Origin of the sequence: Pseudomonas sp. NPDC089918 (assembly GCF_050280605.1) — a bacterium.
Lineage (GTDB): Bacteria > Pseudomonadota > Gammaproteobacteria > Pseudomonadales > Pseudomonadaceae > Aquipseudomonas.
Genome location: NZ_JBNNVP010000002.1, coordinates 115,049 through 171,186 on the forward strand (window position 1 = coordinate 115,049; position 56,138 = coordinate 171,186).

Genomic DNA, 56,138 nt, shown 5'->3' on the forward strand with positions numbered 1-56,138 from the left:
TGCGCGGCGGCGGGCCGGCGGATTACTTTCAGCTGGGGCCAGAGGCATTGTTCAAAATGTTCCGCCCGGGGGCGGTCAAGTAATTACCAGAGCAGGTCGGCGTCTTCTTTAACGTCTTTGAGGCGGGTCAGCTCTTTGGCCGCGGCCTCGTCCGCTTCATGAGCGGTCTTGAAAGTCTGGCCTTCCAGCACTTTGTGAAAAGTCGGGGCACCGGAACCGCCGAGGGCTTTGACGGCAATCGCGGCGTGGTAACCGCCCTCGCCCGGTACTACTGCTGAAACGGCTTCGAAGTGTTCAAAGGCTTTGCGTGCCATGTCGCGGATCCTGGCTAATGGAGAATGGCGCCATTAAACCCTCAACCGGCGAGTTTGTGTACCGCTGCCTGGGACTGGCCAAGGGCCTGGGCCGCCGAGACATCCTTGAAGGTATGGAAATCCAGGCTATTGACCACCAGTTCCTGCACCAGCTCGGCAAAAATCTGCATCGCCGGGCTGCCGAAGTAAGCGGTCATGGCCTGTTGGTTGTCCCAGAAACCGGACACCAGCCACAGCTCGGGATCGCATTGCGAGTGCTGCAGGGCAAAGCTCAGGCACCCCGGCGCGTTGCGCGACGGCTCGATCAGGGCGCTCAGGCGCGCACCGAGTTCTGCCGAACGCCCGGCGCGGGCGCGGACGAAGGCCATATGACTGACGGGGATTTGCGTAGACATGTTCAACCCTCCCAGGTCATCCAGTGGCAGCCGGGGACGGGCTGCGACAGGATCCAAGATTAGGCGGCGTGTCGCAGTCGCCGTTAGTCGATTCCTGCCGACGCATTGCACAATCCTGCGAGACTTGGCTCAACACCTGTAACAACCGGTAAAACCCGTCACATCACTGTCACACGAGCTTTGTGTAGGCGCTGCCGAAGGCTGCGATCTTTTGACTTCTGTTTTCAAGGTCTAGAGATCGCAGCCTTCGGCAGCGCCTACAGGGGGAGGTTTGCGTCAGCCGTTGCCCATCTGCGTCACGTCATGACGGGGCGGCACACGAAGCCCCGTGCAGAATCAGGCAAGTTTTTGGCAGGATGTGGCTACCGCTGTCCCTTGCACAAATTTAAGCTCAGCCCATTACCAACGCGTCACCGAGGATGCCCAGCATGTCGTCGCTCGATCATTTTCAAGCCCCGCTTGCCGCCGACATGGAAAAACAGCGCGCGGAACTGGCCGCCCTCATCCGTCGTAACACGATGGAGGATGGCACTTATGCCACCGCCGTCGGTTCGCTGTTCATGTCGCGCCACAGTCAAAACCATGACTTCGCCCCAGTGCTGGCGCAACCGGCCCTGTGCATCATGGCCCAGGGGCGCAAGGAAGTGCGGCTGGCGGATGAATACTTCAATTACGACCCGCTGAATTACCTGGTGGTCTCGGTCTCGATGCCGTTGAGCGGGCGAGTTGTGAATGTCTCGCCCGAGGAACCGATCCTCGCCGTGCGGCTGGACATCGACCCGGCAGAAATCACCGCGCTGATTGCCGACGCCGGCCCCATCGGCGTTCCCACACGGCCTACTGGCCGCGGCCTGTATGTCGAGCAGATCGACACGGCAATGCTCGATGCCGTGCTGCGTCTGGCACGTTTGCTGGACACACCCAAAGACATCGCCATGCTGGCGCCGCTGATTCGCCGGGAAATTCTGTATCGGCTGTTGCGCAGCCAGCAGGGGCATCGGCTGTACGAGATTGCCATCGCCAACAGCCAGAGCCATCGCATCAGCCAGGCGATCAAATGGCTCAACGGCAATTATGAGCAACCGTTGCGCATTGATGATCTGGCGCGGGAAGTGAACCTGAGCGTGTCGACATTGCATCACCGGTTCAAGGCGATGACGGCGATGAGTCCGCTGCAATATCAGAAGCAGTTGCGCCTGCAGGAGGCGCGGCGGTTGATGCTGGCCGAAGGGCTGGAAGCTTCGGCGGCGGGTTATCGGGTGGGCTATGAAAGCCCTTCGCAGTTCAGCCGGGAATACAGCCGATTGTTTGGCGCGCCGCCGCTGCGGGATTTGGCGCGGTTGCGGTTGTCGGTTTGAGCAGATTTTTGTGTTGTTTGTGCCGGCCTCATCGCGAGCAGGCTCGCTCCCACAGTGGATCTGTGGTGTTCACAAATCCAGTGTTCACAGGAGATCCAATGTGGGAGCGAGCCTGCTCGCGATGGGGCCAGTAAGTCAGGCGCTCAACACGCGGCACGCCTCAGCTGGCAATGTCACCGACACCGGATTGCCAATGCTCAACCCAACCCCCTGACACGGCGTGCTCAACGCGGTAAACGACACCCCGGAACACTCAACGGTGGTTTCAATCGTCGCGCCGATATCGCGCACAAACGTCACCTTCCCGAGCAAGCGATTGCCCGCCGTGGCCTGGGGTTGCGACAGTTGCAGGTCTTCCGGGCGAATCAGCATCTTCACCTTCTCCCCCACCACAATGCTGCTGCAGATTGGCACTTGCAGCGCATCGCCACCGGGCAAGCTGACTTTGCCGTTGCCCAGCGCCGTGGCCGGGAAAATGTTCCCCGAACCAATAAAGTCCGCGACGAATTCATTGGCCGGATGCCGGTAGATTTCAATCGGCGAGCCCACCTGTTGCACGCGATGTTCCCCCAGCACCACCACGATATCGGCCATGGTCATGGCTTCGCGCTGGTCGTGGGTGACCATGATGGTGGTGATGTTCAAACGCTGTTGCAGCTGACGGATTTCCACCTGCATCGACTCACGCAGCTTGGCGTCCAGCGCCGACAGCGGTTCATCGAGCAGGAGGATTTTCGGCCGCGAAGCAATCGCCCGGGCAATCGCCACGCGCTGACGCTGACCGCCGGAGAGTTTCGCCACCGGGCGATCAATCATTTCCTGCAACTGAATCAGCTCCAGCAACTCCACCACCCGCGCCTGTTGATCAGCCTTGCTGACCCCGCGCAGTTTCAACGGATAGGCAATGTTCTCCCCCACTGTCATGTGCGGGAACAGCGCCAGCGATTGAAACACCATGCCGAAATTACGCTGATGCGCCGGCGTATGGCCGATGTCTTCACCGTCCAGGCGAATCTCGCCACCAGTCAGGGTTTCCAGCCCGGCGATCATCCGCAGCAAGGTGGTTTTACCGCAGCCCGAAGGGCCGAGGAAACACACCAGTTTGCCCTCGGGCAAATGCAGGTTCACATCCTTTACCGCGCAGGCCGAGCCGTAATGTTTCTCGACGTTTTCCAGAATCAGACCAGTCATGTTGCACCTCAAGAATAAGGTTCTGGCTGGAGGTCGCCGAGCGAAGATCAGGCAAGGCAAAAGTCTGCGAAGAAGCGGAGTTGACTTTAGTCAATGAGCATTCTGAGCGGACTTTTAACGCAGCATGATCGAGCGCAGGCACCTCCAGGCAGAAGCTAGAACGAAACGCCACCTTCACCGACTAGCTTCTCCAACGCCCAGATCAGGACGAAGTCGATCAGCACGATCAGCACGGCAAACGAGAAAACGGTAGGGTCGAGCGAAGACACGGTGCGGCTGTACATCCAGATAGGCACAGTCATGACGTCGATGGTGTAGAGGAAATAGGTCACGGTGAATTCGTTGAACGAGACGATGAACGCCAGCAGCATGCCCGCCAGAATCCCCGACTTCATCAGCGGCACCACCACATCGACAATCGCCCGCAGCGGTGAAGCGCCGAGCATCTGCGCGGCCTCTTCGACTTCGCTGCCGATGGAGAGCATCGCCGCGGTGCAGTTTTTCACCACGAACGGCAGCGCCAGAATCACGTGGGCAATCACCAGCCGCGAGGTGGTGATGTGAAACGGCAGGCTGTCGAACACCAGCAGCAAGGCCAGGCCCAACACCACCATCGGGAACACCAGTGGCAGCGACATCAATTGCAGCGCCACGGCCTTGCCGCGGAACTCGCAACGGGTCAGGGCATAGGCTGCCGGCACCGCGATAATCGTGGCGAAAATCATGGTCAGGCAGGCCACCATCAGGCTGGTGGTCATGGCTTTGCCGAGGCTCAGCACATCGCTGGCGTCCGGCGACACGAAGGTGTTCCAGGCGGCTTTGTACCATTGCAGGCTGTAGCTGCTGGGCGGGAAGTCGAGGTTCGATGCACCGCTGAACGACATGACGATCATGGTCAGGATCGGCAGCACCGCCAGCAGCAAAATGAAGCCCGACAGAATGCCGGCGAACTTGCCGGTATCGCCCGGCAGCAGTGAATGGCGCTTCTTGATCAGGGTGCTCATTGGGAAGCCTCCAACATGCGCCGACGACGGCCAGTGATGTATTCGGACAAGGTCATGATCGCCAAGGTGGTGACGATCAGCACCACACCGGCAGCGGACGCGGCGGGCCAGTTCATCAGCGGGGCGATCTGGTCATGCACCATCACCGCCAGCATCGGCACGCGCCGACCACCAAGCAGCAACGGCACCACGAAGCTACTGGCGTTGTAGGCAAACACCAGCGTCGCGCCGGTGATGATCCCCGGCAAACTCATCGGCAACACCACCTGGCGAAACACCTGCAAGCGACTGGCGCCGAGGGTGGCGGCAGCTTCTTCGTAAGTGCGGGCGACGCCGCGCATGGCGCTGGCAATCGGCAGCACGGCCAACGGGAACGCGGTTTGCACCAGGCCCATCAACACGCCGTTCTGGTTGTACAGCAGCATGATCGGCCGCTTGATCAGGCCCAGGCCCATCAGCGCCTGATTGAGCATGCCGCCGGGGCCGAGAATCACCAGCCAGCCGTAGCTTTGCAGCAGCAGGTTGACCAGCAATGGCAGCAGCACCGCGGCGAGGAAGATCCGCCGCACAAACGGTGAGGTCAGTCGCGACATGGTGTAGGCCACCGGGATCGCCAGCAACACCGCAATCACCGCGCTGATCAGCGCCAGGCGCAACGTCAGCAGCAACGATTTGAGGTAATAGGGTTCCAGCAATTGGGCGTAACTGGCCAGGCTGAAGCCGGACCACTCCGCACCTTTGGTGCCGACGCTCATGCGCAGCACCAAGAGGCTGGCGGCAATCAGCACGCCGAGAAACAGCATCGACGGCGAGAGGAAAAGCCAGGCGCGCGCCGTCGGTGAGACACCCCGGTTGACGCGCACGGGTGCGGCGCTTACCGGATGGGTCAGAGGTTGGTGTTCCATAGCAAGGGTCTCGTCAATGGAAAGCAGCTGAGCGAACACAGGCCTCGAAATCACATTGGCCCCCTGTGGGAGCGAGCCTGCTCGCGATAGCGATTTGTCAGTCGACATCAATGCTGAATGTCAGTCCGCAATCGCGAGCAGGCTCGCTCCCATAGGGGATCTATAGAGTTTTCAGAACTTGTGTTCGCCACTCGATCAGGAAGAAAAGATTTCCGTGTAACGACGAATCCATTGGTCATGCACGGTGGCCAGGAAGGCGTTGTCGTGCATGATCGCCTTCTCGGCAATCTGCTCCGGCGTGAGGATGTACGGGCTCTTGCGCGCTTCGGCGGAGATGATCGCCTTGGCGTTGACCGGGCCGTTGTAGATGTCTTCGGCCATCTTGCCCTGCACCAGCGGGTCCAGAGAGTGGTTGATGAAGGCGTAGGCCAGGTCGGTATCGCCCGGACGATTCTTCGGCATCACCGACAGCATCAGGTCGGTGTAGAAGCCTTCCTTCATGTCAAACGTAGCGCCCAGACCGTAGGCCGGATCGCGAATCTGTTTCGGGAAGAACGCCGGCGCGTACAAGCCGCCCATGTCCAGGGAACCGGTGCGGAACAGTTCTGCGATCTGGTTCGGGTTTTCGCCCAGGGTCACGACGCGATCTTTCAGCTCGGCGAGTTTCTTGAAGCCTGGCTCGATGTTGTGTTCGTCACCACCGGCCAGTTTGGCGGCGATGATGATCAGGTCCATGGCCTCGGTCCAGTTCGGCGGCGGCAGGAAGATGTTCGGTGACAGCTCCGCGTCCCACAGGGCGGCGTAGCTGTCCGGCGCTTCTTTGATGGTGCGGGTGCTGTAGACCAGGCTGTTGCACCACAGCAGGTAACCGATGCCGTGACCGTTGGCGCCAGTACGGTATTTCTCCGGCACGTCGATCAGGTTAGGGATACGGTTGAGATCGGGTTTTTCCAGCAGGTTGGCGGCGGCCAGACCTTCGGCGCCGACGCCGGCCAGGGTGATGATGTCGTACTGCGGACGATCACCGCCGGCCTTGAGTTTGGCGACCATTTCCGAGGTACTGCCGGTGCGGTCAGCAATGACCTTGCAGCCGTACTTGGCTTCGAAGGTTGCCGCGATGTTGCGCAGTGCCGCAAGGCCGGTGTCATCGGACCAGGTCAGCAAGCGCAGGGTCTTGCCCTGGAAACGTGTGTCGCTGGCATTGGCCTTGATGAACGGCATGCTCATGGCCGCCGCAGCCACGGACGCCACGCCCACGGTTTTGATGAATTGACGTCTGTTCAGATCGTGCTCGCCCATGAAGGACTCCCTTTGTTTTTTTAAGTATGAGGTTGGTCGCAACCGTTGCATCCGCGCGGCCAGATCGGCTTACAGTCCCCGGTTTCAAAGGACTTGAGCTGCACCGGCGGGTTCATCCTGAGGTCGTGCAAAACACCTGACTATCGATAAAAACTCATTGAAGCCATGACGCTGGCGCATGCCTCATCACGAGGCATGCGCTCACCTTTTTCGTGCTGTCAGACGGCCCGAATCACGTGTTTTATTTCCTGGAAAGCCTGCAAGCCCCACGGCCCCAATTCGCGGCCGATGCTGCTCTGTTTGTAGCCACCCCAGGCGGTCTGCGGGAAGATCACCTGCGGCGCGTTGATCCACACAAGCCCCGCCTGCAAAGCGTTAGCAACCCGATCCGCAGCCTCGCTGTCACGAGTGACCACGCTGGCCACCAGGCCAAACTGGCTGTCGTTGGCCAGGGCAATGGCCTCGGCTTCAGAGGTGAAACTGCGCACGCAAATCACCGGGCCGAAAATCTCTTCGCACCACAGCGCACTGTCGAGGGGCACGTCGATGAAAAGGGTCGGCTGCAAAAAATAGCCGCGAGGCAGGTCCGCCGGGCGATTACCGCCGCAGATCAGCTTTGCGCCAGCGCTCAAACCGCGATCGATGTGGCCCAGCACCCGTTGGTATTGCGCCTGATTGACCAGTGCGCCCATTTCCACGTTCGGGTCGAACGGGTCGGCCACGCGAATGGCTTCGGCGCGCACCTTCAATCGCGCTACAAATTCTTCCGCCAGCTCATCGGCAACCAGGACGCGGCTGGTGGCGGAACACATTTGCCCGGCGTTGAAGAAACCACCGCCACAGGCCACTTCCACGGCCAGCTCAATGTCGGCATCGGCGAGTACCAGCAGCGAAGATTTGCCGCCCAATTCCAGGCTCACACCCTTCACGGTTTCTGCCGCTCGCTGCATCACCTGCACGCCCACCGCGTTACTGCCGGTGAAGGAAATCTTGGCGATGCGCGGATCAGCCGACAGCGGTGCGCCAACCGCCAGGCCGGTGCCGCAGACCAGATTGAATACACCGTTTGGCAGACCGGCTTCGGCAATGATCGTCGCCAGCTCCAGCTCCGGCAGCGGCGTCACTTCCGACGGTTTAAGCACCACGCAGCAACCGGCGGCCAGGGCCGGGGCGAGTTTCCAGGCGGTGGTGACCATCGGGAAATTCCACGGCACGATCAGCCCCACCACACCGCACGGTTCGCGGCGCAAACGGGCGCTGAAATCATCGCTCGGCAACGCCACGGCGCTGTCTTGCTTCGCGTCCAGGCCTTCGGCCAGCTCGGCGTAATACTCGAAGGTGGCAATCACGTCGTCGACGTCGATGGCCGCTTCGAACAGCGGTTTGCCGTTGTTGCTCGACTGCAATTTCATCAACTGCTCGCGACCGGCCTGCACGCCCGCGGCGATTCTGCGCAGGATCGCCCCGCGCTCGGTGCCGGTGGTTTTTGACCACTCTTTGAAAGCGTTGGTCGCCGCCGTGACAGCCTGATCGACAGCCTGTGCATCGCCACCATTAACGGTGGTCAACAGGGCTTCGGTCGCCGGGTTGATCACGCGCAAGTGTTCGTGGCCGGCGGCCCATTGGCCGTTGATGTACAGGCCATCCAAAGTAGTTGGAAAACTCATTGCGACACCGCCTTCATCCACTGGGTCTGGTCGATTTCAATCAGGGTCGGGCCCTGGCGATCGGTGGCAAGGCGCAATGCATCACGCAATCCGTCAACACTGCTGACCGCCTCGGCCGCACAGCCAAGGGCCTTGGCCACTCCGATGAAATCGGGGGTGTAGATATCCACGCCCACCGGTTCGATGGCGCGGTTGACCATGTATTTCTTGATCTCTTCGTAGCCCTGGTTATTCCACAGCAGGACGATCACCGGGGTACGTGCTTCTACCGCACTGGCCAATTCCGGCAGGGTGAATTGCAGGCCACCGTCGCCGATCAGGCACACCACCGGAGGGCGTGCGCCGCCTTCGATGCGGCCACCGAGCCAGGCGCCAATCGCCGCCGGCAAGGCGTAACCGAGGGTGCCGTAACCGGTGGACGAGTTGAACCAGCGGCGCGGGCGCTCCGGGTTGAAGGTCAGGTTGCCGGTGTACACCGGTTGGGTCGAATCGCCGACGAATACCGCGTTCGGCAATTCATGCAAAACGGTTTCCAGGAAGCGAGTCTGAGCCAGCGTCGGGGCGTCCCAGGATGCGGCCAACTCATCGCGCAAATGCGCGGCACGCACCTGGCCCCAATCGTTGCGACGCTCGGCCAGTGACTTGTGGGACAGCGCACTCAGCAAGGCCTGAGCGGCGTTGCGCGAGTCGGCCACCAACGCGACTTTTGGCGGGTAATTACGCACGGTCTGGTCAGGGTCGATGTCCACGCGCAGCAGCACGCCAGGAATTTCGAAGCCACCAGCGAAGGTGACGTCGTAATCGGTTTCGGCCAGTTCAGTGCCGATGGCCAGCACCACGTCGGCCTCGGCGACCAGCGCGCGAGTGGCTACCAGGCTTTGGGTCGAACCGATCAGCAGCGGGTGGCGGGATTCGAGCATGCCCTTGGCATTGATGGTCAGGGCCACTGGCGCGTCCAGCAGTTCGGCCAGTTCAGTCAGCTCGGCTGCGGCATCGATGGCGCCGCCACCGGCGAGAATCAACGGGCGCTTGGCACCGGCCAGCAAGTCGGTCATGCGGCTGATCGCGCTGGGCGAAGCACCGGCACGGTCGATGTTCACCGGCACGCTGGCGAGCAAGTCATCGGCCTCTTCGACCAACACGTCCAACGGGATTTCGATGTGCACCGGACGCGGACGGCCAGCCTGGAACAGCGCGAAGGCGCGGGCCAACACGCCCGGCAATTCAGCTGCCGACATCAAGGTGTGAGAGAACGCTGCCACGCCGCCGACCAGTGCGCTTTGGTTCGGCAGTTCATGCAACTTGCCGCGACCGCCGCCCAATTGGCTGCGCGATTGCACGCTGGAAATCACCAACATCGGGATCGAGTCGGCGTAAGCCTGGCCCATGGCGGTGGTGATGTTGGTCATGCCAGGGCCGGTGATGATGAAGCACACGCCCGGTTTGCCGCTGGTGCGAGCGTAACCGTCGGCCATGAAACCGGCGCCCTGTTCGTGACGCGGAGTGACGTGGTTGATGCTCGAACGGGCCAGCCCGCGATACAGCTCCACGGTGTGCACCCCGGGAATGCCGAACACCTGCTCGACCCCGTAGTCTTCGAGTAACTTGACCAATACTTCGCCGCACGTCGCCATGTCTTTGCCCTTTTTGTTCGTTTGAGACGCCGGGCCTGCGCAGTGTTTATGATGGGTTGGCAGGTCCAGGGATGGCCTCATTGGAACGGGCGACACGTAGCCGCAACAATGGATAAAAAGTCATACTAGCCATGTCCTCACGTCATACCTTGGATCCCAATGAAACGATTGCCTCCCCTGCCGGCGTTGCACACTTTTCTGATCACCGCGCAGTGCTGCAACTTCACCCGGGCCGCCGAACAACTGCACATCACCCAAGGCGCGGTGAGCCGGCAGATCGCCGGGCTGGAAGATCATCTGGGTTATGAGTTGTTCATTCGCCAGGCGCGGGGCTTGAGCCTGACCGCCGAAGGACGGGAGTGGCTGCCACGGGTGCAGCAGATTTTCGGCCTGATCGACGAGGCGGTGGAGCAGATCGGCGAGAAGCGCGAAACCCTGCAACTCAAGGCCCCGACCTGTGTGATGCGCTGGCTGTTGCCACGCCTGTTGCAGTGGCAAAAGGAACGCCCGGATGTGCCGGTGGAATTGACCACCACGGTCAAACACGGGGTGGATTTTCATCGCGAGCAGTTCGACGCGGCGGTGATGTACGGCCCGCCGCCAGACAGCTCACTGGCCTCCCAGCATCTGTTCGATGAACAACTGACGCCGGTGTGTTCCCGACCGATGCTTGAAGGGCCGATGGCCTTGCAGACACCGGCCGATCTACAACAGCACTTGCTGCTGCACCCCACCCGCGATGAACGGGACTGGAACGCCTGGCTGAAGGCTGCGGATATTCGGCTGAGCAATGTCGGCAAAGGGCAGCATTTCGAAACCCTGGACCTGGCGATGTCGATGGCGTCCCAAGGGACAGGTGTAGCGATTGGCGATTGGTCGTTGATCGGCGATGACCTGAGTGCCGGACGGCTGGTCATGCCTTTTGATTTGAAGGTGAAAACCGGGTTGGCGTATTACCTGGTGTTCCCGGAAAAACCTGCACCTTCGCCGAAATTGCGCGAATTGATGGGGTGGTTGGTGGAGCAGGCTCAAAGCCGCTAAGAGATGCTCATAGATCGTTCCCACGCTCCGCGTGGGAATGCAGCCCGGGACGCTCCGCGTCCCTTCCAAAGCCGAACGCGGAGCGTCCGTTGAGGCATTCCCACGCAGAGCGTGGGAACGATCAGACGATCAATACCCGACAGTAAACCGCTGGCGGGAATGCTTCGGCGTTTGCACTTCATCAAGCAATGCAATGGCGAAGTCTGCAAAGGTAATCCAGCTGCGGCCCTCTGCACTCACCAGCAAGTCATCCTTGCCGATTCGAAACGTACCCGTGCGCTCGCCTTCGACAAACTCTGCTGACGGCGACAGGAAGGTCCAGTCCAGGTCCTGTTCCTGACGCAAGGTATTCAGGAACGCGGCACCGGCGCTGGCCTCGGCCTTGTATTCCTCCGGGAAGCCTTCGCTGTCGATCACCCGCGACCCGTCCGGCAGCAACAACGAACCGGCACCGCCCACCACCAGCAGACGCTTGACCCCGGCCTTCTTCACCGGCTCGATGACCGCGCTGGCGGGGATGGTGGAGAAGTGCGCAGCGCTGATCACCGCATCATGCCCGGCCACAGCGGCTTGCAATGCAGCAGCATCGAGCACGTCCACGTTTTTGCTCACGACGCCGGCACGCGGGGCGATTTTCGAGGTGTCGCGGGCGATGGCGGTGACGCTGTGACCGCGACGCAGGGCTTCTTCCAACAATTGGCTACCGGCACGACCGGTGGCACCGATGATTGCGATGTTGCTCATGACGTTTCTCCAGTTGGTTTGGGTGAATCTGTTGATCGTTCCCACGCTCTGCGTGGGAATGCCTCAACGGACGCTCCGCGTTCGGCTTTTGATGGGACGCGGAGCGTCCCGGGCTGCGTTCCCACGCAGAGCGTGGGAACGATCATCTCAGCGGATTACCACTTCATCTCGCCCTTGGCGACTTTGGCGCTCAGCTCGAGTGAGCTTTCTTCGCCCAGGGTCGGGTAGCGTTTTTTCATCGCGGCGATCAGTTCGGCAGCGTCTTTCGCCTTGGCGGTTTCTTCGTCGAACGCCTTGATGTAATCGGCGGTGAACTGCACCGCCGCCAGAGAACGGGCGCTCTCACCGAGGTAGTGACCCGGCACGATGGTCTTCGGCTTCAGTGCTTCGATCGTATGCAGCGTCGTCAGCCAATCGGCATGGGATTGCGGGGTCTGGGTGTCGGCCATCCACACGTGAATGTTCTCAGCGACCACCACGCCACCGACCACAGCCTTGATCGACGGGATCCACACAAAGCTGCGATCCGGCTGCTTGCCGTCCAGGCCGATCACCTGCAATTTCTGCCCTTCCAGCATCAGGCTGTCGCCCTTGAGCACCTGCGGCACGATGGTTTTGTTCGGCACGTCGGCGCCCATTTTCGGGCCCCAGAACGCCAGTTTGCCGTCGACGGTTTTTTTGATGTGATCGACGGTTGGTTGCGAGGCCAGCACTTTGGCTTTCGGGAACGCTTTGGTCACGGTGTCGAGGCCGAAGTAGTAATCCGGGTCACCGTGGCTGATGTAGATGGTGGTCAGTTGCTTGCCGCTGGCGCGGATTTTTTCCACCACTTGTTCGGCTTGGGCTTTGCCGAATTGCGCGTCCACCAGAATCGCTTCCTTCTCGCCGCTGACCAGTACCGAGGTCACCGGGAAGATCGCGTTGGTGCCAGGGTTATAGACGTCCAGCGTCAAGGTGGACGCCGCCGCGGCGTGGGCCGCGAAGCCAAGCGTGGCGGTTGCCAGAAGAATGCGTTTGATTGAAGTGAAGCCGATCATCTGTTGCTCCGTTGTCCGAATGCCGTGCTTGGCGATGGGACAGAGCTTAGTTGCCTGGTTCGATACAAAAAATGCGATGCTTGAACATAGTTTGTTTCTGAAAGCGGGCAAATCATGGATCGTCTACAAGCAATGCGGGTGTTCGTTACGGTGGTGGACCTGGGCAGCCAATCGGCCGCCGCCGATCACCTGGACCTGTCACGGCCGGTGGTTTCCCGCTATCTGGCGGAGCTGGAGGATTGGGTCGGCGCGCGCCTGATGCACCGCACCACGCGCAAATTGAGCCTGACCGCCGCCGGGACGGAAATTCTGCCTCGCTGTCGGCAGATGCTCGAGTTGTCCAGCGACATGCAAGCCGCCGTCAGCGAGCCGGACGACGCACCGCGAGGCCTGCTGCGGATCAGCGTCAGCACCTCGTTCGGCCAGGCGCAACTGGCGGACGCCATGGCGGCTTACGTTAAACGTTACCCCGGCGTCAGCATCGATATGCAAATGCTCGACCGCACGGTGAACCTGGTGGATGAACGCATCGACCTCGCCATCCGCACCAGCAATGACCTGGACCCGAACCTGATCGCCCGACGGCTGACGGTCTGCCGCTCGGTGATCTGCGCCTCCCCCGCTTACCTGCGCGAACACCCGACGCCGCAACGGGTCGAGGACCTGAGCCTGCACAACTGCCTGACCCACTCCTACTTCGGTAAAAGCCTGTGGCATTTCGAACAGGACGGCGAGCCCGTCTCGGTGCCGGTACAGGGCAACATCAGCGCCAACGAAGCCAGCACACTGTTGCGCGCGACGATGGCCGGGGCCGGCGTGGTGATGCTGCCCAGTTACCTGGCCGGCGTGCATATCCACAGCGGCGAACTGATCCGCCTGTTGCCCCAGGCCAAGCCTCGGCAGCTGAATATCTATGCGGTGTATGCCTCACGCAAGCACATGCCGACGGCGTTGCGCAGCATGCTGGATTTTCTGGTGCTTAGATTTCCCGAAGAGCCGGAGTGGGATGTCGGGTTGTAAACACCTCCCCTGTGGGAGCTGGCTTGCCTGCGATGGCGTCGTCACATCCAACAATGATGCTGACTGATAGCCCGCTATCGCTGGCAAGCCAGCTCCCACAGGGGATATCAATGTTCTGAATATTGCGTTAAACGCGAGGGCCGCTTTGCTGGCAACTCACTGGCGCTGACCTATGCTCAAAGCAGTACCGAAAGGTATTCGTTCAGAGGTCAACGCCATGAACATCAAAACAAAAAGATACCTCGCCATTTTCATCACTTGCGCGGCGACACTGGCGCTGTATGGCACAGCCGCCTGGCGTGTCGAGCAGTTGCGACAACAGCCCCGTGACTTTGCGAGCTGCAACTTCGAGCGCTGCATTCCCCACAACGCGACCCTCAACGCCCTCCGGTAACGAACACCCTGTGGCGAGGGGGCTTCGTTCGGCTGCGCAGCAGTCGTAATTCGGTGAATGCGGTGTTCTCATTGAAATGCTGGGGTCGCTTCGCGACCCAACGGGGGCAAGCCCCCTCGCCACAGGGGTCAGGTCTCGTTATCGGCAGCGTCCTGATCGGCCTTCAAGCGGTCGCGAAAGGCCTTGGGCGAAATCCCCACGCGACGTCGGAACAGGCGTGTGAAATTGGTCGGATCGGAAAACCCCAATACGTCGGACATTTCATAAATGGTCATGCTGGTGTAGGTCAGCAAGCGCTTGGCCTCCAGCAATTGACGCTCGTGCATGATCTGCAACGCCGGTTGCCCCGCCAGTTCACGGCACGTGCCATTGAGGTGGGACACGGAAATCCCCAGCCGATGAGCCAGGTCCTCGACCTTGACGTGCTGGCGATAGGTTTCTTCCACCAGCTGAATAAAGCCGTTGAGGTATTCCCGAGCCCGCTGCGGACGCTGGGTGGCGGTTTGGCGCTGAATCACCTGGCGGCTGATCCACACCATAATCACGCTGACCAGCGAATGCATGAGCATTTCCCGCGCCGGTTGATGGCCGGTGTACTCGCTTTGCAGCGCTGAAAACAGGCTGTTGAGGTACTCGCTGTCCTTGCCCGCCGGGTAGCTTTCGGCCTGTGCCAGAGCGTTCACCGAATTGCCCAGTTGTGCTTGCAGGTGGGCGATCAGCGGCGCGGCCAGCGTGACGACGAAACCTTCGACATCCTCGGAAAACCGATAACCATGCACCGATAACGGCGGCAAAATCAGGATTGCCGGCTCAGTCAATTGTGAGCGTTTGCCTTCGATCTCAAGCTCTGCCTGACCTTTGAAAACGAAGAGTAACTGACACAAATCGGCGTGGCGGTGGGGTTTGATTTCCCATTGATGTTCGCGGCTGCGTTTGGAAATGGTTTCACAGTGCAATAAGTCAGGGGTCGGCCAGTCCAGGCTTTCACCGTAGAGTTTGAACACCGGAATCGATGGCAGGTCAGGCTTGTTCATCACTTCAATCCAGGCCTCGAGGGTAACGGGGCGATAATCGCACCGATTGGCAGAATGTACAGGTATCGGCTCAGTTTTCCCCTTCAATTGACAGACTCGCAAGTGAAAAATGCAAGTACTCGATCCATAAAAATCATTCACCGGCCTTGGTCGTGTGGAGCTTGCGAGTCATAAAAACAATGAAAACACTGAAAACCCAAGTCGCGATCATCGGTGCCGGCCCCTCTGGCTTGCTACTCGGCCAATTGCTGCATAACGCCGGCATCGACACCCTGATCCTCGAGCGCCAGACCCCGGATTATGTGCTCGGACGCATCCGCGCCGGTGTCCTCGAACAAGGCATGGTAGAGCTGTTGCGTCAGGCCGGAGTGGGTCAGCGCATGGACGCCGAAGGGCTGGTCCATACAGGCTTCGAACTGGCCCTCGACGGGCGCCGGGTACATATCGATTTGCAGGCGCTGACCGGTGGCAAAACCGTAACGATCTATGGCCAGACCGAGGTCACCCGCGATCTGATGGCCGCTCGTCGGGACGCCGGTGCGCAGACGATCTACGAAGTCAGCAATGTCGTCCCCCACGGCATGAAAACCGCTGAACCCTTTGTCACCTTCGACAAGGACGGCGAAACGTATCGACTCGATTGTGACTATATCGCCGGCTGCGATGGTTTCCATGGCGTGGCGCGGCAGTCGATTCCTGCGGACTGCCTGAAAGTGTTCGAGCGGGTTTATCCGTTCGGCTGGCTGGGGATTCTCGCCGACACGCCGCCGGTGCATGAAGAGTTGGTCTATGCGCGGCATGAACGGGGATTTGCGCTGTGCAGCATGCGTTCGCCGACACGTACCCGTTATTACCTCCAGGTTCCAGCCCAGGACAAAGTCGAGGATTGGTCTGACCAACGCTTCTGGGATGAGCTCAAATCCCGTCTGCCAGCCGCCCTCGCCGACACGCTGGTGACCGGCCCGTCGATCGAAAAAAGCATCGCGCCGCTGCGCAGTTTCGTGGTCGAACCGATGCAGTACGGGCGGATGTTCCTGGTCGGCGACGCCGCCCACATCGTCCCGCCCACCGGCGCCAAGGGCCTGAACCTGGCGGCCAGCGACGTCAGTACGTTGTTCAATATTCTGTTGAAGGTTTACCGCGAAGAGCGTGTGGATTTGCTGGAGAAGTATTCCGAGGTTTGCTTGCGGCGGGTGTGGAAAGCCGAGCGGTTTTCCTGGTGGATGACCTCGATGTTGCATCGCTTCGATGAGCACGACGCGTTCAGCCAGCGTATCAGCGAATCGGAGCTGGCCTATTTCGTGGACTCCGAGGCGGGCCGAAAAACCATCGCCGAAAATTACGTCGGGCTTCCATACGAGGCTATCGAATAGCCTCCTACCGATCTACACTGGCGAGCATCCCGCTCGCCTTGCCCGCTGCGGGCCCATTACTGCCCGCAGGTTTTACCCGTGACCAATCTCAACCAGCCTGAAACGCCCAAACCGGCCATTCGCAGCGTGCTGATCGCCCTGATGCTGGCGATTTTTCTGGGCGCGCTGGACCAGACCATCGTCGCCGTGTCGATGCCGGCCATTTCCGCGCAATTCAAGGATGTCAGCCTGCTGGCCTGGGTGATTTCCGGGTACATGGTGGCGATGACCGTGGCGGTGCCGATTTACGGCAAACTCGGCGACCTGTATGGGCGCCGCAAGTTGATGCTGTTCGGCATGGGGGTGTTCACCCTGGCGTCGTTGTTCTGCGGCATGGCGCAAAGCATGGAGCAACTGGTGCTGGCGCGGATTCTTCAGGGCATCGGCGCCGGCGGGATGATTTCGGTGAGCCAGGCAATCATCGGCGACATCGTTCCACCCCGCGAACGCGGTCGCTATCAGGGTTACTTCAGCAGCATGTACGCGGTGGCCAGCGTGGCCGGCCCGGTTCTCGGTGGCTACATGACCGAATACCTGTCCTGGCGCTGGGTATTTCTGATCAACCTTCCATTGGGCCTGGGTGCCTTGTTGGTGGCCCACCGTACGCTGGTGGGTTTGCCAGTGCCGCAGCGCAAGCCGATCATCGATTACTTCGGCACCTTGCTGATGATCATCGGCCTGACGGCGTTACTGCTAGGCATTACTCAGGTTGGCCAGGGACATTCGTGGCGCAGCACTGAAGTGTCGGGTTTGCTCGGTTGTGCGGTGGTGGTGCTGGCTGTATTCGTCTGGCATGAACGGCGGGCGCGGGAACCGTTGCTGCCGATGCACTTGTTCGCCAACCGCAGTGCGATTCTTTGCTGGTGCACGATTTTCTTCACCAGTTTCCAGGCGATTTCCTTGATTGTGCTGATGCCGCTGCGCTTCCAGAGCGTCACCGGCGCCGGGGCTGACAGCGCCGCGCTGCACCTGTTGCCGCTGGCCATGGGTTTGCCGATAGGCGCGTACTTTGCCGGACGCCAGACCTCGGTGAGCGGTCGTTATAAACCGATGATCCTGACTGGCGCCCTGCTGATGCCGTTCTCGATTCTCGGCATGGCGTTCAGTGAGCCTCAGGCGTTTGTGCTGAGCAGTCTGTTCATGTTGCTCAGTGGTATCGCCAGCGGCATGCAGTTCCCCACATCGTTGGTGGGCACGCAAAACTCGGTGGAACAACGGGACATCGGCGTCGCCACCAGCACCACCAATCTGTTCCGTTCCCTGGGTGGCGCGGTGGGTGTGGCGTTAATGTCGGCGCTGTTGCTGGCGTTGTTGCAGGATTCGAGTTTCGTGCACCTGGCCAGCTCGTCGCTGATGGCCGAGGGGAGTTCGGGGAATGTTTTACTGGACGGTTTGAACGCCGCACCGGGGGATGCGCAGGACGCCTTGCGCGCAGAGCTGCTGCTGACCTTCCGGCATTTGTTGATGGTCAGCGCGGCGGTGTCATTGCTGGGGCTGGCGGCGGCGATTGCCATGCCCAATAGAGTGTTGCGGGGGCGGGAGGACAAGGTTCGCTAACCCCTCCGACCGATCGTTCCCACGCTCTGCGTGGGAATGAAGCCCGGGACGCTCTGCGTCCCATTGGAACGCGGAGCGTCCCTTGAGGCATTCCCACGCAGAGCGTGGGAACGATCAATGTCTACCCTTCAAGGGCTGTAATACCCCACCGCCACCAGAAAATGCCCGACCTTTTTCAGGTAGGCATGCTTGTCTTCGACCTTGCCGGTCACCGGGTTTTTCCAGCGGTATTCGTACTCGCCGTCATCCTGTTTGGCCATCAGCGCCAGAATCGGCTCGCCCACCGGTTTGCCTTCCGGATCCTTGATCTTGCCGAATTCTGTATTGATCAGTCGCAGGTTGGTGCCGTGAGCGACATAACGCTGGGTATCCAGGTCGACGACAAACACGTACAGGTCATCCTGCAAGTAACCGCCCTTGAGGGAGTTGATCGCTGTGAGCGTGCCCTTCTCGTTTTTGGCCAGATCGACCGCTGCTTTATCGAGCAACGCTTGCGCCTGTTGCTGCGAGGCCCGTGGCAGGTAATAACCGACCGCCAGAATCCGCTGGCCGATGCGCTGATAGAACACATGTTTGCGTTCGACTTTTCCGTCGGCCCAGTTCTGCCAGCGGTATTCGGCCTGCTGAATGCCGTTGCCTTCCGGTACTTTCAAGGCGTCCTTGAAGGCTTTCTGCACATCCGGCCCAAGCACCTCGGACACATCACGACCGATCAACGCCGAAGATGGCCCGCCGCTGGCGAGCATCACGCCCTTGGTATCGACCACGAAGACATAACGATCCTTGTCGACAAACTCGCCCTGACGGCTGAACGCCGCAAAAGCCTTGTCACCCTGCTCGTGGTAATAGGCCAGGGCTTTTTCCAGCAAGGCTTTGGCGGCCTGGCTGTCAGCCTTTTCCGTCGTGGCGGCATGAACCGGCCCCAGGCACAGCAAAAGCAAACCGCCCAGCCAGGCCAGCTTGTGAAGAACCCCCATGGCGCATTCCCCCGTTCTTGTTAGTGTTTCAAGAGCGTAGACGGCTTGGGGCTATGTATGAATATTCAGGAAAGCGTGGTGGGCGCTGTGCTTTGAAGAGGCTTTGTGTGGCCAGGGGATTTTCTGTAGGGAGGGGCTTTTTGTGGCGAGGGGGCTTGCCCCCGTTCGGCTGCGCAGCAGTCGCAAATCAGGCGCCGCGGATTATCTGAAAAACCGCGGCGAATGGATTGGGGCGGCTGCGCCACCCAACGGGGGCAAGCCCCCTCGCCACAGCAAGCCCCCTCGCCACAGAAGCTCCGTCGCCACAAAAGCCCCATTCCCCATCACGGCATCAGTCAATCAAGGCCGGGTGCGCAGCTGCTGCTGCAGATTCTGAATCTGCGCCTGCAGGGTGTTGATGTTGCGGGTGACCTGGCCGCGGAAGGCGTCGAACTCGGCGGTGTTGGTGCCACCTTGCGCGGCGGCCGGACGGTTGTCCTGTTGGCTTTTGAGCACGATCATGTCTTGCTCCAGGCGCTCGATGGCGGCGCTTGGGTTGCCTTGCCTCTTCAGCGCGGTAATGTCGGCCCCCAGGCTTTTGAGCTGGGCATCGATTTGGCTGGTATCGGCCGACGCGTTCTTCAACGCGGCCAGTTCGCCGCTCAAGGCTTTGACCTGGGCCTGCAACTGAGCATTGGCGGTTTGTTGTTCGGTGGCTTGCGCGGTCATTTGCGCCAGGCGCTTGTCCAGATCGGAGGTCTGGCCGAGTACGCCTTGCTGCTGTTTGCTCTGGTCCTGAAGCTTGCTTTCCAGCTGTTTGCTCTGGTCCTGGAGTTTGCCTTCAAGCTGTTTGATTTGCAGCTTCAACGCTTCACTGCCGGTGTTGACGTTGGACTGGCTGGCCACGACCTTGCCGGAAATGTCCTGCAAGCGCCCCGCCGCTTCCTCACTGATGCGCGCGAAACTTTCCTGGGTCGCCACCAGTTGCTGTTCCATCAGCGAAATCTGCTGAAAACTCCACCAGGCAAGGCCGGCGAAGGCAAAGAACAGCGCGCCGACCAATGCCCACAGAGGGCCGGTGCTCGGGCCTTTGACCTTGACCACCGGTGTGGTGCGCGAATGAACGGAAGTGCGAGCGGTGGTCGGAAAATCATCGTCATCGAGGCTGCTGGCGCGCAGGCTCGGGACATCGTCGAAGTCGTCGTTGGCATCGTTACGCATGGGCATTAGGGTCAACCTTTGTGGAACGCGGTGATGGCTTGATGCGGCGAAGTATAACCCCCGCTGCCGCACCGGTTGACCCTGAACCCCGAACTCGGTTCAGTCAGGGCCACCCTTGTGTGTCAGCGAATGTCCTGAGCCTTCCACCAACCGCAGAACTCATCGAGGGCGGTCCAGAGGCTGACTTTCGGATCGTAGTCCAGATAATGGCGTGCGCGGCTGATGTCGAGGGTGAAGTTTTTGTTCATGACTTGCATGCCCAGCCGCGACAGGGTCGGCTCGGGACGACCGGGCCACAGCTTGCACACACCCTCGTTGAGCGCGGCAAGGCTGTAGGCCAAACCGTAGGAACGGTAGCGGGTAACCTGTGGGACATCCATTTGGCGCATCACGTAATTGACCACATCCCACAACGGAACCGGCGCTCCGTTGCTGATGTTGTAGGCCTTGCCCAAGGCCGAACCGCTGGCCAGCAAGCTGCTGAGCAACGCTTCATTGAGGTTTTGCACGCTGGTGAAATCGACCTTGTTCAGGCCGTTGCCGATAATCGCCAACCGCCCTTTGCGCTGCATTTTCAGCAATCTCGGGAAAATGCTCATATCGCCGGCGCCCGTCACGAAACGCGGGCGCAGGGCCAGGGTTTCGAGGCCAAATTCCTGCGCACCGAAGACTTTTTGCTCGGCCAGGTATTTGGTCGCGGCATAGGGATGTTTGAAACGCTTGGGCACTTGCTCTTCGGTCAACCCCAGATGATCGCGGCCATCGAAGTAGATCGACGGCGACGACAAGTGCACCAGACGCCGGACCCGCTGTTTCAGACAAGCCTCGACCACGTTCTCGGTGACTTCGACGTTGCCTTGATGAAAGTCCTGATACCGCCCCCACAAACCTACTGCGCCGGCGCAATGGACCACGGCTTCGACATCTGAACACAGGTCGCGCGCCAGTTGCGGGTCGCTCAAATCGCCCTGAATGAACTCGGCGCCACGGCGCACCAGATGCTCGACGCTCTCGGCCCGGCGACCGTTGACCCGCACGTCCAGGCCCTGCTCCAGGGCGAAACGCGCAAAGCGTCCACCAATGAAGCCGCTTGCGCCGGTGACCAGAATCTTCATGAATTGCTCCGAATATTTCGTTTTACGTTTTGCGCTTTGCATATTGCGTAGGGCGTAGGGCGTAGGGCGTGAGGTCTTGACGCTGCCCGTCAGTCCAACGGCACCAGCCATTGCTTCGACGAGTGCACCAATTGGTCGGTGAGTAACCCCAGCAACTGACCGCCATTGCGCCAATGATGCCAGTACAGCGGCACATCGATCGGCTTATCTGGCAAAAGCTCCTGCAATTGACCGCGTTCCAGTTGCTCGCGCACCTGCAATTCAGGCACCAGGCCCCAGCCAAGCCCTGCTTCCGTGAGACGAAGAAAGCCTTCGGACGATGGGCATAAATGGTGTTCGAAACCGCCATCCACACCGAGGGAGGCGAGGTAGCGATGCTGTAGGAAATCATCCGGGCCAAACACCAGGGCCGGGGTTTTGGCCAACTGGTCGGCGCGCACACCTTCGGGAAAATGCCGGGCAATGAACGCCGGGCTCGCCATCGCACGGTAGCGCATCGCCCCCAACAGCACGCTGCGCGCACCGGCCACCGGTCGTTCACTGGCGCAGAGACATCCCGCCACTTCACCTGCGCGCATGCGTTTGAGGCCGACGGTCTGGTCTTCTACCACCAAATCGAGCAGCAAATGTTGTTCCGCGCAAAAGTCCCCCACAGCTTCGGCCCACCAGGTGGCCAGGCTGTCAGCGTTCAGCGCGATGCGCAGGCGTTCCGGCAGGCCTTCTTCGTCCAGCGCCGGGACCAACGTTTGTAGATCCCGCTCAAGCAATCGCACCTGCTGCACATGGTTGAGCAATCGCCGGCCAATCTCTGTCGGCGCCGGGGGTGTGACCCGCACCAACACCGGTTGGCCGACCCGTGCCTCCAGCAGTTTGATCCGTTGGGAGATGGCCGATTGGGACAAACCCAGCACCTGCGCGGCGCGTTCGAATCCGGCCTGCTCGATGACGGCGGCGAGCGCGGAAAGTAATTTGTAGTCGAACATCAGTTTTCCTAATGGGCGATCAGTACTATTGGTTTTTCTTATACAGCCTTCAACCGGAGAATGGCCAGCAAGAACTCTTGAACAAGGATCACCGACATGGCTGGCGAAACGTCATTGGCAACCCTGCTGCGCAGCATGAGCCCGCAACTCAACGACGGCGAATACGTGTTCTGCACGTTGCGCGACGGCAAGTTGCCCGCCGGCCTTGAGATCATCGGCAGTTTTCGTGAACGGGAAGGCCTGACGGTGATTCTGGAACGTTCCCACGCTGAAAAGGCCGGTTTCAGCTTCGATTATGTCGCCGCCTGGATCACCTTGAACGTGCACTCGGCCCTCGAAGCCGTCGGCCTGACTGCCGCGTTCGCCACGGCGTTGGGCCAGGCCGGCATCAGTTGCAACGTGATCGCCGGGTATTACCACGATCATTTGTTCGTCGGCCAGGCCGATGCCGAACGCGCCCTGCAGGTACTGCGGGATCTGGCATCCAACGCGGAGTAAAACGTATGTGGCAAAGCTATGTGAACGGCCTGTTGGTGGCCGCGGGGCTGATCATGGCGATCGGCACCCAGAATGCGTTTGTGCTGGCGCAGAGCCTTCGGCGTGAACATCACCTGCCGGTAGCGGCGCTCTGCGTGACCTGTGATGCGCTGCTGGTGGCCGCCGGGGTGTTCGGCCTGGCGATGGTGCTGGCGCAAAACCCGACCCTGCTGGCCATCGCCCGTTGGGGTGGCGCGGCGTTTTTACTGTGGTACGGCAGCCTGGCGTTGCGTCGGGCCTGCTCGAAACAAAGCCTGCAACAGGGTGAAAATCAGGCGGTACGCTCACTGCGGGCGGTGCTGCTCAGTGCGCTGGCGGTGACGTTGCTCAACCCGCACGTTTATCTGGACACCGTGTTGCTGATCGGCTCCCTCGGCGCTCAACAAACCGAGCCCGGTGCTTATGTGGTGGGCGCGGCCAGTGCGTCATTACTGTGGTTTTTCACTTTAGCCCTTGGCGCGGCATGGCTGGCGCCGTGGCTGGCAAGGCCAGGCACCTGGCGAATTCTCGACCTGTTGGTTGCCGTCATGATGTTCACCGTAGCGTTCCAGCTAATCAGCGCCGGATGATTTATTCCAAAAGGCTCTGGAACCTCTATTCCACACAGTTGTTGCGTGGTTATGCCGCACCCCCGGTGCTATGATCCGATCCCTGCGCCGCAAAGAGTACAAACTCCCCGGCGCATGTCTGGCCGCCCGTGATCGGCCTTGCGCCCACCGCAACTGACCTGATTAGGAGAATCATCATGGCTTTCGAATTGCCGCCGCTGCCTTACGCACACGATGCCTTGCAGCCGCACATTTCAGAGGAAACTCTGCAGTATCACCACGACAAGCACCACAACACCTACGTCGTGAACCTGAACAACCTGGTGCCAGGCACCGAGTTCGAAGGCAAGACCCTGGAAGAAATCGTCAAGACTTCCTCGGGCGGTATCTTCAACAACGCCGCTCAGGTCTGGAACCACACGTTCTACTGGAACTGCCTGGCGCCAAACGCCGGCGGTCAACCAACCGGCGCGCTGGCTGATGCCATCAACGCAGCGTTCGGCTCGTTCGACAAGTTCAAGGAAGAGTTCAGCAAAACCTCCATCGGCACCTTCGGTTCCGGTTGGGGCTGGCTGGTGAAAAAGGCTGACGGTTCCCTGGCCCTGGCCAGCACCATCGGCGCCGGCAACCCGCTGACCAGCGGCGACACCCCGCTGCTGACTTGCGACGTCTGGGAACACGCTTACTACATCGACTACCGCAACCTTCGTCCGAAGTACGTCGAAGCGTTCTGGAACCTGGTCAACTGGAAGTTCGTGGCTGAGCAGTTCGAAGGCAAAACCTTCACCGCTTAAGCTTCGCGCCAGTCAAAAAACCCGGCTTTTGCCGGGTTTTTTTGTGGGCTCGGGAACCTGGCATGCTTGATAAGAATCTGGCGCCTGCCAGGCCGCCTTCGCGAGCAAGCCCGCTCCCACAGGGGTTCATCGTTGCTCACAAATTCCATGTACGACACAAGTCAACTGTGGGAGCGGGCTTGCTCGCGAAGAACGATAACGCGGTCTACGCCGGATCAACGTTATCCAGCGCCCGATTCACCGCCAGCTCCGTCAGCATGATGACCTGCTGAATCACAACACAAGTGGCATTCGCCCTCTTGCCCCCACATCACAGCCGTCTAACATCAATCACAAGGAAAAATTGTCCCGTTCCCCTCAAGTTGAGGGCCTCAACAACCGACACAGTGCTAATAGGGCAAATACTCCAAACAACAGACTATCGGCCAAGCTACCGGCAAAATCCCCTGGGTTGGATTGTCCCTTTGACTGACCTCACGGGATTGCCAATACTCATGGCAACTTGACGCTACCCGCACGGAACAAGGAATAACCCTTTGAAGCTGGAACTCAAGAACAGCTTGTCGGTGAAGTTACTCCGGGTCGTGCTCCTGTCGGCATTGATCGTCGGCGTGGTCTTGAGCTGCGCGCAGATCGTTTTCGATGCCTATAAAACACGTCAGGCCGTAGCCAGCGATGCCCAGCGCATCCTCGATATGTTCCGTGACCCTTCGACCCAGGCCGTCTACAGCCTGGACCGGGAAATGGGCATGCAGGTGATCGAGGGCCTGTTTCAGGACGACGCCGTGCGCATGGCCTCCATCGGCCACCCTCACGAAGCCATGCTCGCGCAAAAAACCCGTGAATTGCAGCACTCCAACAGCCGCTGGCTGACCGATCTGATCCTCGGCAAGGAACGCACCTTCACCACCCAACTGGTGGGCCGCGGGCCCTACAGCGAATACTACGGCGACCTGAGCATTACCCTCGACACTGCCACCTACGGCAAGGGCTTCATTGTCAGCTCGGTGATCATCTTCATCTCTGGCGTATTGCGCGCCATGGCCATGGCCCTGGTGCTGTATCTGGTCTATCACTGGCTGCTGACCAAACCGCTGTCGCGGATTATCGAACACCTGACCGAAATCAACCCGGACCGGCCCAGCGCCCACAAGATTCCCCAGCTCAAGGGTCATGAAAAGAACGAGTTGGGCGTGTGGATCAACACCGCCAACCAGTTGCTCGAATCCATCGAGCGCAACACCCACCTGCGCCACGAAGCGGAAAACAGCCTGCTGCGCATGGCCCAGTACGACTTCCTCACCGGTTTGCCGAACCGCCAGCAATTGCAGCAACAACTGGACAAGATCCTCGTCGACGCCGGTAAATTGCAGCGTCGGGTCGCGGTGCTGTGTGTCGGGCTCGATGATTTCAAAGGCATCAACGAACAGTTCAGCTATCAGGCCGGCGACCAATTGCTGCTGGCCCTGGCCGATCGACTGCGGGCCCATAGCGGTCGCCTCGGCGCCCTCGCCCGTTTGGGGGGCGACCAGTTCGCATTGGTCCAGGCCGACATCGAACAACCCTACGAAGCCGCCGAACTGGCGCAAAGCATTCTTGACGATCTGGAAGCGGCGTTCGCCCTCGATCATCAGCAAATTCGCCTGCGCGCCACCATCGGCATCACCCTGTTCCCCGAGGACGGTGACAGCACCGAAAAGTTGCTGCAAAAAGCCGAGCAGACCATGACCCTGGCCAAGACGCGCTCGCGCAACCGCTATCAGTTCTATATCGCCAGCGTCGACACCGAAATGCGTCGGCGCCGCGAGCTGGAAAAAGACTTGCGCGATGCCTTGATCCGCGACCAGTTCTACCTCGTTTATCAACCGCAGATCAGCTACCGCGATCATCGCGTGGTGGGCGTCGAGGCGTTGATTCGCTGGCAACATCCCGAACACGGGCTGGTGCCGCCGGACCTGTTCATTCCCCTGGCCGAGCAGAACGGCACCATCATCGCCATCGGCGAATGGGTGCTGGATCAGGCCTGCAAACAATTGCGCGAATGGCACGATCAGGGTTTCGACCTGCGCATGGCGGTGAACCTGTCCACCGTGCAATTGCACCACGCCGAGTTGCCGCGGGTGGTCAATAACCTGCTGCAGATGTATCGCCTGCCACCGCGCAGCCTGGAACTGGAAGTCACCGAAACCGGCCTGATGGAAGACATCAGCACCGCCGCCCAGCACTTGTTGAGCCTGCGTCGCTCCGGCGCGCTGATTGCCATCGACGACTTCGGCACCGGTTATTCATCACTGAGTTATCTGAAAAGCCTGCCGCTGGACAAGATCAAAATCGACAAGAGCTTCGTTCAGGACCTGCTCGATGACGACGACGATGCGACCATCGTTCGCGCCATCATCCAGCTGGGCAAGAGCCTGGGCATGCAGGTGATTGCCGAAGGCGTGGAAACCGCCGAGCAAGAGGCCTACATCATCTCCGAAGGCTGCCACGAAGGTCAGGGCTATCACTACAGTAAACCGCTGCCGGCACGGGAATTGAGCGCCTACCTCAAGCAAGCCCAACGCAGTAACGCGGCTATCCTCTGAAACAGCCTTTGAAGGAACTGGCTAAGCCCTGTGGCGAGGGAGCTTGCTCCCGTTCGGCTGCGCAGCAGTCGCAATCAGGTTGACGCGATACTTCTGGCAGAACCGGGTTGCAGAATTTGGGACAGCTTCGCCGTCCAGCGGGAGCAAGCTCCCTCGCCACAGGGCTGCGCCAGCTGCTATAGATCATGTTCCTGGCATTCAGCCGCGCGAATAAGAAATATTTACAGGAACAACCCTTTACACATAATGCGAAAGATTTGCATTATGTCGCAGTTTTGCGCGCCCCTCGCGCGTCCATCAATCACCGAAGCAGGATGTTCGCCATGATTCGTATGCCTCTGGCTACCGCCAGTCTGCTGGCCATCGCTATTTCCCTCGCCGGTTGCGGCGAAGGCAAAGACAAGGCTGCCGCTCCACAAGCGCCGACCCCGGCCGCCAGCACCGCTGCCCCGGCTGCGCCTGCTGCTACCGGTAAAGTCGATGAAGCCGCCGCCAAGGCTGTGGTTGCGCACTACGCCGACATCGTCTTCGCCGTTTACAGCGATGCCGAATCCACCGCGAAAACCCTGCAAACCGCCGTCGACGCATTCCTCGCCAAGCCAAACGCCGATACGCTGAAAGCCGCCAAGGCTGCCTGGGTCGCGGCCCGCGTGCCTTACCTGCAGAGCGAAGTGTTCCGCTTCGGCAACACCATCATCGACGACTGGGAAGGTCAGGTGAACGCCTGGCCACTGGACGAAGGCCTGATCGACTACGTCGACAAATCCTACGAACACGCACTGGGTAACCCGGGCGCCACCGCCAACATCATCGCCAACACTAAAGTTCAGGTCGGCGAAGACAAGGTCGACGTGAAAGACATCACCCCGGAAAAACTCGCCAGCCTGAACGAGCTGGGCGGTTCCGAGGCCAACGTCGCCACCGGCTACCACGCCATCGAATTCCTGCTCTGGGGCCAGGACCTGAACGGCACCGGCCCTGGCGCCGGCAACCGTCCGGCTACCGACTACCTGGAAGGCAAAGGCGCTACCGGCGGTCACAACGATCGTCGTCGCGCTTACCTGAAATCCGTGACCCAATTGCTGGTCAACGACCTGCAAGAAATGGTCGGTAACTGGAAGCCGAACGTGGCCGACAACTACCGCGCCACCCTGGAAGCGGAACCGGCTGAAACCGGTCTGCGCAAAATGCTGTTTGGCATGGGCAGCCTGTCCTTGGGCGAACTGGCGGGCGAGCGCATGAAGGTTTCCCTGGAAGCCAACTCCCCGGAAGACGAACAGGATTGCTTCAGCGACAACACCCACAACTCGCACTTCTACGACGCCAAAGGCGTGCGTAACGTGTACCTGGGCGAATACACCCGCGTCGATGGCAGCAAAATGACCGGCGCCAGCCTGTCGTCGCTGGTCGCCAAAGCCGACCCGGCAGCCGACACCGCGCTGAAAGCCGACCTGGCCGCCACCGAAGCCAAGCTTCAGGTCATGGTCGATCACGCCAACAAGGGTGAGCACTACGACCAACTGATCGCTGCCGGTAACACCGCTGGCAACCAGATCGTCCGTGACGCTATCGCCTCGCTGGTCAAGCAGACCGGTTCGATCGAAGCCGCTGCTGGCAAACTGGGCATCAGCGACCTGAACCCGGACAACGCTGATCACGAGTTCTGATCAACGCTGGCTGAGTGAATACAAAGGCGACCTTCGGGTCGCCTTTTTCGCCGATCGTTCCCACGCTCTGCGTGGGAATGCCTCAACGGACGCTCCGCGTTCGGCTGTTGATGTGACGCAGAGCGTCACGGGCTGCATTCCCACGCAGAGCGTGGGAACGATCAGGTGCCTCAGATCAACCAAACGATAATTCCTCTTATTCAAACTCCCCTGCCCTGTTAGACTTTGCGCCCTTGTTTTGCTCGTCTTGCAGGATGTCCGATGCCCTCGCTGCCTCTTCGCTTGTCCGCTCTGTTGCTGGCCCTGGGCCTGAGTGCCTGCGATGACGCCCCGCGTTTCACCCAGGCCGAACCCGGTGAAGCCCGCTCCGGCGGCAGCGCGACGGTGCGCAAGACCGATCAGAACGCATTCTCCCTGCCGTCCGCCAATCTGCCGCCGTCACGGCGTGTGGATTTCAGCGTCGGCAACAGTTTCTTTCGCAGCCCTTGGGTGATTGCCCCATCGACCACCACCGCCCGCGATGGCCTTGGCCCGTTGTTCAATACCAACGCCTGCCAGAACTGCCACATCAAGGACGGGCGCGGTCACCCGCCCGCGCCCGATGCACCGAATGCGGTGTCGATGCTGGTTCGCCTGTCGATTCCTGATACGCCGGCTTATGCCAAAGTCATCGAACAATTGGGCGTGGTGCCAGAGCCTGTCTACGGCGGGCAGTTCCAGGACATGTCGGTGCCCGGCGTCGTTCCGGAAGGCAAGGTGCGCGTCGATTACACAGCGGTCCCGGTGCGGTTCAAGGACGGCAGCGAAATCGAGTTGCGTAAACCGACCTTGCAGATGACCCAGCTCGGCTACGGCCCGATGCACCCCGACACGCGTTTCTCGGCGCGCATCGCACCGCCGATGATTGGCCTGGGCTTGCTTGAGGCGATCCCCGAAGAGGCCATCCTGGCTAACGCCGAGGCCCAGGCTCGGGAGAAGAACGGCATCGCCGGACGACCAAACCGGGTCTGGGATGACGCGCAGCAGAAAACCGTCCTCGGGCGATTTGGCTGGAAGGCCGGGCAACCGAACCTCAATCAACAAAACGTTCACGCGTTCTCTGGTGATATGGGCCTCACGACCAGCCTGAGACCCGTTGATGACTGCACCGATGCGCAAACCGCTTGCAAGCAGGCGCCCAACGGCAATGGCCCGGATGGCGAGCCGGAAGTCAGCGATAACATTCTGCGTCTGGTGCTGTTCTATAGCCGTAACCTCGCGGTGCCGGCCCGTCGCGATGTCGGCGCGCCGCAAGTGCTGGCCGGCAAGAATCTGTTTTTCCAGGCGGGATGCCAGTCCTGCCACACCCCGAAATACACCACCGCCGCCAACGCCGCGGAACCTGAATTGGCCAATCAAGTGATTCGCCCTTACAGCGACCTGCTGCTGCATGACATGGGCGACGGCCTGGCTGACAACCGCACCGAGTTCCAGGCCAGCGGCCGCGACTGGCGCACCCCGCCGTTGTGGGGCATCGGCCTGACACAAACGGTCAGCGGCCACACCCAGTTTTTGCATGACGGCCGCGCCCGCAACCTGCTTGAAGCCGTGCTCTGGCATGGCGGCGAGGCACAGGCGGCGCAGCAACAGGTTTTGTCTTTCAATGCCGAGCAGCGCGCGGCGTTGCTGGCGTTTTTGAATTCCCTTTAATACGTTTTCCTTCAGCGGGAGCCCGACATGTTCCGTCCCAAATTGTTGTTCACCAGCCTTGCCGCCCTCGCCTTGGGCGCCTGTTCGCCCCAGGATCCGCAAGCGGTCACGTCGGCGGCCATCGCCAAGCAAGTCATCCTGCCGACCTACAGCCGCTGGGTCGAAGCCGACCGTCAATTGGCGGTCAGCGCCTTGGCGTTCTGTCAAGGCAAGGAAAACCTCGAAACCGCCCGCGCCGACTTCCTGCACGCGCAGAAAGCCTGGGCCGAGTTGCAACCGCTGCTGATCGGGCCGTTGGCCGAGGGCAACCGTTCGTGGCAGGTGCAGTTCTGGCCGGACAAGAAAAACCTCGTTGGCCGTCAGGTCGAGCAACTGGTGACCGCGCAGCCGCAGATCGATGCCGCCGCCCTGACCAAGTCCAGCGTAGTGGTTCAGGGGCTCTCGGCCTATGAATACATTCTGTTCGACAGCAAGATCGACATGGCCGACAGCGCTCAGAAAGCCAAATACTGCCCACTGTTGACTGCCATTGGCGAACGTCAGAAGCAACTGGCCGAAGAGATCCTGTCGCGCTGGAACACCAACGACGGCATGCTCGCGCAGATGAGCAAATTCCCGAACCAGCGCTACGCCGACTCCCACGAGGCGATCGCCGATCTGCTGCGCGTGCAAGTGACGGCGCTGGACACCCTGAAGAAAAAACTCGGCACGCCGATGGGCCGTCAGAGCAAGGGCACGCCCCAGCCGTTCCAGGCCGATGCCTGGCGCAGCCAATCGTCGCTGCAAGGCCTGCAAGCGAGCCTGAGCGCGGCGCAAACGGTCTGGGTCGGTGTCGACAACAAAGGCCTGCGCGGTCTGTTGCCGAGCGAGCAGAAACCCTTGGCCGACAAGATCGACGCGGCCTACGCAGCGTCCCTGAAGCTGTTCGCCAGCAACCAGCGCTCGCTGACCGACATGCTCACCGACGATGCCGGGCGCCAGCAGCTCAACGCCATCTACGACAGCCTCAACGTTGTCCATCGCCTGCACGAAGGCGAACTGGCCAAGGCGCTGGGCATCCAACTGGGCTTCAACGCCAACGACGGTGACTGATGAGGGCAAGTGCCATGCTGCGACGCCAGGCTCTGACGTTAGGGAGTTTGCTGCTGGGTGCGGTGACACTGGGCGGCTGGACGCTGTTCAAGCAAAAGGACAAAAGCCCGCTGTTGCTCTCGGCGCGGGACGACGGTGACGGCAAGCATTACGCCGTCGGTTATCGGCTGGATGGCACCCGGGTGTTTGCCACCCAGGTCGGCCAGCGGTGCCACGACATCATCAACCACCCGACGCTGCCGATAGCACTGTTCGTCGCTCGGCGTCCGGGCACCGAGAGTTACCTGATCGACCTGCGCGACGGCACGCTGCTGCAAACCGTGGTCTCGCAGCCGAACCGGCACTTCTACGGTCACGCAGTGATTCACCAGAGCGGCGACTGGCTGTACGCCACCGAGAACGACACCTCCGATCCGGGCCGAGGCCTGCTCGGTGTGTATAAATTCGAAGGTGAGCGGCTGGTGCACAGTGGCGAGCTTTCCACCCACGGTGTCGGCCCGCATCAGGTGTCGTGGATGCCCGATGGCGAGACGCTGATTGTGGCCAACGGCGGCATTCGCACCGAGGCCGAAAGTCGGGTCGAGATGAACCTCAACGCGATGGAGCCGAGCCTGGTTTTAATGCAGCGCGATGGCACTTTGTTGAGCAAGGAAACACTGGCTCAGCAAATGAACAGCGTGCGGCACTTGGGCGTCGCCAGCGATGGCACCATCGTCGCCGGCCAGCAGTTCATGGGCGCTGCCCACGAGTCATCGGAGCTGCTGGCGATCAAGCGTCCCGGCCAACCGTTCGTGGCGTTCCCGGTCCCCGAGCATCAGTTGCAGGCCATGGGGCATTACACCGCCAGCGTCGCCGTACACAGCGAACTGCGTCTGGTCGCCCTGACCGCGCCACGGGGCAACCGCTTTTTTATCTGGGACCTGGACAGTGGTGAAGTACGCCTGGATGCGCCACTTCCCGATTGCGCCGGCGTCGGGGCCATAGCCGATGGTTTTGTCGTGACCTCCGGTCAAGGACGCTGCCGCTACTACGATTGCCGCCAGACAACCCTGGTTGCAAAACCTCTGGAGTTACCTGCGGGGCTCTGGGACAACCATCTGCATCTGATCTGATCTCACCCGCCCTTGCAGGAGCGAAGCTTGCTCGCGAAAGCGATGTATCAGTCGGTATTTCCGCTGACTGACACACCGCTTTCGCGAGCAAGCTTCGCTCCTACAGGTTTTGTGCTCGCTTGTAAAAAGTGGCAGTTGGATTCACTGCCACACTCGGAGTAATGTTCCCGCCTGTCTCACCTGATTTTCTCCAAGGAAATGGAAATATGCTGCGTCGCCGCATGCTGATCATGTTGGGTGTTGTCCTGCTAATCGTGCTGGTCCTGGCCGGTTACAAAGCCTTCTCCATCTACACGATGATGCAGGGCTTCTCCGTGCCGAAACCACCGATAAGTGTCGCCGTGGCCACCGCCACCGAACGTCCGTGGCAAAGCCGTTTGCCAACGGTCGGCACCCTCACGGCGCTGCAAGGGGTAGACCTGAGCCTGGAGATCGCCGGCACCGTCAAGGAGGTGCAGTTCGAGTCGGGACAGAAGGTCAAGGCCGGTCAGCCGATCCTGCAACTCGATACCGCCGTTGAAACGGCCCTGCTGGCAACTGCTCAAGCCGACCTGGGACTGGCGCAACTGGATTACGGTCGCGGCAGCCAATTGGTGGGCAGCCAGGCCATTTCCAAAGGCGAGTTCGACCGACTCTCGGCGGTGTTGCAAAAGAGTCGTGCCACGGTCAATCAGCTCAAGGCGGCACTGGAGAGAAAACGCATCCTCGCTCCGTTCAGCGGCACCATCGGCATTCGTCAGGTAGACGTCGGCGACTACGTGGCCAGCGGCACGATGATCGCCACCCTGCAAGACATCAGCAGCCTCTACGTCGACTTCTTTGTGCCCGAACAATCGGTGCCGAAAATCGCCCTCGGCCAACCGGTACAAGTCATTGTCTCAGCCTACCCGACAGAGAGTTTCCCCGGCACTATCAGTGCGATCAACCCGAAGGTCGAGAGCAGCACCCGCAACGTGCTGGTGCGCGCAACCCTGGCCAACCCCGATGACAAACTGCTGCCGGGGATGTTCGCCAGCCTGCAGGTGATGTTGCCCGATCCGCAGCCACGCATCGTCGTGCCGGAAAGCGCGATCAGCTACACCCTTTATGGCAACTCGCTGTACGTCGTCGCGCAGAAAAAGGCCGAAGACGGCAGCCTCGAAAAAGACGACAAGGGCGAGCCGATCCTGATCGCCGAGCGGCGCTTCATCGAAACCGGCGAACGCCGCGACGGGATGGTCATGATCACCAAAGGCGTGCAGAACGGCGAAAAAGTGGTCACGGGGGGCCAGATCAAACTGGACCACGGCGCACACATTGCCATTAGCGACGACAAGACCCTAGCCGAGAAGAGCAGTCAGCCGCACGCTGACTGATCAAGGAATCCCCATGGCTTTTACCGACCCGTTCATCCGCCGCCCGGTGCTCGCCACCGTGGTCAGCCTGTTGATTGTGCTGCTGGGCTTCCAGGCCTGGAGCAAATTGCCGCTGCGCCAATACCCGCAAATGGAAAACGCCCTGATCACGGTGACCACCGCTTATCCCGGGGCTAACGCCGAAACCATCCAGGGTTACATCACCCAACCGATGCAGCAGAGCCTGGCCAGCGCCGAAGGCATCGACTACATGACGTCGGTCAGTCGCCAGAACTTCTCGGTGATCTCGATCTACGCACGCATTGGCGCCAACAGCGATCGCTTGTTCACCGAGCTGCTGGCCAAGGCCAACGAGGTCAAAAACCAGCTACCTCAGGACGCCGAAGACCCGGTGCTGAGCAAGGAAGCCGCCGACGCTTCGGCGCTGATGTACATCAGCTTCTTCAGCGACGAACTGAGTAATCCGCAGATCACCGATTACCTGTCACGGGTTATCCAGCCGAAACTGGCGACCCTGCCGGGCATGGCCGAAGCCGAGATTCTTGGCAACCAGGTATTCGCCATGCGCCTGTGGCTGGACCCGGTGAAACTCGCCGGTTACGGCCTGAGCGCCAGCGATGTGACCAACGCCGTGCGCCAGTACAACTTCCTCTCCGCCGCCGGCGAAGTGAAAGGCGAGTATGTAGTCACCAGCATCAACGCCAACACCGAACTCAAATCCGCCGAAGCCTTCGGCGCGATTCCGCTCAAGGTCGATGGCGACAGCCGCGTGCTGTTACGGGACGTGGCGCGGGTCGAGATGGGCGCGGAGAACTACAACACCATCAGCTCTTTTGGCGGCACCCCCTCGGTGTACATCGGTATCAAGGCTACCCCAGGCGCCAACCCGCTGGATGTGATCAGGGAAGTGCGCAAGATCATGCCGGAGCTGGAAGCCCAGCTGCCGCCGAACCTGAAAGGTGAAATCGCCTACGACGCCACGCTGTTCATTCAAGCGTCTATCGACGAAGTGGTGAAAACCCTGTTCGAAGCGGTGCTGATCGTGATCGTGGTGGTGTTCCTGTTTCTCGGCGCCTTGCGCTCGGTGGTGATCCCGGTGGTCACCATTCCGCTGTCGATGATCGGCGTGATGTTCTTCATGCAGATGATGGGCTACTCGATCAACCTGCTGACCCTGCTGGCGATGGTATTGGCCATCGGGCTGGTGGTGGACGATGCCATCGTGGTGGTGGAAAACATCCACCGGCATATCGAAGAAGGCAAGACGCCGCTGGACGCGGCTATCGAGGGTGCCCGGGAAATCGCCATGCCGGTGGTGTCGATGACCATCACCCTGGCGGCGGTCTATGCGCCGATCGGCTTCCTGACAGGTCTGACGGGGGCGCTGTTCAAGGAATTCGCCCTGACCCTGGCCGGGGCGGTGGTGATCTCCGGCGTCGTTGCCCTGACGCTGTCGCCGATGATGTGCGCCCTGCTGCTGCGCCACGATGAAAACCCTACCGGCCTGGCCCATCGCCTGGACGTGATCTTCGAGGGTCTCAAACGCCGCTACCAGAGTGTGCTTCATGGCACCCTCAACACCCGGCCGGTGGTGCTGGTGTTCGCGGTGATCGTGCTGTGCCTGATTCCGGTGCTGCTGAAATTCACCAAATCGGAGCTGGCGCCGGACGAAGACCAAGGCGTGATCTTCATGATGGCCAGCGCTCCGCAGACGGCCAACCTCGACTACCTGAACACCTACACCGACGAGTTCCTCACGATTTTCAAAGAGTTCCCCGAGTACTACTCCTCATTCCAGATCAACGGTTTCAACGGCGTGCAATCGGGGATCGGCGGCTTCCTGCTCAAACCCTGGAACGAACGCGACCGGACCCAGATGCAGATCCTCCCCGAGGTCCAAAGCAAGCTGGAGAGCATCCCCGGGTTACAAATCTTCGGCTTCAACCTGCCTTCCCTGCCGGGTACCGGCGAAGGTTTGCCGTTTCAATTCGTGATCAACTCGGCCAACACTTACGAGTCGTTGCTGGAGGTAATGGACCGGGTGAAAAAAAGAGCGATGGAATCCGGCAAGTTCGCTTTTGTCGATGTTGACCTGGCCTTCGACAAACCCGAAATCGTCGTCGATATCGATCGAGCCAAGGCCGCACAAATGGGCGTGTCCATGCAGGCCCTGGGCGGGACCCTGGCGACGTTACTGGGTGAGGCGGAGATCAACCGTTTCACTATCGAAGGCCGCAGCTACAAAGTCATTGCGCAGGTGGAGCGACCTTTTCGCGATAACCCCGACTGGCTGAACCACTATTACGTCAAGAACACCAAGGGCGAATTGCTGCCCCTGTCGACCCTGATCACCGTGACCGACCGGGCTCGGCCGCGCCAGTTGAACCAGTTCCAGCAACTCAATTCGGCAATTCTTTCCGGGGTCCCGCTGGTCAGCATGGGTGAAGCCATCGACACCGTGCGCCAGATCGCTCGAGAAGAAGCTCCGGCAGGTTACGCCGTCGACTATGCCGGCGCATCACGGCAATACGTTCAGGAAGGCAGCGCGCTATGGGTCACCTTCGCCCTGGCGCTGGCGATCATCTTCCTGGTGCTGGCAGCCCAGTTCGAAAGTTTCCGCGACCCACTGGTGATTCTGGTCACCGTGCCGCTGTCGATCTGTGGCGCGTTGATCCCGCTGTTCCTTGGCTGGTCGAGCATGAACATCTATACCCAGGTGGGATTGGTGACGTTGATCGGGCTGATCAGCAAGCACGGGATCCTGATCGTCGAGTTCGCCAACCAGTTGCGCAAGGAGAAGGGCCTGTCGCCTCGCGAGGCGGTGGAGGAAGCGGCGGCCATTCGCCTGCGTCCGGTGTTGATGACCACGGCGGCGATGGTGTTCGGCATGGTGCCGTTGATCATCGCCACGGGCGCGGGTGCGGTCAGCCGGTTCGACATCGGCACGGTGATCGCGACGGGGATGTCGATCGGGACGCTGTTCACGTTGTTTGTGTTGCCGTGCATCTACACGTTGCTGGCCAAGCCCGATAAACCTTGACGTCAAAAGATCGCAGCCTTCGGCAGCTCCTACATGATCGTTCCCACGCTCTGCGTGGGAATGCAGCCCGGGACGCTCTGCGTCCCATCAAAAGCCGAACGCGGAGCGTCCGTGGAGACATTCCCACGCAGAGCGTGGGAACGATCGGCACAAAAAAGGCCTCGCAACTGCGAGGCCTTTTATTTGGGCTTCAATCTGTTCAACTCTGTGGCCTCAGTCCCTGAGAAAGTCCGAACATGAACAGTAACAAGTCATGATCGGGTTGAGTGGCCACGGGTGCTTTGGCAACCCGGGGCAACGGACAATGCGCGTCACCGTGCACGGAGCTGAGGACTTGCGTGCGGGGTTGCTCCCAGGCCGCCACCGCCAATGAAGCAACTGCCAAGGCTCCGGCTAAAAACAAACCTCGTGCAATTTCGAGTTTCATTGTTATAAGCCTTTGATAGCGCTGCCAAACGCCGTCTCATAAAAATAGACGAGTTTTTTCCAGTCCGTATCGCTGAACGACGAGTGGCGACGCAGTTGCTTCAGGTCATGGGCCGCCGCTTGATGGGGGGTCAAGCGCTGCCGACATTTTTCCAGATCGATCAACGCCACTTCGACCTTGGCTGACTCGCCTTCGCCGGTGACCCTCACGAATACATGCTTGATGTAGATACAGCCGTGTTGCCAACGGCCCTTGTGCATGCGGGCCAGGTTATCGGCCAGATCCTTCAACACGCGATCGTGCACCGCCTCACCATAACGCTCGCGACCGCCACCCGCGTACCAGTGTTGGATTTCCCCGAAGCCATCCAGGGACTTGGTAACCAGCAATGCGCGCCATTTGTGCACGGGATCGCGCTGCGCCCCGCAGAAAACGATTTCCGGAACACGAACGTTGAGCAGACGCAGGCCAATGAGCGCATCGCGCTCGCGCAACACCGTCGGTCGGCCGAACGGGTGTAACGCACTGCGATAGATATGCCCGGTTTGACGCTTGGTGTAGAGCAACTGTCCATCACTGCCCCTAACGCGCTGCACGCCACTTTCGCCACCGCGACGGACGTTGGGTTCTTCTACCCATTCACCGCGCAGGTTCCAGAAGTAGTCGAAGCGGTCCTGAGAAGCCACTTCTGTTTGTGCTGCCCATTGCATTGCCATCTTGTTACCTCTTGCGTAATACGTATACCCGCCACAGGGCATAGAACGGTAAAAAATCCAGATGTTCCTGGATCCGAAAACCTGCCTGCTCGAATTCCTTTTCAACCGTGGCGGCCGGTAACACAAATCGATTCTGGTAACCCTCCTGACTACGTCGTTTCTCCGCGCGCTTGCGTTTCCAGGCCTTGAAATTGCCGTCCACCCACAACGAAACAATCACGCTGTCACGGGTGACTCGTTCGAATTCGCGCAGGATGGCCAGTCGATGCTCGGCTTCACCGATGTGATGAAGCAAGCGCATGCAGAAAATGCTGTCGACGGCGTTATCGGGCAAGGCAATGTCGAATGCAGAAGTGTGCAAGGGTTGTACCCGTTTCACCACGTCGGCGGGTTGCGCCTGCATGGCAGTCTTCAACATGGACTCCGAGTTGTCGGCCCCGATGATGACGCGGTTGTGTTTTTCCGCCAGCAGCGGCCAGAAACGCCCCGCGCCGCACGGTAAATCGAGGACCAATCCTGGCTCACCGGCCAGCGTCAGCGCTTTTCGCGCCAATTGTTCGTCACGCCAATGGGACAGTCGGCGGCTGGGACCGTCCTGATGCTTGCGCAAATATTTCTGGGCGTGTTGATCGTCGTACTTTTCGGAAAAATCGAGTTTGATCGGACCAGCCATCACTGCAGTCTCCTGAACTTCTGATGACCACCACCTTAGGTAGCGTCGTGTCAGTGTCAGGTCGTGCCTTTGTGAAAAAATTGTCATGTAAAACCCGGAATTATTTCAGGGTTTTACAGGGCCAATTCAGGATCTTTTCGTTTTTCCTTCAGATCAAAGACGGACTCAAATCCACCTGAAAGCGGCAACCATTGGGTTCCATATTGGTCAGGCTGACGTTCCAGCCCTGGTTCTCGCAAATCCGTTGCACCAGCGATAGCCCTAACCCGAGGCCCTCGCCGCGTTTCTCGTTGCCGCGCACGAAAGGCTCGAACATCGCCTCGCGTTTTTCCTCGGGAATGCCTACGCCACTGTCCTCGACCACGAACCCCGTGTCCGTCAGGGCGAGGAGGATGTAGCCGTGCTCGGTGTAATGCAGCGCATTACGCAACAGGTTGCCCATCACCGCATGCAAAAGCGTTGCGTTATAGCGGGTGTCCGGCGGATTTTCCGGCTCGAAGTTCAGTGTCAGGCCCTTGGCTTCGATCGGCTCGCGCCATTGAGAAAGTAGCCCGTCGGCCACTTGGCTAAGGGTCTGCTGGGGAGCCATGCTGGCGTCTTCATGTTGAGCGCGAGCCAGCATGAGGAAGGTTTGCACCAGCTCGCGCATCTCGGCACACGCACGGGCGATTCGCTCCACCTGAGCACGGCCGCGCTGATCGATACCAGGATTTTCCAGCAACAGTTCACAGGAACTGGCCAACACCATCAACGGCGTGCGTAGCTCGTGGCTGACGTCACTGGTGAACAATCGCTCACGGGTCAATGCTTGACGCAAACGCCCAAGGGTGGCGTCGAAGGCCACGGCCAGCTCGCCCACTTCATCGGCGGCATAGTCCGGCGCCAGTGGCGGCGCCAGCCCTAGCAGTTGATCGCGATGACGCACCTGACGGGCCAGTCGCACCACTGGCGCCATGACCTTGCGTGCCAGCACCCAGCCCAGAAATACCGCCAATGCCAGGCTCAGTACGAAACCCACCAGCACCACGGCAAACAGCACCCGCTCACGCTCTTCGAAATCGCTCTGGTCCTGCATCAGCACGTAACGCCGACCGTCAACGACTTCGACCATCGCGTGATATGACAGCTGCTCGCGAAAGACTTCATGAAAGCCTGAGTCCAGGTGTCGCAAATCCTTGGGTAATTCGAAGTCGCCCGGGCCGCCGCTGAAATAGAACAGTTGGTCCGGCTCGGGGCGGTGGCTCCAGTCCGACACGCTGTCCATCAGCAGCAGGCGTTGCAAATCGCCGCCCAGACCTGCCGAAATCAGTTTCTCTTCCACCAGGTGCACGGTCGCCACAATGCCCATGGCGAAGGCTCCCGCCACCAGCGCGCTCATCAACGCAAAGGCAATGATGATCCGTTGCGCAAGGCTCTGTTTAAACTCCATCACGGCCCTCGGCCAAGCGATAACCGACGCCATGCACCGTGTGCAGCAAGGGCTTGTCGAACGGCTTGTCGATCACCTGACGCAGTTGATGGACGTGGCTGCGCAGGCTGTCGCTGTCCGGACAGTCATCGCCCCACAGGGCTTCTTCGAGAACTTCGCGGCGTAATACATGGGGGCTTTTCTGCATCAACACGGCCAGCAACTTCAGGCCCACCGGGTTGAGTTTCAGCAGACGGCCTTCGCGCGTGACTTCTAGGGTATCCAGGTCGTAGCTCAGATCACCGACTTGCAAGGCACGGCGACCGCCCCCTTGGGCGCGGCGCATGACCGCCTCGATCCGCGCGGCGAGTTCGGACAGGGCAAAGGGTTTGATCAAATAGTCGTCTGCACCGGATTTGAAGCCTTGCAAACGGTCATCCAGTTGATCGCGGGCAGTGAGCATGATCACTGGCGTGTCGCGGCGGGCGTCTTCGCGCAGACGTTTGCACAGGGTGTAACCGTCGATGCCAGGCAGCATGATGTCGAGCACGATCAAATCGTAATGCTCGGTGGCCGCCAGGTGCAGGCCCGACAAACCGTCCTGCGCGCAATCCACGGTGTAACCCTTGAGCCCCAGATAATCGGCCAGATTGGCCAGGATATCGCGGTTGTCTTCAACCAATAGAATTCGCATCGGCACCTCCTCCGTACACAGTAACGGCTGTCTTGGCGCGCAGCTTAAGGCCAAGTGTGGCTCAGGGATAGGGTGGCGTGCAGGGGTAAATCCGACAAAAAAAACCTGAAACGGCCTTAACAAGTTTTTCACCATCGATTCACAAGCTGACGACAGAGGCGTGTTCAGACTCCCGCGGTTGTGCTCTTCAGAACATTTCACCCACCAAGGAATTGCCATGGCTTCGACCGCTGCCCGCCCCGCTTCCAGGCCACTGAATGCCTGGCTATGCCTGGGAGTGCCCGCCATTGCGGCGATCACCCTGCTGTTGCTCGAACTGACGTCCCTGGACATGGACCTTGCCAAGCTGTTCTATGACCCGGTCGCCGGGGCGTTCATCGGGCGACACAGTTACTTCCTGGAAGACATCCTGCATGACCGGGCCAAGCAAGTGGTCATCGCCTTCTCGGTGTTCGCCATCCTGGGCTTCATCGGCGCCTTTTTCATGGACAGGCTCAAACCGTTCAAACGTGAACTGGGTTGCCTGGTGTTGTCTCTGGCACTGGCAACCTCGTTTGTCACCCCGGTCAAAGCGGTGACGGCGGTGCAATGCCCATGGAGCCTGGAGCAATTCGGCGGGCACGAAACCTACAGCGAACTGCTCAGCCCTCGCCCGCATACCGACAAGCCGGGCCGCTGCTGGCCTGGTGGTCATGCGGCGACCGGTTTCACTTTGTTTGCGCTGTTCTTCGTGTTGCGCGACCGTCGACCGAGGCTGGCGCGCAAAGCGTTCGTCCTGGCCTTTGCGTTGGGTTCGGTGTTTTCCATCAGCCGGATGATGCAGGGCGCGCACTTCTTTTCGCACAACGTGTGGACGGCGATTTTCTGCTGGTTGATTTGTCTGGGGGCGTATTACTACATTCTTTATCAACCAGTTCCCAAGGTTGAGCGGGAGAGTGAGGCAGAACCGGTCAGCGCCTGAAGGCTGCGATCTTTTGAGGTTGATCTTATGAAGGGCAATAAAAAACCCCGCCTGCTCAACGCAGGCGGGGTTTTTATGTACGGGGTAAGGCTGGCTTACATCATGCCGCCCATGCCGCCCATACCGCCCATGTCTGGCATGCCGCCGCCAGCTGGTGCGTCGTCCTTGATCTCAGCGATCATGGCTTCGGTGGTGATCATCAGGCTGGCAATCGACGAAGCCGCTTGCAGAGCCGAACGAGTCACTTTAGCCGGGTCCAGGATACCCATTTCGATCATGTCGCCGTATTCGCCGGTAGCAGCGTTGTAACCGTAGTTACCCGAACCCTGCTTGACCTTGTCGACAACTACGCTTGGCTCGTCGCCGGAGTTGGCAACGATCTGACGCAGTGGCGCTTCAACAGCGCGACGCAGCAACTGGATGCCAACGTTCTGGTCATCGTTGTCGCCTTTCAGCTCGGAGATAGCCTGCAGAGCGCGAACCAGTGCCACGCCGCCGCCAGGTACCACGCCTTCTTCAACGGCTGCACGGGTAGCGTGCAGGGCGTCTTCAACGCGGGCTTTCTTCTCTTTCATTTCAACTTCGGAACCGGCGCCAACCTTGATCACTGCAACGCCGCCGGACAGTTTGGCCAGGCGCTCTTGCAGTTTTTCACGGTCGTAATCGGACGAAGTGTCAGCCACTTGCTGACGGATCTGCAGAACGCGAGCCTGGATGTCAGCCTCAACGCCGGCACCGTCGATCACGGTGGTGTTTTCTTTGGACAGGATCACGCGCTTGGCATTACCCAGGTGTTCCAGGGTAGTGCTTTCCAGGCTCAGACCGATCTCTTCGGAGATAACGGTACCGCCAGTCAGAACAGCGATGTCCTGCAGCATGGCCTTGCGACGGTCGCCGAAGCCTGGAGCCTTGACGGCTGCGACTTTAACGATGCCACGCATGTTGTTCACAACCAGAGTCGCCAGGGCTTCGCCTTCAACGTCTTCGGCAACGATCAGCAGTGGACGGCCGGCTTTGGCAACGGCTTCCAGTACTGGCAGCATTTCGCGGATGTTCGAGATCTTTTTGTCGACCAGCAGGATCAGCGGACCGTCCAGCTCGGCAGTCATGGTCTCTGGCTTGTTGACGAAGTACGGGGACAGGTAGCCTCGGTCGAACTGCATGCCTTCAACAACCGACAGTTCGTTTTCCAGGCCCGAGCCTTCTTCAACGGTGATCACGCCTTCTTTACCGACTTTTTCCATGGCTTCGGCAATGATGTCGCCGATGGAGCTGTCGGAGTTGGCCGAGATGGTGCCGACCTGAGCGATGGCCTTGGTGTCAGCGCAAGGCTTGGACAGGGCTTTGAGCTCTTTGACGATGGCGATGGTCGCTTTGTCGATACCGCGCTTCAAGTCCATCGGGTTCATGCCGGCAGCGACGGCTTTCAGGCCTTCGTTGACGATCGACTGAGCCAGAACGGTAGCGGTGGTGGTGCCGTCGCCTGCGTCATCGTTGGCACGGGAGGCAACGTCTTTGACCAGCTGCGCGCCCATGTTTTCGAAGCGATCTTTCAGCTCGATTTCTTTGGCAACGGAAACGCCGTCCTTGGTGATGGTCGGAGCGCCGAAGCTCTTCTCGATGATCACGTTACGGCCTTTAGGGCCCAGGGTCGCTTTTACTGCGTCAGCCAGGACGTTGACACCGGCGAGCATTTTCTTGCGGGCGGAATCGCCGAATTTAACTTCTTTAGCAGCCATGATCGATATTCCTTAAATACTTTGTAGTAGCGGGAAAATGAGCGGGGAATCAGCCTTCGATTACTGCGAGGATTTCGCTCTCGCCAATTACCAGCAGGTCTTCGCCGTCAACTTTCACAGTGTTGCTGCCGGAGTAAGGGCCGAACACAACCTTGTCACCCACTTTCACGGCCAGCGCACGCACTTCACCGTTGTCCAGTGCTTTGCCTGGGCCTACAGCGAGGACTTCACCCTGGTTTGGCTTTTCAGCAGCCGAACCTGGCAGGACGATACCGCCAGCGGTTTTCTTTTCTTCTTCGCTGCGACGGACGACGACGCGGTCATGCAGAGGACGAAGCTTCATTGTCGATCTCTCCTAATTGTGGTTTTCATCGGCCGGTGTAGTCCCGGCGGGTTTAACAAATCCGGCGGCGCCGGGTGCGGTTCGTCAAGCGAACCGCGGAAGTCTGTCTGGCGCAATTGCCAGAAACCTTGCGGTGACCGTTACATAAGGGCGTACAAGCTTATTTCAAGGGCGGGGAGCGAAAAATTTTTATCTCAATGCCCTGGAAATGAACACGACACCCGAAGGTGCCGTGTCGATGGAAGGGTTACTTGGAATCGCGGTGTTCGAACTCGCCTTCGATCACGTTCGGCTCACGGCCCAGTGGCTGCCGCGGAGCAGGACCGCCCCGTGGCTGAAGGTCATCGGCGAACGCACGCTGACGCATCGCTTGTTCCTCGGCGCGCAGACGCATTTTGTTCGCCAGCAGCCGACGAGAGATCGGCAGCAACATGATCAGGCCCAGCACGTCGGTGACGAAGCCCGGCAGGATCAACAGACCGCCCGCCAGGGCCAGCATCAGGCCTTCGAGCATGGTCTGGGCCGGCAGCTCACCGCGGTTCAGGCTTTCACGGGCGCGCAGCGCAGTAGCAAGACCGGCGACACGCAGCACGAACACGCCGAGCATCGAGCCGAGAATGATCAGCAGCAGGGCCGGGAAAAACCCGATCGCCCCGCTGACCTTGACGAATACGAACAGCTCCAACACCGGGAACAGTACAAAGAGCAACAAAAAAGGGCGCATCAAATGGTTCCTCAACGCAAGAATGCCTTGCCAGTTTTCCTTAGATGACGTCGCCGTTTCGTGAATTCAAGCGTCGGCCACTTCATTTTTCGGCCAATGCTCGGCGTGAGCCAGGAAAACCAAGGCTTCCCGGACTTGTGTCGGCGTATTACAGGGCGTTTGAAACGGTAGCCAGTAAAGTCCCTGACCAATGCGCAAGTGCATGCCTTCTGAGTCAATACCGGTCAATTGCGCCGGGGTGGTTTTCGGCAGCCCTGCCAGGTCTACGTAGTGGGCGATGGCTTTGGCGTGATCGGCATTCATGTGCTCGACCATACTCACTTCGGCTTTGCCGGCGAACGGGTTGGCTAGGGTCAACTGATCGATCCAGTGGATCGCGCCGAAGCCGCCAATGTAGCGGTGACGTACCTCTTTGAGCACCCAGAAATCGAAATCATGGGCCTTGTGATAGTTCTGCGAATCGGGGAAATAGCGGTAGTAACGCTCGGCGGCCGCCTCGATAGCAGCGGGATCTTGAAGCTTTTCTGCCTCGGCGAGGTAAGTCAGGCGACCAACGGCTTGTACGTCTTCGGCTTCACGCTCACCCACCAGCAGCGAACATTTCGGATCTTTCTGCAGGTTGTGAGTGTGCTGAGCGATGCGGCTAATAAGGATCAGCGGTCGGCCCTGCTCATCCAGGCAGTAGGGAACCACGGAGCCAAACGGGAAACCGGGCATCGCTTTGGAGTGCGTCGAGAGCACTCCACGGTATTCCTTGAGAAGCAATTCTCGGGCATGCTTAGCCACTACAACGCTCAATTTATGACTCCTTATATAGAATCCGTCAAAAAAACGGACAGGCGCCTGGGTAAAGTTCCAGCACGCCATAGGGGCAGTTCTCATGTGCAGCCAGGCCATATCAGGCTCAGATCGAGAGGCCCTCTAGAATAGAAGGAAAACCACTCCGAACTGCTATGGGGCTATGCGAATGCAACTCACTGACAAAGTAATCATTATCACCGGCGGTTGCCAGGGTTTAGGCCGTTCCATGGCCGAGTACCTTGCAGGCAAAGGCGCGAAGCTGGCACTGGTGGACCTGAATCAGGAAAAACTCGACGCTGCTGTCGCGGCTTGCAAAGCCAAGGGTGTCGAGGCCCGCGCCTACCTGTGCAACGTCGCCGATGAAGAGCAGGTGACCCATATGGCCGCTCAGGTGGCCGACGATTTCGGCGCGATCCATGGCCTGATCAACAATGCCGGCATTCTGCGCGATGGCCTGCTGCTGAAGGTCAAGGATGGCGAAATGACCAAGATGAGCCTGGCCCAATGGCAGGCAGTCATCGACGTCAATCTGACCGGTGTGTTCCTGTGCACCCGTGAAGTCGCGGCAAAAATGATCGAGCTGCAAAACAGCGGCGCGATCATCAATATCTCGTCGATTTCGCGCGCCGGCAACGTTGGCCAGACCAACTACTCCGCCGCCAAGGCCGGTGTCGCTGCGGCGACCGTGACCTGGGCCAAGGAACTGGCGCGCTACGGCATTCGCGTGGCGGGCATTGCGCCGGGTTTCATCGAAACCGAGATGACCCTGAGCATGAAACCGGAAGCGCTGGAGAAAATGACGTCCGGGATTCCGCTCAAGCGCATGGGCAAACCCGAAGAGATTGCCCAGTCGGCCGCCTACATTTTCGAGAACGACTACTACACCGGTCGGATTCTGGAATTGGATGGCGGGTTACGGATCTAGGGTCAACACAAAACAAATGTGGGAGCGGGCTTGCTCGCGAAAGCGGTGGTTCAGTCAACTTATCTGTTGAATGTTATACCGTCTTCGCGAGCAAGCCCGCTCCCACAATGGATCGCATTGCTTCAGCGAATCAATCGTCGCTGACGGTAATGTTCGGCATCGCTGGCGTCGCCGCTTCCTGCAACACAATCCGCGCGCCGACATGGCGGGCCAGTTCCTGGTAAACCATCGCGATCTGGCTGTCCGGCTCGGCGATCACCGTTGGCTTGCCGCCATCGGCCTGTTCGCGGATCAGCATCGACAGTGGCAACGAAGCCAACAGTTCGACACCGTACTGGTTGGCCAGCTTCACACCGCCACCCTCACCGAACAGATGCTCGGCATGCCCGCAGTTGGAACAGATGTGCACGGCCATGTTTTCCACCACGCCCAGCACCGGGATGTTGACCTTGCGGAACATCTCCACGCCTTTGCGCGCGTCCAGCAATGCCAGATCCTGCGGGGTGGTCACGATCACCGCGCCGGCCACCGGGACTTTCTGCGCCAGGGTCAACTGGATATCGCCGGTGCCTGGCGGCATGTCGATGACCAGGTAATCCAGATCGCCCCAGGCCGTTTGCGTGACCAGTTGCAACAAGGCGCCGGACACCATCGGCCCGCGCCAGACCATCGGCGTGTTGTCGTCGGTCAGGAACGCCATGGACATCACTTCGACACCATGGGACTCAATCGGAATGAACCACTTCTGATCCTTGACCTTTGGTCGGGTACCTTCAGGGATGCCGAACATGATGCCCTGGCTCGGACCGTAGATATCCGCGTCGAGAATCCCGACTTTGGCGCCTTCACGGGCCAGCGCGAGGGCCAGGTTGGCAGCCGTGGTGGACTTGCCCACGCCACCCTTGCCGGACGCTACGGCCACGACGTTCTTGACGTTGGCCAACCCCGGGATCTGTGCCTGGGCCTTGTGCGCGGCAATCACACTGGTGATCTCGACGCGCGCGGTGACGACGCCGTCCAGGCCTTCGATGGCCAGTTGCAACAACTGCGCCCAGCCGCTTTTGAACAAACCGGCGGCATAGCCCAGCTCCAGCTGGACGCTGACGCGATCACCCTGGATGTCGATGCTGCGCACGCACCCGGCGCTGACCGGGTCCTGGTTCAGGTAAGGGTCGGTGTATTGGCGAAGGACGGCTTCCACCGCTGCGCGATTGACGGCGCTCATGGGCAACTCCGATAGCAAGACTGGAAAATCAGGCGGGTATCGTACGCCGGACACACATTTGTGGCGAACAGATTACTGCGGCCAGAGAGCTTACCTGTGGCGAGGGGGCTTGCCCCCGTTCGGCTGCGTAGCAGTCGCAATACTGGAGAATGCGGAGTATCTGTCAAATCGCGGTCGCTGGTTCGGGGGGCGGCTTCGCCACCCAACGGGGGCAAGCCCCCTCGCCACAAAAGCTCTTTTGCAACAATAAGCCTTCAGGTCGCAGGGGTGAAAAATATGCGCCGGCGCTTTATAGTGGCCGACCTCCGTTTCATCAAGTAGCCGAGCCCCATGTCCGAGCCACGCAAGATCCTCGTCACCAGCGCCCTGCCCTATGCCAATGGTTCGATCCACCTCGGCCATATGCTGGAATACATCCAGACCGATATGTGGGTGCGCTTCCAGAAGCATCGCGGTAATCAATGCATTTATGTCTGCGCCGACGACGCCCACGGTTCGGCCATCATGTTGCGCGCGGAAAAGGAAGGCATCACCCCGGAACAACTGATCGCCAACGTCCAGGCTGAACACAGCGCCGACTTTGCCGAGTTCCTGGTGGACTTCGACAACTTCCACTCCACTCACGCCGAAGAAAACCGTGAGCTGTCGAGCCAGATCTACCTGAAGCTGCGCGACGCCGGGCACATCGCCACGCGCTCGATCACTCAGTACTTCGACCCGGAAAAGAAAATGTTCCTGGCCGACCGCTTCATCAAGGGCACCTGCCCGAAATGCGGCACCGAAGACCAGTACGGCGACAACTGCGAAAAATGCGGCGCAACCTACGCGCCGACCGATCTGAAGGATCCGAAATCGGCCATCTCCGGCGCCACCCCGGTGCTCAAGGATTCCCAGCACTTCTTCTTCAAGCTGCCGGACTTCCAGGAAATGCTGCAAGCCTGGACCCGCAGTGGCACGTTGCAAGAGGCCGTGGCCAACAAGATCGCCGAGTGGCTGGATGCCGGCCTGCAACAGTGGGACATTTCCCGCGATGCGCCGTACTTCGGCTTCGAGATTCCCGACGAGCCGGGCAAATATTTCTACGTGTGGCTGGATGCGCCAATCGGCTACATGGCCAGCTTCAAGAACCTCTGCGCCCGCCGTCCGGACCTGGACTTCGACGCGTTCTGGGGCAAGGATTCCACCGCCGAGCTGTACCATTTCATCGGCAAGGACATCGTCAACTTCCACGCCCTGTTCTGGCCAGCCATGCTTGAAGGCGCCGGTTTCCGCAAACCGACCGGCATCAACGTACACGGCTACCTGACCGTCAACGGCCAGAAGATGTCCAAGTCCCGCGGCACGTTCGTCAAGGCGCGGACTTACCTGGATCACCTGTCGCCGGAATACCTGCGCTACTACTACGCCGCCAAGCTGGGCCGTGGCGTCGATGACCTGGACCTGAACCTCGAAGACTTCGTGCAGAAGGTCAACTCCGACCTGGTCGGCAAAGTCGTCAACATCGCCAGCCGTTGCGCCGGTTTCATTCATAAAGGTAATGCTGGTGTACTGGTAGCCGGCAACGCCGCGCCGGAACTGACCGACGCTTTCCTGGCCGCAGCGCCAAGCATTGCCGATGCCTATGAGGCTCGCGACTTCGCACGTGCCATGCGCGAAATCATGGGCCTGGCCGACCGCGCCAACGCCTGGATCGCCGACAAGGCACCGTGGTCGCTGAACAAACAGGAAGGCAAGCAGGATGAAGTCCAGGCTATTTGCGCCTTGGGCATCAACCTGTTCCGCCAACTGGTGATTTTCCTCAAACCGGTACTGCCGCTGCTGGCCGCCGATGCCGAGGCGTTCCTGAACGTCGCCCCGCTGACCTGGAACGATCACGCGACCTTGCTCAGCAACCATCAGCTGAACGAGTTCAAACCGTTGATGACCCGCATCGACCCGGTAAAAGTACAAGCCATGACCGACGCCTCGAAAGAAGACCTGACCGCCAGCGCAACCGACACCGGCGAAGCTGCGCCCGCCGGCAACGGTGAGCTGGCCAAGGATCCGCTGTCGCCAGAGATCGAGTTCGACACCTTTGCCGCTGTAGACCTGCGCGTTGCGCTGATCGTCAAGGCCGAAGCCGTGGAAGGTGCCGACAAATTGCTGCGCCTGACCCTGGACATCGGTGACGAGCAACGCAACGTGTTCTCCGGGATCAAGAGCGCTTACCCGGACCCGTCCAAGCTCAATGGTCGCCTGACCATGATGATCGCCAACCTCAAGCCCCGCAAAATGAAATTCGGGATCTCTGAAGGCATGGTGATGGCGGCAGGCCCTGGCGGTGAAGAAATCTACCTGCTGAGCCCCGACAGCGGCGCCAAGCCGGGTCAACGCATCAAGTAAGGCTCGATCCGCTGGACCGATCCCACAGTCGTGCCTGGCATGACTGTGGGTTTTTCATGTCTGGCCCATACTATCTCTCAACTCCTGCCTCACCTTGTAGGAGCTGTCGCAGCCTGCGGCAGCGCCTACAGATTTACCCAGCAGCCCAACGATGTGTGGACACGGACGCTTCAGGTAGACCGATCATGACCGAACTGCTTCTTACGCTTATCAGCGCTGCCCTGATCAACAACCTCGTGTTGCACTGGCCGCTGGGCGTCGATCCGGTGCTGGGCAGCGAGCGGCCACAGGTCCATGCGCTGGGCATCGCGACAACGTGTCTGATGCTGATCGTCGGCGCACTTGGCTATGCGCTCTACCACTGGCTATTAGTGCCATTGGGGCTGACGTCGCTGCGTCTGTTCGTGTTCCTGCCGTTGAGCGTTCTGCTGATCGCCCCCCTGCTGAAGCTGCTTTCACGGTTATTGGCGAAGCTTTCATTTGATGGCCTCTGGCCCCTGCTGCTGGGAAATGCCGGGGTGCTTGGGCTGACGCTGCTCAACGCTCAAGAAGACAAGGGAATTTTCCACGCCATAGCCCTGAGCCTTGGCGCCGGACTGGGTTTCTGGCTGGTGCTGAGTCTGTTCAGCGACTTGCGCCAGCGCACACTCGACAACGACATCCCCCTGCCCTTTCGCGGCCTGCCGATCGAATTGATCGGCGCCGGATTGATCGCGGTGATTTTTCTCGGATTCAGCGGGCTGATCAAAACATGAGTCTGATTCAACGCATCGACGCCCTCTTGCCGCAGACTCAATGCGGCAAGTGTGGTCACCCCGGATGTAAACCCTACGCCGAAGGTATCGCCAGCGGCGAGCCGATCAACAAGTGCCCACCGGGCGGCAGCGAAACCATCGCGGCCCTGGCCGACCTGCTGAAAGTGCCGGTGCTGGAACTGGACGTCAGTCGCGGTTCGGCACCAGCGCAGATCGCTTACATCCGTGAAGCCGAATGCATCGGCTGCACCAAGTGCATCCAGGCCTGCCCGGTCGACGCCATTGTCGGCGCGGCGAAATTCATGCACACGGTCATCGTCGACGAATGCACCGGTTGCGACCTCTGCGTGGCGCCCTGCCCGGTGGATTGCATCGAGATGCATCCGTTACCGTTGGCCACGGTGCTGCCGATTGTCGGCGGGCTGGCGTTCAGCCTGGAGGAACAACAGGCCCGGGCCGCCAAACGCAATCACGCGCGACGCCGATTCGAACAGCGCAATGCCCGTTTGCATCGCGAAGAGGAACAGAAGCTCGCCGAACGCCAGGCCCGCGCCCAACGCGCCGTGCAGCACAGCGAAGTGACGCTCGACCCGGTTCAGGCCGCGCTCGAGCGCGTCCGCGCACAGAAGACCGACAATGCCGATGCTGCGCTGAAAAAGGCCAAGGTCGATCTGGCGATGAGCCGGGCGCAGCTGAACAAGTCGCTCAAGGCCTTCGGGCATCCGCCGACCTTCGAACAGCAATCGCAACTGATCGTGCTGCAACAGCAGTTCGAAGCCGCCGAACAGGCGCTGGCGCAACTGGAGAGCAGCGCACCGCCGGTCTCTGCACCACCTGCCCCGGCAAAAGATGCCGAGCTGAAACGGGCAAAGATCCAGCTGGCCATGCGCCGCGCCGAACTCAAGAAAGCTCAAACAAGCGAGGCGCCGGCCGAACAGATTGAAGCGTTGCAACATGCGCTCAGCGAAGCCGAGCGTCAGGTGGATGCCTATGCCGCCCCTTGAATCGGTGGACGAACGCCTTCAACAGGCCATGAAGCTGGTATTGCTGGCCACCGCGCCGGGGATGCTGATGTTGTTCTGGCTGTACGGCTGGGGTGTATTGATTAACCTGATTCTGGCGGCTGCCACCGCCCTGGCCGTTGAGGCTGCAGTGTTGCAGTTGCGCAAGCAACCGGTAAAACCGACATTGAGCGACGGCAGTGCGTTGGTCAGCGCGACGCTGCTGGCGCTGGCCTTGCCGCCTTACTGCCCGTGGTGGTTGACGGTCAGTGCTGCGGCGTTCGGACTGTTTTTCGGCAAGCACTTGTATGGCGGTGTCGGCAAGAATCCGTTCAATCCGGCGATGCTCGGTTTCGCGATGGTCCTGGTGATGTTTCCCCAGCCAATGACCCATTGGCCGGCGTCCCATGGCATGGATTTGTTCGGTGGGCTGCAACAGGTGTTCGGCTTCAGCTTCGGCCAGACACCCGATGCGTGGGCTCAGGCCACGGCGCTGGACAGTCTGCGAATCAACAAAAGCCTGACCATGGAAGAACTGTTCGCCGGCAATCCGGCATTCGGCCGTTTCGGCGGCCGAGGCGTGGAATGGGTCAACCTGGCGTTTCTGGCGGGCGGTGCGTTTCTGCTGCAGCGGCGGGTGTTCAGCTGGCATGCCCCGGTCGGCATGCTCGCCAGCCTGTTCATCATCAGCCTGTTGTGTTGGAACGGTACGGGCTCCGACTCTCATGGCTCGCCACTGTTTCATCTGCTCACCGGCGCGAGCATGCTCGGTGCCTTCTTCATCGTGACGGAACCGATATCCGGCGCGAAAAACCCCATGGCCCGATTACTGTTCGGCGCAGGCGTGGGATTGCTGACTTATCTGATTCGGACGTGGGGCGGGTATCCGGACGGCGTGGCCTTTGCGGTTCTGCTGATGAACCTCTGTGTACCGGCGCTGGAACGGTTTGCGGCGTCCAGACAGGAACAGGTTGCCCCATGAACCGAGCGACGAGCGTTGTGATTCTGGTAGTGCTGGCGGGCCTGGGGATGGGCGCGACTTACCTCGTGCAGCACACCAGTGCCGCGCGCATTGCCGCCGAACAACGCCTGATCGACAGCCGCCGGTTACTGGATCTGCTACCGCCCGACAGCTACGACAATCAGCCACTGGAACAATCCCTCAGCGTCGAAAACACTCGCTTGGCCAACAGCACACTGCTGGGTGGCTATCTGGCTTCCAAGGCCGGCCAACCGAGCGCCGTGTTGCTGCGCAGCCAGACTCTGGGCTACGCCGGCTCCATCGAATTGCTGATCGCCATCGACCGCCAAGGCAAGTTAGTGGGGGTCAAAACCCTCAAGCAATCGGAAACCCCAGGGCTGGGCGGCAAGCTCGCCGACTGGCCCAATGCCTGGCTTGAGGTGTTTACCCGCAAGTCTCTAACCGACCCCGATGACAATGGCTGGGCCTTGAAAAAGGACCAAGGGCAATTCGATCAGATTGCGGGCGCGACCATCACCTCAAGAGCGGTGATCAATGCCACCCATGACGCGTTACGCTACTTCGACGAACACCGGCAACCGCTGATCGGGAGCAGCGCCCATGAATAAGTCATCGACCCTGCAAAACTCGCTGATGCTTACGCCGTTGATCGGCGTTACGGATTCATTGGTAACGGCCCTGGGCCTGTGGCTGATATTTGCTCTGGTATTCAGTGCTTATGGTTTAAGCATGGGCGTTTTGCGCTCGCGACTGATGCCGACAACACATTTGCTGGCATGCCTCCTGCTGGCCGCCACGCTGACCAGTTGCGCGGAACTCGCCATGCAAGCCTGGTCGCTCCAATGGCACCAGCAGCTGGGTTTCTACGCAGGATTGATCGCTTTGCAATGCGTCGTGCTGGAACACAACGGTTTTTTCCAGAGCCCACCGCGTGATCGACTGCGTCTGTGTGGCTTGTTCGGCGCCTTGATGGTGGGCTTGGGTCTGCTGCGCGAGCTTATCGGCAACGGAACACTCGGTAGCCATCTTTCCTGGATGGCCGGTGCCACGCAACCGGACTGGCAAGGCTGGACGCTGATCGTCGACGGTGGCCTGCATCTGGCCACACTGGCCCCTGGCGGGTTTATTCTGCTGGGACTATTGATCGCCGCACATCAAGCCTGGACCCGCCGCCCGGCGGCATCACATTGACCGCCTTCGAGGAAACGCATCGCCCATGAATGCCGCAAAACGTCTTGAAATTTTCCGCAGGTTTCACGAAGACAACCCTGAACCGAAGACCGAACTGGCCTACTCCTCACCGTTCGAATTGTTGATCGCCGTGATTCTCTCGGCGCAATCGACCGATGTCGGCGTGAACAAGGCCACCGCCAAACTGTTCCCGGTGGCCAATACGCCAGCGGCGATCCATGCCTTGGGCGTCGAAGGGCTGTCGGAGTACATCAAGACCATCGGCCTGTTCAACAGCAAAGCGAAAAATGTGATCGAAACCTGTCGCTTACTGGTGGAGCGCCATGGAGGTGAAGTACCGCAGACCCGCGAGGCACTGGAGGCTTTGCCGGGCGTCGGTCGCAAGACCGCCAACGTGGTGCTCAATACCGCCTTTCGTCAGCTGACCATGGCCGTGGACACTCACATTTTCCGGGTCAGTAATCGTACCGGCATTGCTCCGGGCAAGAACGTGGTCGAGGTGGAGCAAAAACTGATGAAGTTCGTGCCCAAGGAATATCTGCTCGACGCCCATCATTGGCTGATTCTTCATGGACGCTACGTTTGCCTGGCCCGCAAGCCGCGTTGTGGCAGTTGCCGGATCGAGGATTTGTGCGAATACAAGCAAAAGACCTCGGACGATTGAGGCTCTATTAGTTTTTTTGATTGATCGATTGAAAAAATCTTTTTTACCCGCCGGGAAATTGTCGATATAAGGAGCGCCAAAGGGCAGCCTTAGCCTGGAGTTAACCTTATGAGCACTGGCAAAGAGCAATTGGACGTAGAAGACGACTTCACCCCCGTTGAGGCCGATGACGCAGAGCCGGTAGTGGAAGTGGCAAAGACCAACCTGAGCAAACGCCGCACCATCGACAACCTGCTGGAGGAGCGCCGACTGCAGAAGCAATTGGCCGATTACGATTTTGACTTATGACACTTAAAAGCCTCCCGAAACGGAGGCTTTTTACTAAGTGCCGCCCCCTGACAAACACCTGTTCATCGCGCCAAATGCTGGCAGCTTCATACCAGGCCGTTGCGCTGGGCCAATTCAATCAGGTCGACCAGTGAGCGAGCATTGAGCTTTAACAGAAGACGAGTCTTATAAGTACTAACGGTTTTATTGCTGAGGAACATTCCGTCGGCGATCTCCTTGTTTGTCTTTCCTCGGGCCAATTGTTGCAAGACCATCATCTCTCGCCCGGACAAACGATCCACCATATCAGCCTCACTGGCGTTCCCAAGACTGGAACGCACGGTATGCAGAGCCTGATTAGGAAAGTAGCTGTAGCCTGACAGCACGGCTTTTATTGCACTGAGCAACTCAGTGAGATCCTGCTGTTTGCAAACATATCCGGCGGCACCCGATTGCATGCAACGCATGGAAAAATGCCCTGGCGCCTGGGATGTCAATATCAGTACTTTAAGAGGCATCGCCGTTGATGTCAGGCGCGCGATAACTTCCAACCCATCCAGTTTCGGTATTCCAATATCCAGTATGACAATATCCGGCATAAGATCACGGGCAAGTTGTAATGCGTCCACACCATTATCTGTTTCTGCAATGACTTCGTAGCCATGACGTTCCATTAGCATACGTACCGCAAGACGAATGACGGGGTGATCATCCACGATCAGCACTTTATTCATGGGCAAGTCCAATTTTCGCTGTTCGAATTTTTAGAGCCCGCACCATAGCCTAGTCGTTTCACCCATGGCACGCCGTCACCCTCGGCCACTCGCAGCGAGAGACATGGCCTACAAACAACACGGATTATTCCTACAAAAAATCATTGCCATACGAAGAAGCAGAGATTTTACTGACCTACTATTGTTCAGTGCCTCGGCAGTTTTTTTGTATCGACTTACAACCAAAAAACGACAAAAAACAGTGTCGACGCATTAATCCACGATGCGCCGACTATTGAGCTACCCTTAAAAGTAACGGGTATTTTCCAGTACCTTCTTGCGCAATCTGGCTCAACAATCGAAAAAGCTCACACACCGTAACACTTGACCAATAACATAGCGCCATCAAAACAATTAAACAGCCATACCCGAACCCGCAACAATACAGCTACTATAACAACCTCACCACGCTAATAAAAACAGTTCAATACAACAGCAGAACAACCTGATATTAGTTATTACAACCATAAACCAATCGAGAAAAGACAATATTCAATGAGCATACAATATGATAAAACTCAAAAAAAGAATCACCAACCCCATGACAATTATTGCCATATTTGCAGCACTGTCTGAAACATCGGCCGCCGTATCCCTACCCTTTCTCGACAATGAGGAGAGGGAGCTCTATGTGTGGTTCCTGATCAGTTTTCCCTTTTATTTGCTTTTTCTTTTCTTCGTTACTCTCAACTTCAACTATCGATCGCTTTACGCGCCCTCCGATTTTGTGAAGGGAAAGCATTTCATAAAAGCCATGGAGAACGTTCATCATCCGAGTAACAGCCCA

54 protein-coding genes and 1 pseudogene (2 of these 55 running past the window's edge) are annotated in these 56,138 nt (G+C 59.6%); 28 read left to right on the plus strand and 27 right to left on the minus strand.

Annotation, left to right across the window (positions count from 1 at the left end; translation table 11 throughout):
• A protein-coding gene (locus ACQKPC_RS02005) for a flavin reductase family protein (protein ID WP_427622933.1) crosses the window boundary here: on the plus strand, positions 1-83 show its final stretch. The gene continues 547 nt to the left of window position 1, outside the view; 83 of the gene's 630 nt are visible here — the last part of the coding sequence; the start codon falls outside the window, past its left edge; the stop codon is at positions 81-83.
• Here the strand turns inward: ACQKPC_RS02005 and ACQKPC_RS02010 are convergent, their stop codons facing one another.
• Together ACQKPC_RS02010 and ACQKPC_RS02015 are read right to left on the minus strand one after the other, a co-directional pair.
• Positions 84-314: a hypothetical protein gene (locus ACQKPC_RS02010; protein ID WP_008010028.1), complete on the minus strand. Its 231-nt coding sequence runs from the start codon at positions 312-314 to the stop codon at positions 84-86.
• 41 nt (positions 315-355) lie between these two features.
• Positions 356-709: a putative quinol monooxygenase gene (locus tag ACQKPC_RS02015; protein ID WP_030128152.1), complete on the minus strand. Its 354-nt coding sequence runs from the start codon at positions 707-709 to the stop codon at positions 356-358.
• A 428-nt stretch (positions 710-1,137) separates the two neighbouring features.
• Between ACQKPC_RS02015 and ACQKPC_RS02020 the strand changes: the two genes are divergently transcribed.
• Entirely contained in the window at positions 1,138-2,067 is a 930-nt protein-coding gene (locus ACQKPC_RS02020; RefSeq protein ID WP_063341346.1) for an AraC family transcriptional regulator, read from the plus strand.
• A gap of 135 nt (positions 2,068-2,202) precedes the next feature.
• Here the strand turns inward: ACQKPC_RS02020 and ACQKPC_RS02025 are convergent, their stop codons facing one another.
• The 6 genes from ACQKPC_RS02025 to ACQKPC_RS02050 all read right to left on the minus strand — a co-directional run bounded on the left by ACQKPC_RS02025 (position 2,203) and on the right by ACQKPC_RS02050 (position 9,767).
• On the minus strand, positions 2,203-3,258 hold the full coding sequence (locus tag ACQKPC_RS02025; RefSeq protein WP_008069588.1) for an ABC transporter ATP-binding protein: 1,056 nt from the start codon (positions 3,256-3,258) through the stop codon (positions 2,203-2,205).
• Positions 3,259-3,413: 155 nt separating this feature from the next.
• A complete protein-coding gene (locus ACQKPC_RS02030; RefSeq protein ID WP_427622934.1) occupies positions 3,414-4,262 on the minus strand; it encodes an ABC transporter permease in 849 nt (282 codons plus the stop codon).
• Positions 4,259-5,167 carry an ABC transporter permease gene (locus ACQKPC_RS02035; protein ID WP_008069586.1) on the minus strand — a complete coding sequence of 303 codons (909 nt, stop codon included), beginning with the start codon at positions 5,165-5,167 and terminating at the stop codon, positions 4,259-4,261. The genes ACQKPC_RS02030 and ACQKPC_RS02035 overlap by 4 nt, the downstream gene beginning before the upstream one ends.
• A gap of 195 nt (positions 5,168-5,362) precedes the next feature.
• Positions 5,363-6,466, minus strand: coding sequence for an ABC transporter substrate-binding protein (locus ACQKPC_RS02040; RefSeq protein WP_427622935.1), 1,104 nt, complete (start codon positions 6,464-6,466; stop codon positions 5,363-5,365).
• A gap of 218 nt (positions 6,467-6,684) precedes the next feature.
• Entirely contained in the window at positions 6,685-8,133 is a 1,449-nt protein-coding gene (locus tag ACQKPC_RS02045; RefSeq protein ID WP_427622936.1) for an aldehyde dehydrogenase family protein, read from the minus strand.
• Positions 8,130-9,767, minus strand: coding sequence for a 5-guanidino-2-oxopentanoate decarboxylase (locus ACQKPC_RS02050; protein WP_427622937.1), 1,638 nt, complete (start codon positions 9,765-9,767; stop codon positions 8,130-8,132). The genes ACQKPC_RS02045 and ACQKPC_RS02050 overlap by 4 nt, the downstream gene beginning before the upstream one ends.
• Before the next feature lie 159 nt (positions 9,768-9,926).
• Between ACQKPC_RS02050 and ACQKPC_RS02055 the strand changes: the two genes are divergently transcribed.
• Positions 9,927-10,808, plus strand: coding sequence for a LysR substrate-binding domain-containing protein (locus ACQKPC_RS02055; RefSeq protein ID WP_008010011.1), 882 nt, complete (start codon positions 9,927-9,929; stop codon positions 10,806-10,808).
• A 129-nt stretch (positions 10,809-10,937) separates the two neighbouring features.
• Here ACQKPC_RS02055 and ACQKPC_RS02060 read toward each other — a convergent pair whose 3' ends face one another.
• Positions 10,938-11,552, minus strand: a complete 615-nt coding sequence (locus tag ACQKPC_RS02060) for an NAD(P)-dependent oxidoreductase (protein ID WP_427622938.1) — start codon at positions 11,550-11,552, stop codon at positions 10,938-10,940.
• A gap of 155 nt (positions 11,553-11,707) precedes the next feature.
• Positions 11,708-12,589, minus strand: a complete 882-nt coding sequence (locus ACQKPC_RS02065) for an MBL fold metallo-hydrolase (protein ID WP_427622939.1) — start codon at positions 12,587-12,589, stop codon at positions 11,708-11,710.
• 114 nt (positions 12,590-12,703) lie between these two features.
• On the opposite strand from ACQKPC_RS02065, the gene ACQKPC_RS02070 reads away from it, so the two are divergent.
• Positions 12,704-13,609 (plus strand): LysR family transcriptional regulator, encoded by a 906-nt coding sequence (locus ACQKPC_RS02070; RefSeq protein WP_427622940.1) that lies wholly within the window; start codon positions 12,704-12,706, stop codon positions 13,607-13,609.
• Between the two features lie 217 nt (positions 13,610-13,826).
• A complete protein-coding gene (locus ACQKPC_RS02075) occupies positions 13,827-14,003 on the plus strand; it encodes a hypothetical protein (RefSeq protein WP_007898397.1) in 177 nt (58 codons plus the stop codon).
• A gap of 128 nt (positions 14,004-14,131) precedes the next feature.
• Here ACQKPC_RS02075 and ACQKPC_RS02080 read toward each other — a convergent pair whose 3' ends face one another.
• Positions 14,132-15,037, minus strand: a complete 906-nt coding sequence (locus tag ACQKPC_RS02080; protein ID WP_007898401.1) for a helix-turn-helix domain-containing protein — start codon at positions 15,035-15,037, stop codon at positions 14,132-14,134.
• 179 nt (positions 15,038-15,216) lie between these two features.
• On the opposite strand from ACQKPC_RS02080, the gene pobA reads away from it, so the two are divergent.
• Positions 15,217-16,410: a 4-hydroxybenzoate 3-monooxygenase gene (gene pobA / locus ACQKPC_RS02085; RefSeq protein ID WP_427622941.1), complete on the plus strand. Its 1,194-nt coding sequence runs from the start codon at positions 15,217-15,219 to the stop codon at positions 16,408-16,410.
• 78 nt (positions 16,411-16,488) lie between these two features.
• On the plus strand, positions 16,489-18,006 hold the full coding sequence (locus ACQKPC_RS02090) for an MDR family MFS transporter (RefSeq protein WP_427622942.1): 1,518 nt from the start codon (positions 16,489-16,491) through the stop codon (positions 18,004-18,006).
• Between the two features lie 128 nt (positions 18,007-18,134).
• Here ACQKPC_RS02090 and ACQKPC_RS02095 read toward each other — a convergent pair whose 3' ends face one another.
• The 4 genes from ACQKPC_RS02095 to ACQKPC_RS02110 all read right to left on the minus strand — a co-directional run bounded on the left by ACQKPC_RS02095 (position 18,135) and on the right by ACQKPC_RS02110 (position 22,281).
• Positions 18,135-18,983 (minus strand): cache domain-containing protein, encoded by an 849-nt coding sequence (locus tag ACQKPC_RS02095; RefSeq protein ID WP_427622943.1) that lies wholly within the window; start codon positions 18,981-18,983, stop codon positions 18,135-18,137.
• Positions 18,984-19,322: 339 nt separating this feature from the next.
• The gene (locus ACQKPC_RS02100) at positions 19,323-20,189 is read right to left on the minus strand and encodes an ATPase (protein WP_427622944.1); all 867 of its coding nucleotides are present in this window, start codon (positions 20,187-20,189) and stop codon (positions 19,323-19,325) included.
• A 116-nt stretch (positions 20,190-20,305) separates the two neighbouring features.
• Entirely contained in the window at positions 20,306-21,298 is a 993-nt protein-coding gene (locus tag ACQKPC_RS02105; protein ID WP_007898415.1) for an NAD-dependent epimerase/dehydratase family protein, read from the minus strand.
• Between the two features lie 89 nt (positions 21,299-21,387).
• Positions 21,388-22,281 carry a LysR family transcriptional regulator ArgP gene (locus ACQKPC_RS02110; RefSeq protein ID WP_427622945.1) on the minus strand — a complete coding sequence of 298 codons (894 nt, stop codon included), beginning with the start codon at positions 22,279-22,281 and terminating at the stop codon, positions 21,388-21,390.
• 96 nt (positions 22,282-22,377) lie between these two features.
• On the opposite strand from ACQKPC_RS02110, the gene ACQKPC_RS02115 reads away from it, so the two are divergent.
• The 3 genes from ACQKPC_RS02115 (at position 22,378) to ACQKPC_RS02125 (ending at position 24,160) form a co-directional block, all read left to right on the plus strand.
• Positions 22,378-22,779 carry an ACT domain-containing protein gene (locus ACQKPC_RS02115; RefSeq protein ID WP_427622946.1) on the plus strand — a complete coding sequence of 134 codons (402 nt, stop codon included), beginning with the start codon at positions 22,378-22,380 and terminating at the stop codon, positions 22,777-22,779.
• Between the two features lie 5 nt (positions 22,780-22,784).
• Entirely contained in the window at positions 22,785-23,387 is a 603-nt protein-coding gene (locus ACQKPC_RS02120) for a LysE/ArgO family amino acid transporter (RefSeq protein ID WP_427622947.1), read from the plus strand.
• A gap of 176 nt (positions 23,388-23,563) precedes the next feature.
• Entirely contained in the window at positions 23,564-24,160 is a 597-nt protein-coding gene (locus ACQKPC_RS02125; RefSeq protein ID WP_007898423.1) for a superoxide dismutase, read from the plus strand.
• Between the two features lie 205 nt (positions 24,161-24,365).
• On the opposite strand, the pseudogene ACQKPC_RS02130 reads toward ACQKPC_RS02125, so the two are convergent.
• Positions 24,366-24,446 (minus strand): annotated as a pseudogene (locus ACQKPC_RS02130) (DUF6124 family protein); the annotation flags it as partial.
• A gap of 250 nt (positions 24,447-24,696) precedes the next feature.
• Between ACQKPC_RS02130 and ACQKPC_RS02135 the strand changes: the two are divergent.
• From ACQKPC_RS02135 to ACQKPC_RS02165, 7 genes are all read left to right on the plus strand, one after another.
• A complete protein-coding gene (locus tag ACQKPC_RS02135) occupies positions 24,697-26,745 on the plus strand; it encodes a putative bifunctional diguanylate cyclase/phosphodiesterase (protein WP_427622948.1) in 2,049 nt (682 codons plus the stop codon).
• Positions 26,746-27,068: 323 nt separating this feature from the next.
• Positions 27,069-28,412: an imelysin family protein gene (locus tag ACQKPC_RS02140; RefSeq protein WP_427622949.1), complete on the plus strand. Its 1,344-nt coding sequence runs from the start codon at positions 27,069-27,071 to the stop codon at positions 28,410-28,412.
• 261 nt (positions 28,413-28,673) lie between these two features.
• On the plus strand, positions 28,674-30,101 hold the full coding sequence (locus ACQKPC_RS02145) for a di-heme oxidoredictase family protein (RefSeq protein WP_427622950.1): 1,428 nt from the start codon (positions 28,674-28,676) through the stop codon (positions 30,099-30,101).
• A 27-nt stretch (positions 30,102-30,128) separates the two neighbouring features.
• Positions 30,129-31,193 (plus strand): imelysin family protein, encoded by a 1,065-nt coding sequence (locus ACQKPC_RS02150; RefSeq protein WP_427622951.1) that lies wholly within the window; start codon positions 30,129-30,131, stop codon positions 31,191-31,193.
• A gap of 14 nt (positions 31,194-31,207) precedes the next feature.
• Entirely contained in the window at positions 31,208-32,305 is a 1,098-nt protein-coding gene (locus tag ACQKPC_RS02155; protein WP_427622952.1) for a DUF1513 domain-containing protein, read from the plus strand.
• 206 nt (positions 32,306-32,511) lie between these two features.
• Positions 32,512-33,660 (plus strand): efflux RND transporter periplasmic adaptor subunit, encoded by a 1,149-nt coding sequence (locus ACQKPC_RS02160; RefSeq protein ID WP_427622953.1) that lies wholly within the window; start codon positions 32,512-32,514, stop codon positions 33,658-33,660.
• Between the two features lie 13 nt (positions 33,661-33,673).
• Entirely contained in the window at positions 33,674-36,700 is a 3,027-nt protein-coding gene (locus ACQKPC_RS02165; RefSeq protein WP_427622954.1) for a multidrug efflux RND transporter permease subunit, read from the plus strand.
• A 199-nt stretch (positions 36,701-36,899) separates the two neighbouring features.
• On the opposite strand, the gene ACQKPC_RS02170 is transcribed toward ACQKPC_RS02165, so the two are convergent.
• From ACQKPC_RS02170 to colR, 5 genes are all read right to left on the minus strand, one after another.
• Entirely contained in the window at positions 36,900-37,127 is a 228-nt protein-coding gene (locus ACQKPC_RS02170) for a hypothetical protein (protein WP_026331876.1), read from the minus strand.
• Between the two features lie 2 nt (positions 37,128-37,129).
• Complete coding sequence (locus ACQKPC_RS02175; protein ID WP_427622955.1) at positions 37,130-37,843, minus strand: lipopolysaccharide kinase InaA family protein; 714 nt, start codon at positions 37,841-37,843, stop codon at positions 37,130-37,132.
• Positions 37,844-37,847: 4 nt separating this feature from the next.
• Positions 37,848-38,516, minus strand: a complete 669-nt coding sequence (locus ACQKPC_RS02180) for a class I SAM-dependent methyltransferase (RefSeq protein WP_427622956.1) — start codon at positions 38,514-38,516, stop codon at positions 37,848-37,850.
• Positions 38,517-38,664: 148 nt separating this feature from the next.
• Complete coding sequence (locus tag ACQKPC_RS02185) at positions 38,665-39,945, minus strand: sensor histidine kinase (RefSeq protein ID WP_427622957.1); 1,281 nt, start codon at positions 39,943-39,945, stop codon at positions 38,665-38,667.
• A complete protein-coding gene (gene colR / locus ACQKPC_RS02190; RefSeq protein ID WP_008069526.1) occupies positions 39,935-40,618 on the minus strand; it encodes a two-component system response regulator ColR in 684 nt (227 codons plus the stop codon). Before colR ends, ACQKPC_RS02185 begins: the two co-directional genes overlap by 11 nt.
• A 217-nt stretch (positions 40,619-40,835) precedes the next feature.
• Between colR and ACQKPC_RS02195 the strand changes: the two genes are divergently transcribed.
• Positions 40,836-41,579, plus strand: coding sequence for a phosphatase PAP2 family protein (locus tag ACQKPC_RS02195; protein ID WP_427622958.1), 744 nt, complete (start codon positions 40,836-40,838; stop codon positions 41,577-41,579).
• Between the two features lie 95 nt (positions 41,580-41,674).
• Here ACQKPC_RS02195 and groL read toward each other — a convergent pair whose 3' ends face one another.
• The 4 genes from groL to ACQKPC_RS02215 all read right to left on the minus strand — a co-directional run bounded on the left by groL (position 41,675) and on the right by ACQKPC_RS02215 (position 45,183).
• Complete coding sequence (gene groL, locus ACQKPC_RS02200) at positions 41,675-43,318, minus strand: chaperonin GroEL (RefSeq protein ID WP_074874047.1); 1,644 nt, start codon at positions 43,316-43,318, stop codon at positions 41,675-41,677.
• Positions 43,319-43,367: 49 nt separating this feature from the next.
• Entirely contained in the window at positions 43,368-43,661 is a 294-nt protein-coding gene (locus tag ACQKPC_RS02205; protein WP_007898444.1) for a co-chaperone GroES, read from the minus strand.
• 247 nt (positions 43,662-43,908) lie between these two features.
• A complete protein-coding gene (locus tag ACQKPC_RS02210; protein WP_427622959.1) occupies positions 43,909-44,385 on the minus strand; it encodes an FxsA family protein in 477 nt (158 codons plus the stop codon).
• A gap of 66 nt (positions 44,386-44,451) precedes the next feature.
• Positions 44,452-45,183 (minus strand): HugZ family protein, encoded by a 732-nt coding sequence (locus tag ACQKPC_RS02215; protein WP_427622960.1) that lies wholly within the window; start codon positions 45,181-45,183, stop codon positions 44,452-44,454.
• Between the two features lie 169 nt (positions 45,184-45,352).
• Between ACQKPC_RS02215 and ACQKPC_RS02220 the strand changes: the two genes are divergently transcribed.
• A complete protein-coding gene (locus tag ACQKPC_RS02220; RefSeq protein ID WP_427622961.1) occupies positions 45,353-46,111 on the plus strand; it encodes an SDR family oxidoreductase in 759 nt (252 codons plus the stop codon).
• Positions 46,112-46,241: 130 nt separating this feature from the next.
• On the opposite strand, the gene apbC is transcribed toward ACQKPC_RS02220, so the two are convergent.
• A complete protein-coding gene (apbC, locus tag ACQKPC_RS02225; RefSeq protein ID WP_008069516.1) occupies positions 46,242-47,336 on the minus strand; it encodes an iron-sulfur cluster carrier protein ApbC in 1,095 nt (364 codons plus the stop codon).
• A 330-nt stretch (positions 47,337-47,666) separates the two neighbouring features.
• On the opposite strand from apbC, the gene metG reads away from it, so the two are divergent.
• From metG to ACQKPC_RS02265, 8 genes are all read left to right on the plus strand, one after another.
• Positions 47,667-49,718: a methionine--tRNA ligase gene (gene metG / locus ACQKPC_RS02230; RefSeq protein WP_008069514.1), complete on the plus strand. Its 2,052-nt coding sequence runs from the start codon at positions 47,667-47,669 to the stop codon at positions 49,716-49,718.
• Between the two features lie 185 nt (positions 49,719-49,903).
• Entirely contained in the window at positions 49,904-50,473 is a 570-nt protein-coding gene (locus ACQKPC_RS02235; RefSeq protein WP_427622962.1) for an Rnf-Nqr domain containing protein, read from the plus strand.
• Positions 50,470-51,477 (plus strand): electron transport complex subunit RsxB, encoded by a 1,008-nt coding sequence (gene rsxB / locus ACQKPC_RS02240; RefSeq protein WP_427622963.1) that lies wholly within the window; start codon positions 50,470-50,472, stop codon positions 51,475-51,477. Before ACQKPC_RS02235 ends, rsxB begins: the two co-directional genes overlap by 4 nt.
• The gene (locus ACQKPC_RS02245; protein ID WP_427622964.1) at positions 51,464-52,456 is read left to right on the plus strand and encodes an RnfABCDGE type electron transport complex subunit D; all 993 of its coding nucleotides are present in this window, start codon (positions 51,464-51,466) and stop codon (positions 52,454-52,456) included. The genes rsxB and ACQKPC_RS02245 overlap by 14 nt, the downstream gene beginning before the upstream one ends.
• The gene (locus ACQKPC_RS02250) at positions 52,453-53,064 is read left to right on the plus strand and encodes an RnfABCDGE type electron transport complex subunit G (protein ID WP_427622965.1); all 612 of its coding nucleotides are present in this window, start codon (positions 52,453-52,455) and stop codon (positions 53,062-53,064) included. Before ACQKPC_RS02245 ends, ACQKPC_RS02250 begins: the two co-directional genes overlap by 4 nt.
• Positions 53,057-53,647 carry an Rnf-Nqr domain containing protein gene (locus tag ACQKPC_RS02255; RefSeq protein WP_427622966.1) on the plus strand — a complete coding sequence of 197 codons (591 nt, stop codon included), beginning with the start codon at positions 53,057-53,059 and terminating at the stop codon, positions 53,645-53,647. Before ACQKPC_RS02250 ends, ACQKPC_RS02255 begins: the two co-directional genes overlap by 8 nt.
• 25 nt (positions 53,648-53,672) lie before the next feature.
• Positions 53,673-54,311, plus strand: a complete 639-nt coding sequence (gene nth, locus ACQKPC_RS02260) for an endonuclease III (RefSeq protein ID WP_007938911.1) — start codon at positions 53,673-53,675, stop codon at positions 54,309-54,311.
• Between the two features lie 108 nt (positions 54,312-54,419).
• Positions 54,420-54,599 carry a PA3496 family putative envelope integrity protein gene (locus ACQKPC_RS02265; RefSeq protein WP_007898493.1) on the plus strand — a complete coding sequence of 60 codons (180 nt, stop codon included), beginning with the start codon at positions 54,420-54,422 and terminating at the stop codon, positions 54,597-54,599.
• Between the two features lie 86 nt (positions 54,600-54,685).
• Here the strand turns inward: ACQKPC_RS02265 and ACQKPC_RS02270 are convergent, their stop codons facing one another.
• Positions 54,686-55,312: a response regulator transcription factor gene (locus ACQKPC_RS02270; RefSeq protein ID WP_008069501.1), complete on the minus strand. Its 627-nt coding sequence runs from the start codon at positions 55,310-55,312 to the stop codon at positions 54,686-54,688.
• Between the two features lie 547 nt (positions 55,313-55,859).
• On the opposite strand from ACQKPC_RS02270, the gene ACQKPC_RS02275 reads away from it, so the two are divergent.
• A protein-coding gene (locus tag ACQKPC_RS02275) for a hypothetical protein (RefSeq protein ID WP_427622967.1) crosses the window boundary here: on the plus strand, positions 55,860-56,138 show its 5' end (the start). It continues 303 nt past the right edge of the window; 279 of the gene's 582 nt are visible here — the first part of the coding sequence; it begins with the start codon at positions 55,860-55,862; its stop codon lies beyond the right edge, outside the window.

Excerpts from the sequence above, each read along its gene's own strand:
- ACQKPC_RS02010 (WP_008010028.1), bottom strand. The coding sequence starts at position 314 with ATGGCACGCAAAGCCTTTGAACACTTCGAAGCCGTTTCAGCAGTAGTA.
- ACQKPC_RS02015 (WP_030128152.1), bottom strand. The coding sequence starts at position 709 with ATGTCTACGCAAATCCCCGTCAGTCATATGGCCTTCGTCCGCGCCCGC.
- ACQKPC_RS02020 (WP_063341346.1), top strand. The coding sequence starts at position 1,138 with ATGTCGTCGCTCGATCATTTTCAAGCCCCGCTTGCCGCCGACATGGAA.
- ACQKPC_RS02025 (WP_008069588.1), bottom strand. The coding sequence starts at position 3,258 with ATGACTGGTCTGATTCTGGAAAACGTCGAGAAACATTACGGCTCGGCC.
- ACQKPC_RS02030 (WP_427622934.1), bottom strand. The coding sequence starts at position 4,262 with ATGAGCACCCTGATCAAGAAGCGCCATTCACTGCTGCCGGGCGATACC.
- ACQKPC_RS02035 (WP_008069586.1), bottom strand. The coding sequence starts at position 5,167 with ATGGAACACCAACCTCTGACCCATCCGGTAAGCGCCGCACCCGTGCGC.
- ACQKPC_RS02040 (WP_427622935.1), bottom strand. The coding sequence starts at position 6,466 with ATGGGCGAGCACGATCTGAACAGACGTCAATTCATCAAAACCGTGGGC.
- ACQKPC_RS02045 (WP_427622936.1), bottom strand. The coding sequence starts at position 8,133 with ATGAGTTTTCCAACTACTTTGGATGGCCTGTACATCAACGGCCAATGG.
- ACQKPC_RS02050 (WP_427622937.1), bottom strand. The coding sequence starts at position 9,767 with ATGGCGACGTGCGGCGAAGTATTGGTCAAGTTACTCGAAGACTACGGG.
- ACQKPC_RS02055 (WP_008010011.1), top strand. The coding sequence starts at position 9,927 with ATGAAACGATTGCCTCCCCTGCCGGCGTTGCACACTTTTCTGATCACC.
- ACQKPC_RS02060 (WP_427622938.1), bottom strand. The coding sequence starts at position 11,552 with ATGAGCAACATCGCAATCATCGGTGCCACCGGTCGTGCCGGTAGCCAA.
- ACQKPC_RS02065 (WP_427622939.1), bottom strand. The coding sequence starts at position 12,589 with ATGATCGGCTTCACTTCAATCAAACGCATTCTTCTGGCAACCGCCACG.
- ACQKPC_RS02070 (WP_427622940.1), top strand. The coding sequence starts at position 12,704 with ATGGATCGTCTACAAGCAATGCGGGTGTTCGTTACGGTGGTGGACCTG.
- ACQKPC_RS02075 (WP_007898397.1), top strand. The coding sequence starts at position 13,827 with ATGAACATCAAAACAAAAAGATACCTCGCCATTTTCATCACTTGCGCG.
- ACQKPC_RS02080 (WP_007898401.1), bottom strand. The coding sequence starts at position 15,037 with ATGAACAAGCCTGACCTGCCATCGATTCCGGTGTTCAAACTCTACGGT.
- pobA (WP_427622941.1), top strand. The coding sequence starts at position 15,217 with ATGAAAACACTGAAAACCCAAGTCGCGATCATCGGTGCCGGCCCCTCT.
- ACQKPC_RS02095 (WP_427622943.1), bottom strand. The coding sequence starts at position 18,983 with ATGGGGGTTCTTCACAAGCTGGCCTGGCTGGGCGGTTTGCTTTTGCTG.
- ACQKPC_RS02100 (WP_427622944.1), bottom strand. The coding sequence starts at position 20,189 with ATGCCCATGCGTAACGATGCCAACGACGACTTCGACGATGTCCCGAGC.
- ACQKPC_RS02105 (WP_007898415.1), bottom strand. The coding sequence starts at position 21,298 with ATGAAGATTCTGGTCACCGGCGCAAGCGGCTTCATTGGTGGACGCTTT.
- ACQKPC_RS02110 (WP_427622945.1), bottom strand. The coding sequence starts at position 22,281 with ATGTTCGACTACAAATTACTTTCCGCGCTCGCCGCCGTCATCGAGCAG.
- ACQKPC_RS02115 (WP_427622946.1), top strand. The coding sequence starts at position 22,378 with ATGGCTGGCGAAACGTCATTGGCAACCCTGCTGCGCAGCATGAGCCCG.
- ACQKPC_RS02120 (WP_427622947.1), top strand. The coding sequence starts at position 22,785 with ATGTGGCAAAGCTATGTGAACGGCCTGTTGGTGGCCGCGGGGCTGATC.
- ACQKPC_RS02125 (WP_007898423.1), top strand. The coding sequence starts at position 23,564 with ATGGCTTTCGAATTGCCGCCGCTGCCTTACGCACACGATGCCTTGCAG.
- ACQKPC_RS02140 (WP_427622949.1), top strand. The coding sequence starts at position 27,069 with ATGATTCGTATGCCTCTGGCTACCGCCAGTCTGCTGGCCATCGCTATT.
- ACQKPC_RS02145 (WP_427622950.1), top strand. The coding sequence starts at position 28,674 with ATGCCCTCGCTGCCTCTTCGCTTGTCCGCTCTGTTGCTGGCCCTGGGC.
- ACQKPC_RS02150 (WP_427622951.1), top strand. The coding sequence starts at position 30,129 with ATGTTCCGTCCCAAATTGTTGTTCACCAGCCTTGCCGCCCTCGCCTTG.
- ACQKPC_RS02155 (WP_427622952.1), top strand. The coding sequence starts at position 31,208 with ATGCTGCGACGCCAGGCTCTGACGTTAGGGAGTTTGCTGCTGGGTGCG.
- ACQKPC_RS02160 (WP_427622953.1), top strand. The coding sequence starts at position 32,512 with ATGCTGCGTCGCCGCATGCTGATCATGTTGGGTGTTGTCCTGCTAATC.
- ACQKPC_RS02165 (WP_427622954.1), top strand. The coding sequence starts at position 33,674 with ATGGCTTTTACCGACCCGTTCATCCGCCGCCCGGTGCTCGCCACCGTG.
- ACQKPC_RS02170 (WP_026331876.1), bottom strand. The coding sequence starts at position 37,127 with ATGAAACTCGAAATTGCACGAGGTTTGTTTTTAGCCGGAGCCTTGGCA.
- ACQKPC_RS02175 (WP_427622955.1), bottom strand. The coding sequence starts at position 37,843 with ATGGCAATGCAATGGGCAGCACAAACAGAAGTGGCTTCTCAGGACCGC.
- ACQKPC_RS02180 (WP_427622956.1), bottom strand. The coding sequence starts at position 38,516 with ATGGCTGGTCCGATCAAACTCGATTTTTCCGAAAAGTACGACGATCAA.
- ACQKPC_RS02185 (WP_427622957.1), bottom strand. The coding sequence starts at position 39,945 with ATGGAGTTTAAACAGAGCCTTGCGCAACGGATCATCATTGCCTTTGCG.
- colR (WP_008069526.1), bottom strand. The coding sequence starts at position 40,618 with ATGCGAATTCTATTGGTTGAAGACAACCGCGATATCCTGGCCAATCTG.
- ACQKPC_RS02195 (WP_427622958.1), top strand. The coding sequence starts at position 40,836 with ATGGCTTCGACCGCTGCCCGCCCCGCTTCCAGGCCACTGAATGCCTGG.
- groL (WP_074874047.1), bottom strand. The coding sequence starts at position 43,318 with ATGGCTGCTAAAGAAGTTAAATTCGGCGATTCCGCCCGCAAGAAAATG.
- ACQKPC_RS02205 (WP_007898444.1), bottom strand. The coding sequence starts at position 43,661 with ATGAAGCTTCGTCCTCTGCATGACCGCGTCGTCGTCCGTCGCAGCGAA.
- ACQKPC_RS02210 (WP_427622959.1), bottom strand. The coding sequence starts at position 44,385 with ATGCGCCCTTTTTTGTTGCTCTTTGTACTGTTCCCGGTGTTGGAGCTG.
- ACQKPC_RS02220 (WP_427622961.1), top strand. The coding sequence starts at position 45,353 with ATGCAACTCACTGACAAAGTAATCATTATCACCGGCGGTTGCCAGGGT.
- apbC (WP_008069516.1), bottom strand. The coding sequence starts at position 47,336 with ATGAGCGCCGTCAATCGCGCAGCGGTGGAAGCCGTCCTTCGCCAATAC.
- metG (WP_008069514.1), top strand. The coding sequence starts at position 47,667 with ATGTCCGAGCCACGCAAGATCCTCGTCACCAGCGCCCTGCCCTATGCC.
- ACQKPC_RS02235 (WP_427622962.1), top strand. The coding sequence starts at position 49,904 with ATGACCGAACTGCTTCTTACGCTTATCAGCGCTGCCCTGATCAACAAC.
- rsxB (WP_427622963.1), top strand. The coding sequence starts at position 50,470 with ATGAGTCTGATTCAACGCATCGACGCCCTCTTGCCGCAGACTCAATGC.
- ACQKPC_RS02245 (WP_427622964.1), top strand. The coding sequence starts at position 51,464 with ATGCCGCCCCTTGAATCGGTGGACGAACGCCTTCAACAGGCCATGAAG.
- ACQKPC_RS02250 (WP_427622965.1), top strand. The coding sequence starts at position 52,453 with ATGAACCGAGCGACGAGCGTTGTGATTCTGGTAGTGCTGGCGGGCCTG.
- ACQKPC_RS02255 (WP_427622966.1), top strand. The coding sequence starts at position 53,057 with ATGAATAAGTCATCGACCCTGCAAAACTCGCTGATGCTTACGCCGTTG.
- nth (WP_007938911.1), top strand. The coding sequence starts at position 53,673 with ATGAATGCCGCAAAACGTCTTGAAATTTTCCGCAGGTTTCACGAAGAC.
- ACQKPC_RS02265 (WP_007898493.1), top strand. The coding sequence starts at position 54,420 with ATGAGCACTGGCAAAGAGCAATTGGACGTAGAAGACGACTTCACCCCC.
- ACQKPC_RS02270 (WP_008069501.1), bottom strand. The coding sequence starts at position 55,312 with ATGAATAAAGTGCTGATCGTGGATGATCACCCCGTCATTCGTCTTGCG.